This is a genomic window from Paenibacillus gallinarum, from assembly GCF_014836635.1.
Lineage (GTDB): Bacteria > Bacillota > Bacilli > Paenibacillales > Paenibacillaceae > Paenibacillus > Paenibacillus gallinarum.
Map to the genome: position 1 here is coordinate 458,754 of NZ_JACSQL010000001.1, position 57,671 is coordinate 516,424.

Annotated in this window: 57 protein-coding genes, 1 riboswitch and 1 other annotated feature (2 of these 59 cut by a window edge); of the genes, 46 read left to right on the top strand and 11 right to left on the bottom strand. The window is 41.3% G+C overall.

Features of this window, described 5'->3' with window-relative positions:
* The 16 genes from H9647_RS02250 to H9647_RS02325 form a co-directional block, all read left to right on the top strand.
* Positions 1–568 carry the 3' portion of a hypothetical protein gene (locus H9647_RS02250; RefSeq protein ID WP_191797795.1) on the top strand. Its footprint begins 56 nt before the window's first position, so the window shows 568 of its 624 coding nt (coding positions 57–624); its start codon lies beyond the left edge, outside the window; its stop codon occupies positions 566–568.
* A 176-nt stretch (positions 569–744) separates the two neighbouring features.
* Positions 745–1,938 (top strand): MFS transporter, encoded by a 1,194-nt coding sequence (locus H9647_RS02255; RefSeq protein WP_318245244.1) that lies wholly within the window; start codon positions 745–747, stop codon positions 1,936–1,938.
* Positions 1,939–2,014: 76 nt separating this feature from the next.
* Positions 2,015–2,251: a spore coat protein gene (locus H9647_RS02260; protein WP_191797797.1), complete on the top strand. Its 237-nt coding sequence runs from the start codon at positions 2,015–2,017 to the stop codon at positions 2,249–2,251.
* 42 nt (positions 2,252–2,293) lie between these two features.
* Complete coding sequence (locus tag H9647_RS02265) at positions 2,294–2,701, top strand: spore coat protein (protein WP_191797799.1); 408 nt, start codon at positions 2,294–2,296, stop codon at positions 2,699–2,701.
* A gap of 176 nt (positions 2,702–2,877) precedes the next feature.
* Positions 2,878–3,378, top strand: coding sequence for an Lrp/AsnC family transcriptional regulator (locus H9647_RS02270; protein WP_191797801.1), 501 nt, complete (start codon positions 2,878–2,880; stop codon positions 3,376–3,378).
* Between the two features lie 15 nt (positions 3,379–3,393).
* Entirely contained in the window at positions 3,394–4,614 is a 1,221-nt protein-coding gene (locus H9647_RS02275) for an aminotransferase class I/II-fold pyridoxal phosphate-dependent enzyme (protein WP_191797802.1), read from the top strand.
* Between the two features lie 198 nt (positions 4,615–4,812).
* Positions 4,813–5,028: an aspartyl-phosphate phosphatase Spo0E family protein gene (locus H9647_RS02280; RefSeq protein ID WP_318245258.1), complete on the top strand. Its 216-nt coding sequence runs from the start codon at positions 4,813–4,815 to the stop codon at positions 5,026–5,028.
* Between the two features lie 107 nt (positions 5,029–5,135).
* Positions 5,136–5,702, top strand: a complete 567-nt coding sequence (locus tag H9647_RS02285) for a hypothetical protein (protein WP_191797806.1) — start codon at positions 5,136–5,138, stop codon at positions 5,700–5,702.
* Between the two features lie 49 nt (positions 5,703–5,751).
* A complete protein-coding gene (locus H9647_RS02290; protein ID WP_191797808.1) occupies positions 5,752–6,294 on the top strand; it encodes a bifunctional adenosylcobinamide kinase/adenosylcobinamide-phosphate guanylyltransferase in 543 nt (180 codons plus the stop codon).
* A 12-nt stretch (positions 6,295–6,306) separates the two neighbouring features.
* A complete protein-coding gene (locus H9647_RS02295) occupies positions 6,307–6,876 on the top strand; it encodes a cob(I)yrinic acid a,c-diamide adenosyltransferase (RefSeq protein ID WP_191797810.1) in 570 nt (189 codons plus the stop codon).
* Positions 6,873–7,832 carry an RluA family pseudouridine synthase gene (locus H9647_RS02300; RefSeq protein WP_191797813.1) on the top strand — a complete coding sequence of 320 codons (960 nt, stop codon included), beginning with the start codon at positions 6,873–6,875 and terminating at the stop codon, positions 7,830–7,832. The genes H9647_RS02295 and H9647_RS02300 overlap by 4 nt, the downstream gene beginning before the upstream one ends.
* A gap of 46 nt (positions 7,833–7,878) precedes the next feature.
* Entirely contained in the window at positions 7,879–8,238 is a 360-nt protein-coding gene (locus tag H9647_RS02305) for an arsenate reductase family protein (RefSeq protein ID WP_191797815.1), read from the top strand.
* A 132-nt stretch (positions 8,239–8,370) separates the two neighbouring features.
* Positions 8,371–9,270: a 5'-3' exonuclease gene (locus H9647_RS02310; RefSeq protein WP_318245245.1), complete on the top strand. Its 900-nt coding sequence runs from the start codon at positions 8,371–8,373 to the stop codon at positions 9,268–9,270.
* 161 nt (positions 9,271–9,431) lie between these two features.
* Positions 9,432–10,103, top strand: coding sequence for an MOSC domain-containing protein (locus tag H9647_RS02315; protein WP_225229003.1), 672 nt, complete (start codon positions 9,432–9,434; stop codon positions 10,101–10,103).
* Positions 10,104–10,125: 22 nt separating this feature from the next.
* Positions 10,126–11,007: an ROK family protein gene (locus H9647_RS02320; protein ID WP_404822577.1), complete on the top strand. Its 882-nt coding sequence runs from the start codon at positions 10,126–10,128 to the stop codon at positions 11,005–11,007.
* A 158-nt stretch (positions 11,008–11,165) separates the two neighbouring features.
* A complete protein-coding gene (locus H9647_RS02325; RefSeq protein ID WP_191797819.1) occupies positions 11,166–12,170 on the top strand; it encodes an HRDC domain-containing protein in 1,005 nt (334 codons plus the stop codon).
* Between the two features lie 176 nt (positions 12,171–12,346).
* On the opposite strand, the gene corA is transcribed toward H9647_RS02325, so the two are convergent.
* Positions 12,347–13,282, bottom strand: coding sequence for a magnesium/cobalt transporter CorA (gene corA / locus H9647_RS02330; protein ID WP_191797821.1), 936 nt, complete (start codon positions 13,280–13,282; stop codon positions 12,347–12,349).
* Positions 13,283–13,709: 427 nt separating this feature from the next.
* A riboswitch (SAM riboswitch) is annotated at positions 13,710–13,840 on the top strand.
* A gap of 147 nt (positions 13,841–13,987) precedes the next feature.
* On the opposite strand from corA, the gene metA reads away from it, so the two are divergent.
* From metA to mqnC, 4 genes are all read left to right on the top strand, one after another.
* Positions 13,988–14,905, top strand: coding sequence for a homoserine O-acetyltransferase MetA (gene metA, locus H9647_RS02335; protein ID WP_191797823.1), 918 nt, complete (start codon positions 13,988–13,990; stop codon positions 14,903–14,905).
* A 28-nt stretch (positions 14,906–14,933) separates the two neighbouring features.
* Positions 14,934–16,118 (top strand): aminotransferase class I/II-fold pyridoxal phosphate-dependent enzyme, encoded by a 1,185-nt coding sequence (locus H9647_RS02340; protein WP_191797825.1) that lies wholly within the window; start codon positions 14,934–14,936, stop codon positions 16,116–16,118.
* Entirely contained in the window at positions 16,111–17,283 is a 1,173-nt protein-coding gene (locus H9647_RS02345; RefSeq protein ID WP_318245246.1) for an aminotransferase class I/II-fold pyridoxal phosphate-dependent enzyme, read from the top strand. Before H9647_RS02340 ends, H9647_RS02345 begins: the two co-directional genes overlap by 8 nt.
* A gap of 130 nt (positions 17,284–17,413) precedes the next feature.
* Entirely contained in the window at positions 17,414–18,553 is a 1,140-nt protein-coding gene (gene mqnC, locus H9647_RS02350; protein WP_191797830.1) for a cyclic dehypoxanthinyl futalosine synthase, read from the top strand.
* A gap of 91 nt (positions 18,554–18,644) precedes the next feature.
* Here the strand turns inward: mqnC and H9647_RS02355 are convergent, their stop codons facing one another.
* The 4 genes from H9647_RS02355 to H9647_RS02370 are packed head-to-tail and all read right to left on the bottom strand — an operon-like array spanning position 18,645 to position 21,763.
* Positions 18,645–19,526: a YitT family protein gene (locus H9647_RS02355; protein WP_191797832.1), complete on the bottom strand. Its 882-nt coding sequence runs from the start codon at positions 19,524–19,526 to the stop codon at positions 18,645–18,647.
* A gap of 36 nt (positions 19,527–19,562) precedes the next feature.
* The gene (locus H9647_RS02360) at positions 19,563–20,810 is read right to left on the bottom strand and encodes a cation:proton antiporter (RefSeq protein WP_191798620.1); all 1,248 of its coding nucleotides are present in this window, start codon (positions 20,808–20,810) and stop codon (positions 19,563–19,565) included.
* Positions 20,811–20,814: 4 nt separating this feature from the next.
* A complete protein-coding gene (locus H9647_RS02365; protein WP_191797834.1) occupies positions 20,815–21,312 on the bottom strand; it encodes a cation:proton antiporter regulatory subunit in 498 nt (165 codons plus the stop codon).
* Positions 21,313–21,355: 43 nt separating this feature from the next.
* Entirely contained in the window at positions 21,356–21,763 is a 408-nt protein-coding gene (locus tag H9647_RS02370) for a hypothetical protein (protein ID WP_191797836.1), read from the bottom strand.
* A 174-nt stretch (positions 21,764–21,937) separates the two neighbouring features.
* Here H9647_RS02370 and H9647_RS02375 point away from each other — a divergent pair, with 174 nt between their 5' ends.
* From H9647_RS02375 to H9647_RS02450, 16 genes are all read left to right on the top strand, one after another.
* Positions 21,938–22,873 carry a putative sporulation protein YtxC gene (locus H9647_RS02375; protein WP_191797838.1) on the top strand — a complete coding sequence of 312 codons (936 nt, stop codon included), beginning with the start codon at positions 21,938–21,940 and terminating at the stop codon, positions 22,871–22,873.
* A 9-nt stretch (positions 22,874–22,882) separates the two neighbouring features.
* Positions 22,883–23,151, top strand: a binding site (T-box leader).
* 79 nt (positions 23,152–23,230) lie between these two features.
* Positions 23,231–25,168 carry a threonine--tRNA ligase gene (thrS, locus tag H9647_RS02380; RefSeq protein ID WP_191797840.1) on the top strand — a complete coding sequence of 646 codons (1,938 nt, stop codon included), beginning with the start codon at positions 23,231–23,233 and terminating at the stop codon, positions 25,166–25,168.
* 79 nt (positions 25,169–25,247) lie between these two features.
* The gene (locus H9647_RS02385; protein WP_191797842.1) at positions 25,248–25,820 is read left to right on the top strand and encodes a 3D domain-containing protein; all 573 of its coding nucleotides are present in this window, start codon (positions 25,248–25,250) and stop codon (positions 25,818–25,820) included.
* A gap of 162 nt (positions 25,821–25,982) precedes the next feature.
* Positions 25,983–26,225, top strand: a complete 243-nt coding sequence (locus H9647_RS02390) for a hypothetical protein (protein WP_191797844.1) — start codon at positions 25,983–25,985, stop codon at positions 26,223–26,225.
* A 192-nt stretch (positions 26,226–26,417) separates the two neighbouring features.
* Positions 26,418–27,338 (top strand): cell wall-active antibiotics response protein LiaF, encoded by a 921-nt coding sequence (gene liaF, locus H9647_RS02395; protein WP_191797846.1) that lies wholly within the window; start codon positions 26,418–26,420, stop codon positions 27,336–27,338.
* Between the two features lie 55 nt (positions 27,339–27,393).
* Entirely contained in the window at positions 27,394–28,374 is a 981-nt protein-coding gene (locus H9647_RS02400; protein ID WP_225229004.1) for a sensor histidine kinase, read from the top strand.
* Positions 28,375–28,439: 65 nt separating this feature from the next.
* Positions 28,440–29,075, top strand: coding sequence for a response regulator (locus H9647_RS02405; protein WP_404822578.1), 636 nt, complete (start codon positions 28,440–28,442; stop codon positions 29,073–29,075).
* A gap of 141 nt (positions 29,076–29,216) precedes the next feature.
* Positions 29,217–30,860: a S1C family serine protease gene (locus H9647_RS02410; RefSeq protein WP_191797848.1), complete on the top strand. Its 1,644-nt coding sequence runs from the start codon at positions 29,217–29,219 to the stop codon at positions 30,858–30,860.
* A gap of 196 nt (positions 30,861–31,056) precedes the next feature.
* Positions 31,057–31,746 carry a response regulator transcription factor gene (locus tag H9647_RS02415; RefSeq protein WP_191797850.1) on the top strand — a complete coding sequence of 230 codons (690 nt, stop codon included), beginning with the start codon at positions 31,057–31,059 and terminating at the stop codon, positions 31,744–31,746.
* A 1-nt stretch (position 31,747) separates the two neighbouring features.
* Complete coding sequence (locus H9647_RS02420) at positions 31,748–33,232, top strand: sensor histidine kinase (protein WP_191797852.1); 1,485 nt, start codon at positions 31,748–31,750, stop codon at positions 33,230–33,232.
* A 40-nt stretch (positions 33,233–33,272) separates the two neighbouring features.
* Positions 33,273–34,217, top strand: a complete 945-nt coding sequence (locus H9647_RS02425; protein WP_191797854.1) for a 4-hydroxy-3-methylbut-2-enyl diphosphate reductase — start codon at positions 33,273–33,275, stop codon at positions 34,215–34,217.
* A 269-nt stretch (positions 34,218–34,486) separates the two neighbouring features.
* Positions 34,487–35,536: a 3-deoxy-7-phosphoheptulonate synthase gene (aroF, locus tag H9647_RS02430; RefSeq protein WP_191797856.1), complete on the top strand. Its 1,050-nt coding sequence runs from the start codon at positions 34,487–34,489 to the stop codon at positions 35,534–35,536.
* A 247-nt stretch (positions 35,537–35,783) separates the two neighbouring features.
* The gene (gene glnA / locus H9647_RS02435) at positions 35,784–37,208 is read left to right on the top strand and encodes a type I glutamate--ammonia ligase (RefSeq protein WP_191797858.1); all 1,425 of its coding nucleotides are present in this window, start codon (positions 35,784–35,786) and stop codon (positions 37,206–37,208) included.
* Between the two features lie 198 nt (positions 37,209–37,406).
* Positions 37,407–38,495 (top strand): 3-phosphoserine/phosphohydroxythreonine transaminase, encoded by a 1,089-nt coding sequence (gene serC, locus H9647_RS02440; protein ID WP_191797860.1) that lies wholly within the window; start codon positions 37,407–37,409, stop codon positions 38,493–38,495.
* Positions 38,496–38,609: 114 nt separating this feature from the next.
* Positions 38,610–39,074, top strand: a complete 465-nt coding sequence (gene trmL / locus H9647_RS02445; protein WP_191797862.1) for a tRNA (uridine(34)/cytosine(34)/5-carboxymethylaminomethyluridine(34)-2'-O)-methyltransferase TrmL — start codon at positions 38,610–38,612, stop codon at positions 39,072–39,074.
* A 157-nt stretch (positions 39,075–39,231) separates the two neighbouring features.
* Positions 39,232–39,486 (top strand): AbrB/MazE/SpoVT family DNA-binding domain-containing protein, encoded by a 255-nt coding sequence (locus H9647_RS02450; protein ID WP_191797864.1) that lies wholly within the window; start codon positions 39,232–39,234, stop codon positions 39,484–39,486.
* 304 nt (positions 39,487–39,790) lie between these two features.
* Here the strand turns inward: H9647_RS02450 and H9647_RS02455 are convergent, their stop codons facing one another.
* On the bottom strand, positions 39,791–40,861 hold the full coding sequence (locus tag H9647_RS02455) for a phosphodiester glycosidase family protein (protein ID WP_191797867.1): 1,071 nt from the start codon (positions 40,859–40,861) through the stop codon (positions 39,791–39,793).
* Complete coding sequence (locus H9647_RS02460; protein WP_191797869.1) at positions 40,858–41,268, bottom strand: hypothetical protein; 411 nt, start codon at positions 41,266–41,268, stop codon at positions 40,858–40,860. Before H9647_RS02460 ends, H9647_RS02455 begins: the two co-directional genes overlap by 4 nt.
* Before the next feature lie 343 nt (positions 41,269–41,611).
* Between H9647_RS02460 and H9647_RS02465 the strand changes: the two genes are divergently transcribed.
* The 3 genes from H9647_RS02465 (at position 41,612) to H9647_RS02475 (ending at position 44,460) form a co-directional block, all read left to right on the top strand.
* Positions 41,612–42,265 (top strand): response regulator transcription factor, encoded by a 654-nt coding sequence (locus H9647_RS02465; RefSeq protein WP_191797871.1) that lies wholly within the window; start codon positions 41,612–41,614, stop codon positions 42,263–42,265.
* A gap of 112 nt (positions 42,266–42,377) precedes the next feature.
* A complete protein-coding gene (locus H9647_RS02470; protein WP_191797873.1) occupies positions 42,378–43,604 on the top strand; it encodes an aminotransferase-like domain-containing protein in 1,227 nt (408 codons plus the stop codon).
* 229 nt (positions 43,605–43,833) lie between these two features.
* Positions 43,834–44,460: an FMN-dependent NADH-azoreductase gene (locus tag H9647_RS02475; protein WP_191797875.1), complete on the top strand. Its 627-nt coding sequence runs from the start codon at positions 43,834–43,836 to the stop codon at positions 44,458–44,460.
* 84 nt (positions 44,461–44,544) lie between these two features.
* Here H9647_RS02475 and H9647_RS02480 read toward each other — a convergent pair whose 3' ends face one another.
* Positions 44,545–45,306, bottom strand: coding sequence for a DUF2161 domain-containing phosphodiesterase (locus H9647_RS02480; protein ID WP_191797876.1), 762 nt, complete (start codon positions 45,304–45,306; stop codon positions 44,545–44,547).
* Positions 45,307–45,691: 385 nt separating this feature from the next.
* Here H9647_RS02480 and H9647_RS02485 point away from each other — a divergent pair, with 385 nt between their 5' ends.
* The 4 genes from H9647_RS02485 to H9647_RS02500 all read left to right on the top strand — a co-directional run bounded on the left by H9647_RS02485 (position 45,692) and on the right by H9647_RS02500 (position 50,960).
* Positions 45,692–47,587, top strand: a complete 1,896-nt coding sequence (locus H9647_RS02485) for a PrkA family serine protein kinase (RefSeq protein ID WP_191797878.1) — start codon at positions 45,692–45,694, stop codon at positions 47,585–47,587.
* Between the two features lie 263 nt (positions 47,588–47,850).
* Complete coding sequence (locus tag H9647_RS02490) at positions 47,851–48,861, top strand: globin-coupled sensor protein (protein ID WP_191798623.1); 1,011 nt, start codon at positions 47,851–47,853, stop codon at positions 48,859–48,861.
* A gap of 135 nt (positions 48,862–48,996) precedes the next feature.
* The gene (locus H9647_RS02495; protein ID WP_191797880.1) at positions 48,997–50,007 is read left to right on the top strand and encodes a LacI family DNA-binding transcriptional regulator; all 1,011 of its coding nucleotides are present in this window, start codon (positions 48,997–48,999) and stop codon (positions 50,005–50,007) included.
* A 257-nt stretch (positions 50,008–50,264) separates the two neighbouring features.
* Entirely contained in the window at positions 50,265–50,960 is a 696-nt protein-coding gene (locus H9647_RS02500; protein ID WP_191797882.1) for a hypothetical protein, read from the top strand.
* Between the two features lie 68 nt (positions 50,961–51,028).
* Here the strand turns inward: H9647_RS02500 and H9647_RS25650 are convergent, their stop codons facing one another.
* From H9647_RS25650 to yhbH, 3 genes are all read right to left on the bottom strand, one after another.
* Positions 51,029–51,583 (bottom strand): SEC-C metal-binding domain-containing protein, encoded by a 555-nt coding sequence (locus H9647_RS25650; RefSeq protein WP_225229005.1) that lies wholly within the window; start codon positions 51,581–51,583, stop codon positions 51,029–51,031.
* Between the two features lie 249 nt (positions 51,584–51,832).
* Complete coding sequence (locus H9647_RS02510; protein WP_191797884.1) at positions 51,833–53,281, bottom strand: SpoVR family protein; 1,449 nt, start codon at positions 53,279–53,281, stop codon at positions 51,833–51,835.
* On the bottom strand, positions 53,278–54,444 hold the full coding sequence (yhbH, locus tag H9647_RS02515; RefSeq protein ID WP_191797886.1) for a sporulation protein YhbH: 1,167 nt from the start codon (positions 54,442–54,444) through the stop codon (positions 53,278–53,280). Before yhbH ends, H9647_RS02510 begins: the two co-directional genes overlap by 4 nt.
* 252 nt (positions 54,445–54,696) lie before the next feature.
* Here yhbH and thrC point away from each other — a divergent pair, with 252 nt between their 5' ends.
* From thrC to pdaA, 3 genes are all read left to right on the top strand, one after another.
* Positions 54,697–56,112 carry a threonine synthase gene (thrC, locus tag H9647_RS02520; protein WP_191797888.1) on the top strand — a complete coding sequence of 472 codons (1,416 nt, stop codon included), beginning with the start codon at positions 54,697–54,699 and terminating at the stop codon, positions 56,110–56,112.
* A gap of 294 nt (positions 56,113–56,406) precedes the next feature.
* Positions 56,407–56,823 (top strand): hypothetical protein, encoded by a 417-nt coding sequence (locus tag H9647_RS02525; RefSeq protein WP_191797889.1) that lies wholly within the window; start codon positions 56,407–56,409, stop codon positions 56,821–56,823.
* 137 nt (positions 56,824–56,960) lie between these two features.
* On the top strand, positions 56,961–57,671 hold the 5' portion of the coding sequence (gene pdaA / locus H9647_RS02530; RefSeq protein WP_225229074.1) for a delta-lactam-biosynthetic de-N-acetylase. The gene runs 30 nt beyond the window's last position; only the first 711 of its 741 coding nucleotides appear in the window; it begins with the start codon at positions 56,961–56,963; its stop codon lies beyond the right edge, outside the window.

Genomic DNA, 57,671 nt, shown 5'->3' on the forward strand with positions numbered 1-57,671 from the left:
GGGTCCGGAAGAAGAATGCCCTTATTGCAATAATCCTCTATCAGCCATTCCAGACCAAGAAGAACCTGAAACCATTGCAGATGAGTTTCAAGCCAATAAACAAAATGAGAATCTTCCTAAAGTGAACCTAGAGGGATATCGTACGGTTAACTTAATGCTCACAGAAGAAGAGGAACTTTTGAAAGAAAAAGCGGCTGCGCAAGCAACCGAAGAAGATTATGATCAACTATGGGAGGATGAAACAGATACGCTTCTTCCTACTGCCAGAGTACTCGATCAATATGAAGAATCTGGGGTTGATTTGGCTAAATATTCTGATGCTGTACAGTCTATTCTCGATTTACAAGAGGAAGCACCTGAATGTCCAAACTGTCGTGAATTTTTGCTTCATACCGGTGTACAGACGGTAACAAGAGATAGCTTCACAAAAATTCAATCCGTGATGCCTCCGCTTGAAGCGCCATTTGGTTTGAATATTTATGTTTGTCCTTCTTGTTTCCAAACGACACAAAGTCTAGCCTCCGAGGATAGACTACGTATGGTGAAACGCTTAAGTCAAAGTAAATAAGAAACACTTTATATAAGGGAACACATACCGCTTCAAGGTGTGTGTTCTTTTTTTGTTTCCAATTTTATGAAATTGATAAACCGAGACAAGTTTTTTGTGAAGAGAGGACATATTAGTTTTGTTACTTATGGTAGTCCTGCTTCCTAAAGGTAGCAGAGCGTAAGGAGGGAAACGAAGTGAAAAAGGCGATGCTTGACGGGCAATCCAAACTGCTTCTGTTTGTAAATGGTTTGTTTGTGCTTGCGAGTGCCTTATCCGGCACCTTTATTAATGTGTTTCTATGGAAAAGCCGTCAGGATTTCACCATGATTGGTTGGTTTACCATCAGTCAGCAAATAGCGCTTGTACTTACTTTTTGGCTGGCCGGAAAATGGGTGAAAGAACATAATAAAATGAATGTTATTAGAGTCGGCATTTTATTATCAGCTGTATTCTATCTTCTTGTACTCTGGCTTGATCAGCAAGCAGTATCGTATATTTGGCCATTGGGATTATTATTAGGGGCTTCGCTTGGTTTGTTCTGGATCTCATTTAATGTGGTTTATTTTGAAGTCACTAGTCGAGATAACCGCGACTTGTTTAATGGATGGGTTGGACTTATCGGCTCACTAGTCGGGATTGTGGGGCCCTGGGCATCGGGTCTTGTTATTTCACTATCAAAAGCAAATCAAGGATACAGAATCATATTTATGATTTCGATGGTCGTATATGGACTAGGCGTTATTGTCAGTTTCTTTTTGAAAAAAAGAAAGACAGAAGGGACTTACTACTGGATAGAGCCTTTTCGTCAACTGAAGATTACAGCAAGTCCATGGCGTCATGCGGCTCCTGCTCTTGCTTTCCAAGGGATCAGAGAAGGCGTGTTTTCATTTTTAGTAAACCTCTTGGTATATATCGCTACAACTCAAGAAGTAAAATTAGGACAATTCTATCTGTATACATCTTTAGTGGCTCTTGTCAGTTATCATTTTGTTGGAAAATGGTACAAACCATCTCATCGGTACTATGGATCTTTGGTAGGGGCTGTATTGCTTTCTTTGCTTACACTGCCTTTATTATGGTCTGTTAATTACAGCACCTTACTCATCGTTGGTATCGGGTCAGCATTATTTATGCCGTTTTATATTTTGCCGATGATCTCTTCTGCATTCGATCTCATGGGCACAAGTGATGAAATGGTGTCAAAAAGAGTCGAACTTGTCGTATTGCGTGAAATTTGTCTAACCACGGGGAGAATTGCAGGCGTTCTTATCTTTATCCTAGTCCTATCTATCCATGATTCAAGCAGAACAATGACATGGCTTATGGTAATCCTCGGGTTTTCACCGGTTCTCAGTTGGTTTTTTCTTCGTAGGCTCGTTCGTATCTAGCTGTACATAAAGGTCTTGAATACGGGCAAGCTATCAAACGAGAATGAAGAGTCATAACCTAAAGGAGGTAAGATTTATGCAAAATGGATCAATGCAGCCTATCACAGGAAAAGAACTCGAGTACATTGCTGATTGTTTATCGAATGAAGATTTATTGACGAAACAGTGTGCAGCGACTGCATCAAGTATTCAAAACCCACAGCTGAAGCAAGTTTTAAGTCAGCACATTCAAATGCATAAGCAGCATGCGGATCAGCTTATTGGCGCTCTGCAGCAACACCAGCCGCTAGCACCCACACAACCATCTAACTAACAGATAAAAACCATTCAAATATGGAGAGGGAGGCAAAATAAGATGAATACATCATCCACGGGTTCATTCATGCCTGATGCAGATTTGGCGTATACGGTCTTAGCCGATTTAAAAAGAACGGTACGTGAATACACAACGGCTACCACGGAATCCAACTGCCAAACAGTTCGCCAAATGTTTACTGATTTAACGAACAGTACTTTAAAATTGCAGGGCGAACTTTATACCGTTATGCAACAAAGCAATATGTATCCAGCTCCAGGTAAGGCACTCCAATCGGACATTGATAAACAAATACAGACAGCGAATCAAACAAAACAGGAATGCGATCAATTTGTACAACAAAAAAATAGCCAAATGGCAGTCAACTCGCCAATTGGCCAGCCTTATGGATCACCATTAAATATGAATGAACATTTCTCCCAGCCGGGTAATCCTAGCTTTAGATAGTGAACCTATTTTTGAATAAAGAGAAACCAGCGCCTCGCAAACTAAAAGGTGTTGGTTTTTTTATTTGCAGTAATATTCATTTCATGTCATATTATATTTAATCTGCTTAACGAAAAGGCAGCTGCATGGCCCGTAACACGGACCCGTTACTGAAGATGCACTCTGGAGGGAAATGCATGATAGAACTTAACGATTTGAAATTAAAAGTACTTAATTTGTTAAAAGAAGACGCGAGAAGAACCCCGGCACTCCTTGCTACTTTACTTGGGACTTCGGAAGACGAAATCAAGAAAGCGGTATCGGAACTTGAGAAAGACAATGTAATCGTGAAGTATGCGACCGTTGTGAACTGGGAAAAAGTCGATGATGAGAAAGTAACTGCCTTAATTGAAGTTCAAATTAGTCCTGAACGTGGTCGTGGTTTTGAAGGGATTGCAGAGCGTATTTATTTGTATCCACAAGTGAAATCCGTGTACCTTATGTCAGGAGCGTATGACCTTCTGGTTGAGATTGAAGGACGTAATTTGCGTGAAGTTGCTAATTTTGTATCCGAAAGACTTTCTACGATCGATTCTGTATTGTCGACCAAGACAAACTTTATTCTTAAAAAATATAAACAAGACGGCATCATTTTTGAGCCACATCAAGAAGATAAACGGCTCCCTATTTCGCCATAAAAGGAAGTATGAGAGATGATAGTTAACCAAGATAAAAAAGATAATAAATCCGGTTCGAAATCGATGAGTTCTTATCTAAACCCAGGGGCTCAGCAAATACCTCCGTCAGGGATCCGTAAGTTTTTTGACCTCGTTGGTCCTAACAAAGGGATTATTTCTCTTGGCGTAGGGGAGCCTGATTTTATTACCCCATGGCATATGCGTGAAGCTTCTGTATACTCGCTTGAACGCGGGTTTACGAGCTATACGTCGAACGCCGGTATGATTGAACTTCGAGAAGCGATCAGTGATTACCTGGAACGGGGATTTCATACCCCATACGATCCTGAAGATGAAATTCTCGTTACCGTAGGTGGAAGTGAAGCTATTGACCTGGCATTACGTGCACTGATCGTGGCGGGCGATGAAATTTTGGTTCCTGAGCCTTGTTATGTAGCCTATTCGCCTATTATTGCGCTTGGCGGCGGCGTTCCCGTAGGTGTAGAAACGGTAGCAGAAAATAATTTTAAGCTGACACCAGAAGCTCTTGAAGCAAAAATCACACCTAAATCCAAAGTGCTTATTCTCTGTTATCCAAGCAATCCAACAGGGGCAATCATGACATATGAAGATTGGCTACCCATTGCTGAAATCGTAGAGAAACATGATCTTATCGTTATTTCGGATGAAATCTATGCAGAACTTACATATAACCAAAAGCATGTAAGTTTTCCTTCGATCCCTGGGATGCGAGACAGAACCATCCTGGTAAGCGGGTTCTCTAAGGCATTTGCAATGACAGGTTGGAGAATTGGTTACATGTGCGGAAACTCTGATCTGATTTCAGCAATGCTTAAAATTCATCAGTATACGGTAATGTGTGCTCCTTCTATGGGGCAAGTTGCCGCTTTGGAAGCTTTGCGTAATGGATTAGAGGAAAAGGATCGAATGGTGGAGTCGTACAATCAGCGCCGCCGATTAATTGTTCAAGGGTTCCGGGATATTGGACTTGATTGCCACGAACCCCAAGGTGCTTTCTATGCATTTCCAAGTATACGCAAAACAGGACTTACCTCAGAAGAATTTGCCCACAAGTTGTTAACGGAAGGCAAGGTTGCAACGGTTCCAGGCGGTGTATTTGGTTCCGGCGGAGAAGGCTATCTACGCTGTTCTTATGCGACTTCTCTTACTCAATTAAATGAAGCTCTAGAAAGAATCGGGAATTTTGTTTATAAACTCGAACAAGTGGGTAAATAAAAATATATAATGTTGGTTGCCACTTGGTATAAATAAAACTAAAATGTAAACAATTCAACTATTTCCGTAAATTGTAACAATTGGTACTTGGGTTTATTCGTTTTTATGCTATAATCTGTAAGGATATAGATTTCTAGGGAGGGATTTACCTTGTTTTGTGCCGACTATGACTTGCCGACATACCGAGGTCAATATGCTGTGGATAGCGATAGCAGCACCTCTTGGCTTACAAACTCGGAGAAAGCATCATCACGCAATCTTTCCTTGGAAGATGAAATCCATATCCTGCGCAGCAAGATGGAAAGAATCTTTTTGGAAGAGAAGTCTTTTACTTCAGACATAGTGATCGAAATCAGCAGCTTGCTTGATTTAAAGATCAATGAATATATGAAGACCTATCCTAAGAAAGCATAAAAGCGTGAGCTCATTTTACAGGAGAAGACCCTTTTGAGGGTCTTCTTTTTTTGTGAAGCAGTATTGTGATATGATGTGAAATAAGGGAAAAAGGAGGAATCATTAAAGTGGATAACAGAAGCAGATGGGCTATAGTTGCATTATTATTCATGGTAATACTCACGGCTTGCGGCAAAGAGGAAGATACGGCGTTCCAGATTTTTATGACAGATGATCAAGGCAGTATCGTCGGCATTGAAGATGAACTTCAATCTAAGTTACAAGAAAAGTTTGGGGACAGAGTAACGATAGAAGTCATTTCAAGTCCGATCTATAATCAACAAAAGATTCTGCTTGAGTACGTTGGAAAAGCGAATGATCTGATGATTATGCCAGAAAACGATATGAAATCGTATGGTAGACAAGGTTCACATATTGCACTTGAAGATGCTTTTAACCCGGAAACCTATAGTCGTGGTTTTTTTGAGGGCGGTACATATGAGATTGACGAAAATGGAGATATGTCTAAAGATATGGTAACAGGTGATCATTTGTTTGGGATTCCACTTGATGAAATGACGATATTTAAAGAGTTGAATTATCCAGCAAAAAATTTGTTCGCGACCATCCCGGTTTCCACATCTGATATTGCATTAGCAAAAGAAGTTCTTAAGTTTATGACGGAATCGAATTAATTTATAATGAACGGACAAAGTGATATACCAGTAGGAGGGGGGCTGAGGGATGCTCATTATGGTAACAGGGGGAGTAAGCAGCGGTAAAACCCAGTTTGCACTATCCTATGCCTCAACACTTGCACGGGAAGGCATTTATATTACAGATGAAGATGCAAAACCTTTGCCCGAAAAAATGAGAGCCCCGTCCAAACTGCGCAGAGTACATACCTCTTCTCACCAGTCACTTCCGGATACACTTGATCACATCAACAGGGAATCTAACTTGTTCCGTGCTGATCATCGAATTGTTGTTATTGATAGTTTGACCAGCTGGATGATTAGTGAATGGAAAAACTGTTGGAATAGTGCGGATCAAGCTCGTATTATAGCAAGGTTGGAGCAATTAAAGGAAGTTGTTTTTTCTTATCAGGGATTACTTCTGATTATTACTAACGAAATGCAGGGAAGTTTTCATCCTTCTGAGGAGGAAAAACAATTCATTTCTTCAATGGCTGAGATGAATCGTATGATTGCAGTCAGAAGCGACCAGGTGTTTCAGCTCACTTCAGGCATTGCAAGCGAGATCAGCAGGAACAAAATCAGATATTAATTGGAGGGTATAATGAAGATATATACTAAATCAGGTGATAAAGGCCAGACTTCGGTGATCGGTGCAAGAGTACCAAAAGACGATGACCGGGTCGAGGCTTATGGCACTATTGATGAACTAAATAGTTTTGTCGGTCAAGCCATCAGTATCATAACGACTGAAGAGAAGTTTGCGGATTTGAAAGAAGAACTGGGGATAATTCAGCAGGAGTTATTCGATTGTGGATCTGATCTTGCTTTTGTCAAATTGGAGGAAGGGAATTATAAAGTGTCTGGTGATATGGCAGAACGTTTAGAACAGTGGATTGATCTTCATCAAGCTGAAAATCCGCAAATTGAACGTTTTATTATTCCGGGAGGATGTGCCTTATCTTCCGCACTTCATGTGTGCCGTACGGTAAGCCGAAGAGCAGAACGCCGGGTAGTAACGCTTGGGTCTCACACTGAAATTAATCCTAGCGTCAGGCTGTATATGAATCGTCTGTCGGATTACTTCTTTGTTATCGCCCGTACGGCAAATGTTCGTTCCGGCGTTCCTGATGTAGAATATCTTCGCAGCAAAAAGGTGTTTCGAAGCAAATGATGTCTTACTATGATCCAATTGTATATGTTGTTCTTCCAGAAGATGAAGGGATGCTTCTAAAAACGATTTTGCAAAAAAGATTAGGAGTTTCCCGCAAGTTAATGTCCAGAGTGAAAATGACCGAATGTGGAATTCAATTAAATGGTCAGCGCGTCTATATCAGTGAGAAAGTAAAGGGCGGAGACCGAATCGAACTTCGAATGGAAAAGGAGACTTCGGAAGATATTTTACCGGAGCCTATTCCCTTTGACATCATATATGAGGATAATCATCTACTCATTGTGAATAAACCTGCCGGAATGATTGTACATCCAACCAGTGGTCACTATACGGGAACACTTGCCAATGGAGTGGTACATTATTGGCAGGAAAAAGGTGAACAGGTGCGTTTTAGACCTGTCCACAGGCTGGATCAAGACACATCTGGGGTTCTGTGTATAGCTAAGAATCCATATGTACATCAGCACATTTCCGAGCAAATGATACAGGGAGCGGTAGATAAGTATTATACAGCGATCGTGCATGGGTATCCTGAACCGGCAGAAGGGATTATTGACGGACCTATTGACCGCGATCCATTAGAGCCGCATCGCCGGATCGTTACACCGGATGGTTATCCAGCTCGCACATTGTATCATATAGTGGAACGTTATCCACATGGCAGCATGGTGCAAATAAAGCTCGAGAGTGGACGAACCCATCAAATCAGGGTTCATATGAGTTCGATCGGTTGTCCGCTAATGGGGGATACTTTTTATGGTGTCGATCAGCTCACACATGCAAAATTTAACCGTGAACAGGCACGACTAACGGATACATGGATGAATAGACAAGCTTTGCATGCCAGTAAGCTTTCTTTCACTCATCCACTTTCAGGGGAAAGAGTGACGTTTACTGCCGATTTACCAGCAGATATGGCACAGTTAAAAGCACAACTTGAAGAAGTGCAGGGTTAACAAAAATAATAACAAAACAGCTATCGATTCAGGAGGAACGTAGTATATGAGTCAATTAACCGTATATCAATATGCGAAATGCGGCACTTGCCGTAAGGCAGTAAAATGGCTGGAGTCAGCTGGACATGAGCTAACACAAATTCCAATTTTTGAAGAGCCGCCTACTGTAGATGAGCTAGCATCACTTGTTGAGAACAGTGGACTAGAATTGAAAAAGTTCTTCAACACAAGTGGAGAAGTTTATAAAGAAATGAATCTTAAGGATCAGTTGAAAGAAATGAGTAGAGAAGAACAGTTACAACTGTTGTCCTCTAATGGCAGACTGATTAAACGCCCGATTGTGACGGACGGAAGCAAGGTAACCGTTGGTTTCAAAGAAGAACAATTTCAAGAAACATGGGGTTGACCAGATCAACCCTTTTTAGAAGCGTGACTTTGGTATGCTTTCCATTGTTTTATCCCCAAACCTAGTGTAGCCTGTGCTATAATACAGGTATTATAAATATAGGTATGGAATAGAACAGGAGCGTTATCATAAGTGAGTAATGAAACAAAAGAACAACAATCGGTATTGATCGTCGACGGTATGGCCGTCCTATTTCGCGCGTATTTTGCCACAGCTGCAGGTGGATATATCCGTCGTACGAAGGATGGACTGGCCACGAATGCAGTATATGGTTTTATTCGTTATTTTTGGGATGCAGTTCAGACGTTTAACCCGACACATGTAGTATGTTGCTGGGATTTAGGTGGAGGAACTTTCCGAGGCGAGCATTATGCGGCATATAAGGGAAATCGTCCGGAAGCGCCGGAAGATTTGATTCCTCAGTTTACCATGATTAAAGAAGTAATGGAAAGCCTCGGTATTCCAAACATTAGTGCTCCGGGTTATGAAGCTGATGATTGTATTGGTACGTTAAGTCGTTTATACAGCGAAGAACTTGATATGAATGTGATGATTCTGTCTGGGGATCACGATCTTCTTCAGCTAGTGAACGATCGTACTAGTGTGATTATAATGAAAAAAGGGCACGGTAATTATAAAGTATACACTCCTGATTCCTTATATGAGGAGAAGGGGCTGCGTCCTCGTCAAATCATTGATATGAAGGGTCTTATGGGGGATGCAAGTGATAATTATCCAGGCGTTCGGGGGATTGGCGAAAAAACAGCGATGAAGCTTGTTCAAGAGTATGAATCTATTGAAGGGATTCTTGAACATCTGGATGAACTTAGTCCTTCTATTCGCAAGAAGATTGAGAATGACATGGATATGTTACATCTATCTCGCAAACTGGCTGAGATCCATCTGGAAGTTCCCGTTGCTTGTTCTCTTGAAAGCTGTGTTCTAAGTTTAGATCATCACCAAGTTATCGCGAAATTCGAAGAACTTGAAATGAAAAGTTTGTGCTCACTAATCGGGGTTGCGATTAGTTAAAGATAGAATAAAAGATACGGAAGATTACTTTCCGTATCTTTTTTGTGTTTTTGGCATTGACCTAAAACCGATTTCGGGGGATTATTAAATAATGCCGGATGCGAACCTTATAAAGCGATGATAGAACTTCTTGGTACCTAGAAAAAGTGGAGGCGTTACCATTGAATGATATAGAGTCAGTTTCATATCAGATCGTATCTCTAAACGTTGGAACCAAGAAACGGATGAAAAGCGGCAGGCAAGAATTTTATTCGGCCATCGATAAACATCCTGTTTCAGATCGTATATTCCTATCAAAAACAGGGTTTGCCCGTGATGAACAGGCCGATCTGATACACCATGGAGGCGTAGATAAGGCAGTGAGTGTATTCGACTATCTTGCCTATCCTTCGTACGAAGTTTTTTTGGGACAAAACTTGCTGCCAGGCGCGTTTGGCGAGAATATTACGGTATCCGGCTGCAGTGAGCAGGACACATATATCGGTGATATATGGAAGCTTGGAGAAGCAATAGTACAAGTGAGTCAGCCGCGCGAACCTTGTTTTAAACTAGGTGTGAAACACAATGCTAAGGAGCTTCCTTTGAAGTTTCAAACGACTGGGATTACAGGGTACTATTTTCGAGTACTAGAAGAAGGATATGTATCAGCTGAGAGTGAGCTTATTCTGTGTTCGCGAGCAGCTAACAGTGTAAGTGTAATGGAAGCAAACTACATTATGCATCAGAATAAAGATGATCTTCATGCGATACATAAGCTTCTTTCTGTGGATTCTCTATCAGCGAGCTGGAAATCCACACTGACCAAAAGAATGGAAAAGCGGAAACTCAACTAGAATGATTCGAAAGGGTGTTAATGTGCGAGTATTAGGTGCTATTGAAGCTGGTGGAACAAAGTTTGTATGCGGGATCGGTAATGAACGAGGTGAAATTTTTGAAAGAGTTAGTTTTCCGACGACAACCCCTGAAGAAACGATGGCCCAAGTTGTTGCTTTTTTTGAAGGCAAGAAATTCGATGCATTTGGTGTAGGCTCCTTCGGGCCAATCGATCCGATTAAGAATAGTCCTACATATGGACATATTACAACAACACCTAAACCGTTCTGGGGCGGTTATGACATGATTGGCAAGCTAAAAGAACATTTTGATGTACCTATGAATTTTGATACGGATGTAAATGGAGCTGCACTTGGTGAGTATACTTGGGGTGCTGCAAAGGGATTAGACAGCTGTATTTACATCACTGTCGGTACAGGAATCGGAGCAGGAGCCGTTGTTGGAGGACAACTGGTTCATGGTCTATCTCATCCGGAAATGGGACATATCAGTGTAAGACGCCATCCGAATGATACCTTTGAAGGCTTCTGTCCATTTCATGGTGATTGTCTTGAAGGGATGGCAGCCGGGCCTGCGATACTTAAACGCTGGGGAAAAGCTGGCGTGGAACTACCGACCGATCATCCTGCTTGGGAGATGGAAGCTTATTATTTGGCTCAAGCTTTGGTCAATTATGTACTTATTCTTTCGCCGCAAAAAATTATTATGGGTGGCGGTGTAATGAAGCAGGAGCAATTGTTCCCTGAGATTAGACGCCAGTTGAAGTCACTCTTAGGAGGATATGTACAACATTCGAGTATTACCCAGCACATCGATCAGTATGTAGTTTATCCGGAACTCGGAGACAATGCTGGTATTTGCGGTTCACTCGCTCTTGCCAAGCTAGCTTTAGAAGAACAATAAAATTAAGATTGAAATTATTAACATTTATGGTATAGTATTTGGTAACAGAACAGCGCGGAGTTACATGAGGAAGCACCTCTCTCACATGAATATGTGAGAGAGGTGCTTTTTTGCGTGTTACTTTTGTACTGCCTGATTTTGAGAGGAGGCTGGCAACAATGAAAATTGTATTTATGGTTCAATTATCTGTAACATCAGAGCAAAACGGGGCAAAGTATGCACAATTATGGATAGGGGAAGAAGAAGACTTGTGGCAACTTGGCTGGAGCAGTATGAATATGGACAAAGAACAGGTGGATATCTGGTATGAAGGCAGTTCTTGGAATGAGATGATGCATATCTATCGTTTTCAGCTGGCAATCAAGATGAGTGAAGGCTACAGACCGCTTATTGAGGGTATATTTCATGAATCCGAAGAGACGAAACAAAGGAATCAGCATACGCAGAAACTGCAATGTTATAGCGAACTTTATGGTCGTGAAGAATTATATCAAGCTTTATGTGTGTGGCGGAGAAAAAAAGCATCAACCGAGCGCAAAGCACCTTATTTTATTGCAAGTAATCGATTGCTTCGGATGATTAGTACCTTTGTACCTCATACCTTGGAAGAATTGCGAGAATTACCTGGTGTAGGCGAGAATAAGTTGACCGAATATGGTCAGGAGTTGCTGGATATCACCACAAAAGAAACGAGAGAGCATGGTTTTCCACTAAATTGGGTATCTACAGTGCTCACGGAAGAAGAATATGAGTCTTGGAATTATAGACAAAAAGAGCAGAAGTATAAACAGGAGCTGGATAAATTTAATCTAAAAAAATCAGTTCTAACCGCTATAGCAAGCAGCCAGTCTCTTGATGACATCAGTGCACTTACGGGTCTGAACCGCAGAGAACTAGTTGATTTTCTGGAGGAACTTGAAAAGAGTGGTTATGATACAGAGATGCTGATCGCGAAAGAACTGACGTGGATGACGGATGATGAGCAGGAGCTGATCTGGAATGCTTATGATGAGCTAGGGACAAGCTTTTTAAAGCCAATACTACACCAAGTATATGGTGAAGATCCTGCAGGAGCGGGACCACTTGATCAATTGTATGAGCGGCTGCGTATGGTTCGTATTCGTTACCGAAGACAGACCGAAACAAGCAAACAGGTTGGATAAAAGGAGGAAGGTCACACTACATAACTTCCGTATGTAACTCATATCTATGATGTGAAAAGGCAAAGTCTAGATTATATATAAAAGGTTCCTCCACATAGATGAAGGAACCTTTTAATAAATGATATTTACATGAAGATTTGATGAAGAAAGGATGAAAATATATTCGTTACAAAACTCTAAATCCAATCTTTTTTACGGAAAATGAGGTACATCGTGATCCCAAGCGCTGCTATAATCCCAATGACTATAAAATATGAATATTGATAATCTAGCTCAGGCATATTCTTGAAATTCATTCCATAGATCCCGGTAATCAGTGTCAGCGGCATAAATACGGTCGTTATGGCCGTAAACACACGCATGATTTCATTGGCCCGGTTGGAAATACTGGACTGATAAGCTTCTCGTAAGTTACCCATCAAATCTCGATAAGTATCAAATGTTTCTGATATTTTTACCGCGTTCTCATAGATATCACTAAAGTATTTTTGCAATTGATCATCAATGAGACGCAGATCCTTTTTATTGAGTGTATTAATGACTTCTTTTTGAGGTCCGAGCCCCTTTTTGAGCCATAAAATCTCACTTCTGAGACCTATAATTTCATTCAGATGACTTTTCTTTGTATGCATTAAAATATCTTCTTCCAGCTTTTCAATTCTTGCTTCAAGCCGGTCACCTACAGTGAAATAGTTATCTACAATGGAATCAATGAGCAGATATAAGAAACGATCGGGCGAATTTACTTCCTGTTCCCAAAGGATCGGTTTCAGTGTCCGAAGTTCATTTACTTTCTGTTTCGTTACCGTAATAATATAATGTCTTCCTAAGAAAACGTTGACCGCACGTAAAAATATTTCCTCGTCATCAAAACGTATACTATTTACCACGATAAAATAATGACTTTCATAGATTTCGAGCTTCGGACGTTGTTCCTCATCACTCAAACAGTCTTCTACAGCAAGATCATGCATGTGAAATAAAGGTTGAAGAATTGCGAGATCGTCGACATCCGCATCAATCCAATAAAATCCTTCTTCAGGTGGAGTCAGTGTATCTTCAATATGATCAAGCGAAGTAAAAACTCCTTGGTTAACATATCTAATCTTCATTTGAACCACTCCTTAAGTAAACTCCCGGAATTTAAGCGGGACAAGCTGAATAACTAAGGAATGTGAACATCAGTGCCGACAAAGGGTACGAAGAGGGCAGACATCAGGAATTACGCGTCCCGTTAGCCGGCAAGCTGATGGTACATCCTATGCTGTTATAATCATTCGGCTGCCAGTCAGGCCTCGGGTCGCCGTCCATTTTTGTCACCCCATTATGTTTAAATTGACACTGATTCTTAGTATAACGTGCTATTTTTCAGCAATCAAGATAAATGTTTATGGCATATCTTATGTCCGGATTTTCATAGAGGTGACTGTTTCCAAAGAATGTTAGAAATCCAGTTCTTGACGGATTCATACCTCTTGCTATAGAGTAATGGTAACAATTAGTGAATTATTTTTATTTTAAAAAATTGAATACAGCGAAATCTTATCAAGAGTGGTGGAGGGACTGGCCCTTAGAAACCACAGCAACCGGCGAGCAATCGCACGGTGCTAATTCTTGCTATTCATGTTTTATGCCGGATGTGGCCTAAAACAAGAATTGAGAGATGAGAGAGGAGCATTACCGTATACGGATCGACGGCCTTTCTCAAGTGTAATGAGATAGGCCGTTTTTTGTTTATCTTCCGTGGGAATAAGTTCGCTTCCTTACTAACCTCTCACTCTATTATCCAACAAAAATGTTTTTAAGGAGGAATACCCTTGCCCATTAAAATCCCTGATACTTTACCAGCTAAAGAAATTCTCGCAGGTGAGAATATTTTTGTTATGGATGAGTCGCATGCTTTCAAACAGGACATTCGTCCTTTACGTATCGGCATTCTTAATTTGATGCCTACGAAAGAGACGACGGAGACCCAGTTACTCCGGCTCATTGGCAATACGCCCCTTCAAGTGGATGTGATTCTAATTCATCCAAAATCACATGTTTCGAAGAATACGTCGCAAGAATATCTCGATATGTTTTATAAAACGTTTGATGAAGTAAAAGATTTGCGATTTGATGGACTAATCATCACGGGAGCCCCAGTAGAACAGATGGAATTTGAAGAAGTGACGTATTGGGAAGAAATCCAACAGATTTTCAACTGGTCCAAAACGAATGTGACTTCTACGATGCATATCTGTTGGGCTTCACAAGCAGGCCTTTATCACCATTTTAATGTACCCAAAGTGGCACTTGCTGAAAAATGTTTCGGCGTGTTTCCACACACGTTAGGTAAATCTCATGTAAAACTTCTTCGAGGATTTGATGAGTTATTCCTTGCTCCGCATTCTCGTCATACTGAAGTACGCCGAGAAGATATAGAGAAAGTGGCTGGGCTTGATATTTTATCAGAGTCTGAAGAAGCCGGAGTATATATTGTGGCAAGTGAGGATGGCAAGCAGATTTTTGTGACTGGGCATTCCGAATATGATCCGTTATCCTTAAAATGGGAATATGATCGAGATAAGGCGAGAGGTTTAGATGTTAAATTGCCTAACAATTATTTCCCGAATGATGATCCTAGCAAGGTGCCGTTGTCCAGCTGGAGAGCGCATGCAAACTTATTGTTCTCCAACTGGCTCAACTATTATGTTTACCAAGCAACACCCTATGACCTTGAAACACAAAACTAGTCTTTATCTATAAGGGGGACATCAAGTTATGGAAAACAAGCTGAAGTTAGAAAGTAAGCTCGCACAAATAGGATCAGTTAAAGAACCTGTAACTGGAGCGGTTAACTTTCCAATCTATCAATCGACTGCATTTAGACATCCTGAACTGGGAAAAAGCACGGGATTTGATTACATACGTACGACAAACCCAACTCGAAAAGTGCTGGAAGAAGCTGCAGCTGAACTGGAATCAGGAGACGCAGGTTTTGCCTGCAGCTCTGGTATGGCAGCCATCATGACGATCTTCGCTAAGTTTGGGCAAGGGGACCATCTGATCATTTCACTTGATCTATATGGAGGGACATATCGTCTGGTGGAGCGAATCCTTGCTAAGAATGGAATTACAGCAAGTTATGTAGATACGAATGATTTAGATGCACTAGATAATGTGCGCCAGGATAATACAAAAGCGATCTTCATCGAAACTCCGACGAATCCGCTGATGATGATTACAGATATTGAAAAAGTCTGTACATGGGCTAGAAAATACGGGATTTTGTCCATCGTAGATAATACACTGCTTACTCCTTTCTTCCAGCGGCCGCTTGAACTTGGAGCGGATATTGTTATGCACAGTGCTACCAAATATTTGGGTGGACATAACGACGTGCTAGCGGGTCTTATTGTAACGAAAGGAAAAGAAATTTCCGAAGAGATTGCTTTTCTCCATAACTCGATTGGGGCTGTGTTATCTCCAAGCGATAGTTACCAGTTAATGCGGGGAATGAAGACACTTGCGCTTCGCATGGAACGCCACGAATTGAATGCAACGAAGGTAGCTGAGTTTTTGCTGTCACATGAACTGATTACAGATGTATATTACCCTGCCCTGCAGGATCACCCATCTTATGAAGTCCAAAAACGACAGTCCAGTGGAAATACAGGCATCCTGTCTTTTAAAGTGAAAGACGCTCGTTATGTGGAGCCGATCCTAAGACATATCAAACTGATTGCCTTTGCAGAAAGTTTGGGCGGGGTAGAGTCACTGATGACGTACCCTGTGGTGCAGACTCATGCGGATATTCCAGTGGAGATTCGTAATGCAGTAGGACTTGATGATCGTTTGCTGCGATTCTCTGTTGGAATTGAACATATTGATGATATTATTCAAGACTTAGATGCTGCATTTCACGAGGCAGCTTTAGAGCTGGAAGGAAGTGTTGTTCGTGGCTAATAAAAAAGAAGACCAGCATAACGATTATAAATTCGATACCAAATTGCTGCATTTTGGAGCAGAGATAGATGAGACAACCGGCGCATCCAGTGTGCCTATATATCAAGCATCCACGTTCCACCATCATGATATTTTTTCGCCGCCAACGCATGATTACAGCCGTTCAGGCAATCCAACTCGGCAGGCGCTCGAAGATTATATCGCTCTTCTAGAGGGAGGAGTACGTGGTTTTGCTTATTCTTCGGGAATGGCTGCGATTTCAAGTTCTCTTATGATTCTGTCTGCAGGTGATCATATTATCGCCACAGAAGATGTGTACGGCGGAACATATCGCTTGCTAAGCAGTATTCTTACGCGGATGAATATTGAGACTACGTTCGTAGATATGACGGATCTAGCAAACGTAAAAGCCGCTTACCGTCCAAATACAAAAGCCGTATATATGGAAACACCATCAAATCCGACACTGCGTATTACCGATGTAGCAGGCATTACCGAATGGGCGAAGGAAAAGGGCCTTCTGACGCTGCTTGATAATACGTTCATGACACCTTATTACCAAAAGCCGATTGAGCAAGGAGTAGATATTGTACTCCATAGTGCCACTAAATTCCTTGGTGGACACAGCGATGTACTTGCGGGGCTTGCTGTAGCAAGAACAGAAGCGATTGGCGCGCAGCTTAAGCAACTTCAAAATGGACTTGGCACGGTACTTGGCGCGCAAGAATCCTGGCTGCTCATGAGAGGAATGAAGACGCTTGGTGCTCGTATGGCTCATTCCGAGATCAGTGCGACGAAACTTGCAGCGTGGCTTATGAGTCGCTCTGACATTCCTGCTGTATACTATCCAGGACTACTTCATCACCCAGGACGAGAAGTGCACGAGAAACAGTCTACTGGCTACGGTGCAGTGGTATCATTTGATGTAGGTTCAGGAGACCGAGCGAAAGCCGTCCTCAATAAAGTTCGCTTGCCTCTTGTTGCCGTAAGTCTGGGTTCAGTTGAGAGTATCTTGTCCTATCCTGCAATGATGTCTCATGCAGCGATGCCGAAAGACTTTAGATTAGAGCGAGGAATAACGGATGGTTTGCTTCGTTTTTCCGTAGGACTTGAAGATATTGATGATTTAATTGCCGATTTAGATCAGGCATTATCTAACACATAGTACAAGATTTTCATTCTCAAAAGAAGCATGCTAGCATTAGGTGCTTCTTTTCACATGTATCATATGTTACGATATATAAGACAATATTTGATATTATTGTTACATTTCTAACGATAAGGGAGGCTGCCGTATGAGTGCGGTGAACCATATCTTAAATAAAGCGTTGAACGGAGAGCGTCTGAATGTAGAAGATGCTATTGCTTTGTTTGAATCTGATGAAGTTGAAAAAATCGGTGAAGCAGCTAACGTTATTATGAAGCGAATGCATCCCGAACCAATCACCACTTTTGTAATTGGCAGAAATATTAACTACACGAATGTGTGTGACGTATACTGTCGTTTTTGTGCGTTCTATCGCAGACCAGGCTCTGATGAAGGTTATGTTTTACCGGATGAGCTCATTTTCCAAAAGATCAAAGAAACGGAAGAAGTAGGCGGAACTGAAATTCTGATGCAGGGTGGTACCAATCCGAATTTACCATTCAGCTACTACACTGATTTGCTTCGCGGTATTAAGGAACGATTCCCTAATATTACGATGCATTCTTTCTCACCAGCCGAGATTATGAAGATGAAAGAAGTGTCGGACGGACTTTCTCTAGAAGAAGTGGTGCGTCAAATTCATGAAGCTGGACTTGATTCGCTTCCAGGTGGGGGCGCTGAGATCCTCGATGATCGGACTCGCCGCAAAATTAGTCGTCAAAAAGGCTCATGGCGTGACTGGATGGACGTGATGCAAACCGCGCACCGTATTGGTATGAATACAACAGCTACGATGGTTATTGGTTTTGGTGAAACGATGGAAGAGAGAGCTTTACATTTACAACGTGTACGTGATGCTCAAGATGAATGTATTCAGAACGGATATGATTCGGAAGGATTCCTTGCGTTTATTCCGTGGACGTTCCAGCCAGACAACACAAACCTTAAAAAAGAGCGTCAAACACCAGAAGCTTACCTAAAAACAGTAGCAATTAGTCGTTTGTTCCTCGATAATATCAAGAATATTCAGTCTTCATGGGTAACGATGGGGCCTGAGGTAGGTAAACTTTCGCTTAGATATGGATGTAATGACTTCGGCAGTACGATGATTGAAGAGAATGTAGTATCTGCTGCGGGTGCAACCCATAAAGTCAATATTCATTCTATTCTGGATCTGATTCGTGAAACAGGCAATATTCCTGCTCAGCGAAATACAAAATACGAAATTCTTCGTGTTTTTGATGAATCGGATCATGCGGTTGTGAATGATTTTGTTATGCAGAACTAATTTTCCTTATATAAAATAAAGCGTACAAGCATAGCTGCTATGCTTGTAGTAAATAGGAAAAACCCTTTGACTTCAAAGTCAAAGGGTTTTTTTATAACCGATTCATATCCCTATCGAATAAAATGCTAGCATGTGGATCGATAGAACGAACGATATATTTGATTCGGCGGGATTCAAATAGATGTATTTTGTAATACAGTACAGGTAGTGTTCCCCATGGCTCGGAGCCATGAGTTATCTCTTCTAGCCTGTCTTCAGATGCTTCAGGATCACGGTGTAACCGAGTCTTAATGGATTGTTCAATCCGCTCTGTCTCGGCACTAACAATACATATCTTGCGATTAAAGGTGTATCCTCTTAAAGAAAAGTGAACACCTTCAAAAGCAATCAGATAGGCGACAATGGAATACATCGCTTGCTGTGTACCGAGTGTAATTCCGGCAGTGGTAAGCACAACCAAGTTCACAACCATAATAACTCGTTCTAATCGATATTTAGATCGATTATTATTGGTGTGATCCATCGGCTGGATCGCCAGTGTATCAAGCGTCCCACCTTCATATAATACCATCCCAATTCCGATTCCGAGGAACAATCCACCGCAAGCCGCAGCAAGCAGTGGATGTTCAATAAGAGCAGGAAAGGAATGAAGCATGAGAGAGCTAAGTGAAAGAACAACTAACCCAAGAACCGTTAGGATTGCATATTGCCGCTGGACTCTTTTGTAAGAAAGAAGTATAAAGGGCAAGTTAAACAAAAATAAGAAGAGTCCTAATCGCATCTCGGTTTGATAGGCGAACATGGCTGAAATTCCTGTTACACCGCCGATGATTAATTGATTTGGATGTAAAAATAACTCAAGCCCAATAGAAGCAAGAATTCCCCCAAGAATAACAAATAGTAATTTCTTTATCCATATTCGATAGGATAATTTGGCTGATGAGGAAAGAACGGAGTGTGGAGATTGATTCATCTTTGTTCCTCCTTTTCCTACATATTTGCGAACCCTTTATTCATTATCTATAGGTTTTTCTTTTAACACCTTAGGATTTGGTTTTTTCTTGTTATCTTCAAATTTAAATATTTTATTAATTCCACGGTAGATATGTTTTGATTCTTTCGTAAGCAGAGGTCCTAAGATCGCCAAAATCAAAACGTATATAGCAGCGAAAGGCTGGATAATCATCATCAGTCCGCCAGCTTGAGCCATGTTCGCGAGAATGATAGAAAATTCACCGCGGGATACGATGGTAAGACCGATATTCGAAGAGGCTTTCGTCGAAAGTCCTGCTGTTCGTCCCGCAAGCATGCCGGCTACGAAGTTACCAATTAGAGTAACAACGACAGCAATTAGAGCCAGCCAAACGGCTTCTCCACCAAGCGACAAAGGATCAATAGATAATCCGAAGCTGAAGAAGAAGATAGCACCAAAGAAATCTTTAAATGGTAGAATCAAATGTTCGATACGCTTCGCGTGAGTTGTTTCTGCAAGAACCAGTCCCACGAGAAGAGCACCGATTGCTTCAGCAACGTGAATCGTTTCAGAGAACCCTGCTACGAGGAATAAAGAACCAAAGATAACGAGGCCAAACAACTCATTATTACGAATATTAAGCAATTTATTGAGCAAAGGAACTAGTTTGCGTCCTACAATAATGACTGCGAGCATATAACCAAGTGCAATGAGTGCACTTAAAATGACACCGCCGACCGAAGAGGAATCACTGAGAACAAGTCCTGAAAGAATAGAAATGTATACAGCAAGGAATACATCTTCAAACATAATAATTCCAAGAATCATTTCTGTTTCAGGATTAGCGGTTCTTTTCAGATCAACTAATACTTTCGCTACAATGGCACTAGACGAAATTGTCGTAATCCCTGCAATAACTAGTACTTCTGCGATCGGAAAGCCTGACATAAATCCTAGCAAAAGTCCAAGCGTAAAGTTAATGCCTAAATATATACTTCCACCAACTACAATCGATTTTCCTGATTTAATTAATCGTCCAACTGAGAATTCAAGTCCTAGATAGAAGAGCAAGAAGAGCACACCTATACGACCAAGGAATGAAATGAAGGGCTCGCTCTCAATAAAACGAAAATCAAGATGCCATATCTGTGCGGCATGCGGTCCTACTGCCATACCAATCAAAATGTAGAAAGGGATGACAGAAAAGCGCAATTTTGAAGAAATCAGTCCGGCTGCCGCGATTAGTGCAATTGCCAAACCGACTTCAAGTACTAAATGATCCATCGGTTCACCAACTTCCATCCTTTAAGATTTGTTTTAATTTTTGTTGCTGATGTCTTTCTCCGACCGCGACTACTGTCGAGTCAGCTGTAATCTGGACATCAGGACCAGGGCTTACATGTTTGTTTTTGTTATTTTTATCGACTACGGCAATAATCGTTGCTCCTGAGTTCTGACGGATATCCAGTTCACCAATGGATTTACCGACACAACTGTAATTTGCATCAATTTTGTACCATTCGATTATAAGATCATCGAGCGTCATTTCCATACGCTCCAGTTGTTTTGGTTTGTAAGTCATCCCACCCACGATCGCTGCAAGCTGTCTTGCTTCGTAGTCTTCTAGCGTAATCATTGAAATGCTTTGTTCCGGGTCACTATATTCAAAGTGATACATTTCACGTCTTCCGTCGTCATGAATCACGATAATAACTTTGTCACCACTGCTTGTTGTCGCTTGAAATTTACGTCCGATTCCAGGCAGGTCTGTTTCACGAATTTCCATATTGATTAAATCCCCCTAAAGTTTGTTTATAGCCATGATGCTTTCATAGCAGAGCACATAAAGTGTTTACAATTCGTTTTCTATATGCACTTACAAACGTAGAGGTAAACTTAACGGGTTTAAGATAAAGCCGGCGCTTTACATTGTCATAAAACACCTTGAAAGGCGGCTCGGTCATCGGAACCCGAAAGATCATCAGAATGGACAGTATCGTAAAGAGGTATTGCAAAGGGTTGACGGCAATTAACTTCTGGGGCGACATCGATTTTCGGATCATTGCTTTGGGGTGATTATTACCCGAAAAATCCAACGGTTCCATCGTTGATTCATCAACTAAAATAGAATGTGACCCTGCAGTCGTTTTACCGAGGATGGGGATTTGATAAGAAAAAATCACAAATAGACATAGAAAAATCAGTAAGAAACGCTGAATCCAATTCTCTTTTTTCATCCCATCCCCCTCTCTGCAAGATACTGTTACTAAAATAATAACACAAATTTGTTCGGACTCCAAATTCGTTTTTCTTCTTACTATCCTGAGAATACATGACATTCTTTCCATTAAGCCGCTTCGTATATCCCCTTCGACCGGACCATATAATATTTAGAGAAGGGAGTGGGTCTTGTGGAATTGTTCGCGGTATGGACAGAAGTAAACAGCCAATCAGCAGAAGATTGCTTTTATCGTTTCATTAAAAATAAAACAAAAGGATTACATATAAGCAAACAAGGCTTTCGATTTTCTTATCGGAAACATGACGGAAAGGCAGCATGGATATGTAAAGGAACAGAAAGTCACCCCGGTTTTAAGGAAGGTTTACCTCGGATGTATCAGATTATGGCTGCAGGTATAGCTGATTACATCCTTGATCAAAAAGAAGAGGAGCAGCTCGACCAGATCCTGAAGCGTGAATGTGTAAATATGGATTCTGAGGAACTTTCGCGGGTCAAAATCATATGTGAACCGCTGCTGAGATCAAGATTCGAAACGGAGCAGGGGACGAGAGAACGAAGACATGCCAAGCTAACTGAAGGGCTTATACAAGGGATGAAAGAAATACCTACAATTCATCTTGATGGAGTACTACGATTTCGGATGCAGAGTTATAAGAAAGAACTTCATGAAATTGTGGAATATGCATTGGATGAATTTTATATGGATCGACAGTATGAGGAGTTTATGAGTCTTTTGAAATATTTTGTTTATTTCCAGGAGACGAAGGTGCCTCTCGTGCATGTCGTGCATAAAGATCAACACGAATTTGTGTTGTATGATGAGTTCATGCGGCCTATGGTTTTGCCACCAGATGAAAGTGTCATTATGGAGATGCCAGGTATAGAACTTGAAATGGAAGTCGAAGATATGATTATCAGCCGGCTTATCTCCATTTCTCCCAAGAAAATGAAACTGCATACGCAGACTCAAGATTTTCCGGTCATTCGATCCATTACACAGATTTTTGAAGATCGAGTGGAAATTTGCCATAACTGCAGACATTGCCGTAAGGTGAAAGAAACAGGGCAGCTGACGCTTGACGAAGAGGAATCTTTGGAATTATAATAACTGGTATTAAAAGCAATGACAAAGACATGAGCCGTAGAAACTGGGCCGTACAGAGAGAAGAAACTCGGCTGTAATTTCTTCCGGATTCCAACTGCGACTTACCCCTTTGTAGCTGTGGTTTAGAACGCTTGCATTTATGCAGACAAGTAAGAACCGCCGGATTCATGCCCGTTATCTTGCATGCTTCAATGAGGGTTGTCCTACTATGTACAGTGGTGCATGATAAGAGACAACTGAATTAGGGTGGAACCACGAGTATAACACTCGTCCCTTTGCCGGGACGGGTGTTTTTTGCGTCTGCAATAAACATAGCATCGTTCCCCGGCATCCAAAAGGATAAAGGAGGAAATAACAATGTCAGTAAGTATTAAATTACCAGATGGTTCTGTTCGCGAATACGAGAATGGAGCTAGTATCCTTGATGTGGCTGCTTCCATTAGCAGCGGACTCAAAAAAAATGCACTTGCAGGTAAAATGGATGGGATTGTTGTAGATCTTTCCACACCGCTTCGTGAAGGTGCACTCGTTGAAATTGTAACTTATGATTCACCTGAAGGGCTTGAGGTACTTCGCCATAGTACAGCGCATTTGCTGGCGCAAGCCGTAAAACGTCTGTTTGGCAACAAAGAAGTCTTTTTGGGTGTAGGCCCCGTGATCGAAGACGGATTCTATTATGATATGGATCTTGAACATGCACTGAATCCGGAAGATCTGCAAAAGATCGAGAAAGAAATGGAACGCATCGTAAATGAGAACCTTCCTATTGTACGTAAAGAAGTGAGCAGAGAAGAAGCAATTCGAATTTTCGAAGAAGTTCAAGATCCTTATAAACTCGAGCTCATTCGTGACTTGCCGGAAGACAGCATTATTTCCATCTATGAGCAAGGCGAATTTTTCGACCTTTGCCGTGGACCGCATGTTCCATCAACTGGAAAAATCAAAGTGTTTAAGCTGATGAACGTAGCCGGCGCATACTGGCGCGGAGACAGCAAGAATAAAATGCTTCAACGTGTATACGGAACTGCATTTGCGAAAAAGGCACAACTGGACGAACATCTTCATTACTTGGAAGAAGCTAAAAAACGTGATCACCGTAAGCTGGGTAAAGAACTTAACATGTTTACTTTTTCTCAGCTGGTCGGCCAAGGACTTCCTATTTGGCTTCCAAATGGAGCAAAACTTCGTCGTACCCTGGAACGTTACATTGTAGACCTTGAAGAAAGCCTTGGTTATAAACATGTATATACTCCTGTTCTAGGAAATGTAGAATTGTACAAAACTTCTGGACATTTAGAGCACTATGAAGAAGATATGTTCCCACGTATGGTACTTGATAATGAAGAACTTGTGCTTCGTCCAATGAACTGTCCTCACCATATGATGGTATATAAGAGTGAAATGCACAGCTATCGCGATTTGCCGGTTCGTATTGCTGAGCTTGGAATGCAGCACCGTTATGAAATGTCAGGAGCACTGACAGGTTTACATCGTGTTCGTGCGATGACTCTAAACGATTCTCATATTTTCTGCCGTCCAGATCAGATCAAAGAAGAGTTTTCTCGTGTTATTGAGCTGATTATGATTGCTTATAAAGACTTTGGTATTCACGACTACCGCTTCCGTCTTTCTTATCGTGATCCTCAGGATACTGAGAAATACTTCCCGAATGATGAGATGTGGGAAATGTCGCAACGCATGTTGAAGGAAGTAGTAGAAAGTCTGGATATGCCGTTCTATGAAGCTGAAGGGGAAGCTGCTTTCTATGGTCCTAAACTTGATGTTCAGGTAAAAACTGCACTGGGTAAAGAAGAAACATTGTCTACTGTTCAGCTCGACTTCTTACTACCAGAGCGTTTTGAATTGGAGTATGTAGGAGACGATGGACAAAAACACCGTCCAGTTGTTATCCACCGCGGTATTTTGGGAACTATGGAACGTTTCACTGCATTCTTGCTTGAGAATTATGCAGGTAATTTGCCACTGTGGCTCTCTCCAGTTCAAGCAAAAGTGATCCCTGTATCGGTTCATTTTGAAAAGTATGCTCGTGAAGTGGAAGAGCAGCTTAGACGCGGCGGTATCACAGTAGAAGCAGATCTGCGTAATGAGAAACTCGGCTATAAAATCCGTGAAGCTCAGCTGGAGAAAATTCCTTATATGTTCATCGTAGGGGAAAATGAAATGAATGACGGCAGTGTCTCCATCCGTAAACGTGGTGAAGGAGATTTAGGAGCTAAACCTTTGGATGAGGTAGTACAAATGCTACAAGAAGAAATTCGTACGCACCAAGTCTAAATGTATTGAGATAGACCCGGATGAATAGATCGTGTGTTTTATGGGAACCCTCTGCTAGAGAAAGGGAGGAATTAAACCTATGATACACCCTATGATTCGGCGATGTTCTTCAGCTGTTTTGCTGATGCTGCTGATTTGTTTTTCAAGTAATGACTTAGCCGTTGCCTTTGATGCACAACGGAGTGAGCCGGATGAGGCAAAAGAAGTGCTCGCTCCGCCAACGGAACAGGTAGTCGGAACAGTAAATGTGACGGCAACGGGTTATACTGCGGGATATGAATCAACAGGAAAAGGTCCGAATCATCCACTATATGGCATCACTTATTCTGGTGTGAAAGTACACCGGAATAAACAAGGGGTTTCGACCATTGCCGCAGACCCTTCCATCTTCCCACTCGGAACGGTACTTTATATACCTGGGTACGGATATGGAATTGTAGCTGATACAGGATCTGCTATTAAAGGCTCCAAGATTGATCTGTATTTTCCAACGATTAAGGCGGTGTACAGTGAGTGGGGCAAAAAAGATGTGCAGGTTCAAGTGATCAAGCGAGGGAAAGGGAAATGTACGGAACAAATGTTAGAGCAGCTCGGAGATGCCATAATGGTTAATCAGAGCATTCCGGATACTTTGCTTAATGAAGAAATATAATGAACATCAAAGAGATTGCTTGGGTAGTCATCCTACCCAGGCAAGCTCTTTTCTTTTTTTTGAATAAGAAACAGCGAATCTTCACATAATACTGACTGAGGTAAGCAATACCTCAGGTCAAGCAAGTGACCTACACTTGCAGGAGAGGGAGGTGAATCTGATATGAAAAAAGTAAATTCTCAAGGTACGCAAAGTTCTCAAGGTTTCCAAACTCCGAATGAGAAATACGATGCTGAGTTTGGTCAAGAAACGGGCTCTGCAGCTGAGAAAGTAAAACAATCTTCAGCAGCTAAAGTACAAGATAACTACCAAACTCCGGATGAAAAGTATGACGCTGAGTTTGGAGTAGAGAACACAGGGATTAAACAACAAAACCAACAAGGTCAACAAGGCCAACAAAAATAATGTAAGATAAATAAACAGACCCTGAAGAAAATTCTTCAGGGTCTGTTTATTTATCTCTTCCGCTTCTCATCTCAGTCTCAAGACCGAGTAAGATTTCATTCCTGCGCCGCTCTTCTTATTGTGTAATCTCGTTTACAATAAGTACATAATTAGTAAAACTAAAGAAATATAAAAAGAGAGGGTGTACGAAATATGGTAAACCGTTTAATCGGAGCTGTATTGCTTATCGGTATAGGTTTAATGGTGTTATTTCACGTATGGAACGGGGGGGATTTTAGTCTTGGCTACCTCATCTCTACATTTTGGCCGGTCATTTTTTTGTATCTTGGATTCAGTTCCTTGAAAGAGAAAAATTATATTGGCGGTTTAATACTGCTGGTTCTTGGCGCACATTTCTTAAGTAATAATCTAGGGTATTCTTATTTCTCAATCCGAGATATTTTCCGTTACGCCGTACCTATAGCGTTGATTGGGGGCGGTCTTTATGTACTCTTGAGTCCGAGAAGAAGGGATCGTAAACATGATCAGAGAACAAAAGAAGATGAAGAATATAAGGTTCCTCCTGCACCACCGGTCGAACCGAGCCCGCTTTACTCTGATTTAGATAAACAGTTTGAACAAAAGTTTGGATCAAACATTAAAGACGAAGATAACAAGAAGTATGAACAAGAGAGAGAAAAGAATCATTACGGAAATCATTATCATAATCATAAAAATGCGGATTTTCATGATGCAAAAATAAACAAATCGACTTTCATTGGTGATATTCGCCTCGGAGATGATTATTACGAATTAAAACCAACCAATATATCTCAGTTTATCGGAGATACCGTAATTGATTTAACGAAAGCACAAATTCCGTATGGAGAGACACGAATTCATATCTCTAGCTTTATCGGGGACATTAAAGTCTTTGCTCCTAGAGATATGGAGATTGGGATTATGGTAAATTCCAATTCGTTCATCGGTGACATGGATGTACTCAGCAATTCGAAACATGGTTTTTTGGGTAATGCGGTCGCAGAAACTCCTGGTTATAGAGAAGCTGGAAAGAAAGTGCGTATTACTATCAGCGTTTTTATCGGCGACGTCAAAGTGAATTCGGTAGGTTAACATGATGAAAATGATATTTCGAACAGTTAAATGGGAGTTGTTGTTATTTTTCTTAATGAATAGTGTAGTTACAGTTGGAATTCTCTATAGCGCTAGCGGTTTTCGAACAGGGTACCTAGGATCAATGATGCCTCAGACCTGGCTTTACTACCTAGTGCTGATTGTGGCTACAACTCTGATTATTGGCTATATTGCTGGACTGCGTGTCCAGCGGAAAATAGATGTGCTGAATCTTAATATGCTGCAAGTAACGAAAGGTAATCTTTCTACTCGAATTGATGCTGATGAGGATGCTTCTTTTTCAGGGATATTCCCGCAATTTAATGCGATGATGAATGCAATTGAGGAACGGATGAAATGGGTACAGAGACTGGGAGAACAAGAGGTAATAGAGAAGGAAAAAGCGGCAGAAGCAGCTGTACTGGAAGAGCGGAGAAGAATGGCCCGAGATTTACATGATACCGTAAGTCAGCAATTATTCGCTATGCACATGTCTGCTTCTGCTCTGCCGTCTTTACTTAAACAGCATCATGAACAAGGCAGTATTGTACTTGAGCAACTGATCACGATGTCACAAACTGCTCAAAAGCAGATGAGGGCGCTTATTGCTCAGCTAAGACCTGTAGAGCTTGAGAATCGAAGTCTCGAAGAAGCCCTTGATGCTTGGTTTCCGGATTATTGCAGACAAAATGGACTGAAGGGAGTAAAAGAACAAGAGTTTATTGGCGGGATTTCTGAAGCCATCGAACATCAGATGTTTCTTATTATCCAAGAAGGAATGGCTAATATTGTGAAGCATGCAGGAGCAAGTCTTGTTAGTCTGTCGATCCGAGAAGAAGAGAGGCAAATTGTGTTCAGTGTTAGTGATAATGGGATTGGTTTTCGTCCGGAGGAAGCGGGAAGGCAAGGTTCTTACGGGCTTACGACAATGAAAGAACGAGCTGAGAAATTAGGAGGAAATGTAGATATTATTGCACATCCCGGAGCAGGAACGACAATAAGGGTGCATATACCTAAGTTTAAAGCTGATTCATAAAGGGGACTGTCAGGCGGTATATATGGAAGGGGAGATCTCAATTGGAACTGGAAAAGACGAAGATTATGATTGTGGATGATCATGATATGGTCAGAATGGGACTAAAAACATACATAAGTTTGGATCCTTCTTTTGAAGTCGTATCGGAAGGAAAAGATGGACAACATGCCTTACATACGTTGCAGACCTCTGCCCCCGAACAATTACCCGAACTGATTCTTATGGATTTAATGATGCCTGTTATGAATGGTGTGGAAGCAACAAGAGCCATACTATCTGAATACCCGGACATGAAGATCATTATATTAACCAGTTTTCTTGAGGATCATTTGGTACTGGAAGCGATTGAATCTGGGGCAGTTAGTTATGTACTTAAAACGATTTCAGCTGAGGAACTTGTTTACGCACTGCAGGGAGCAAAACGCGGTATGCCTGTGATGACAAATGATATCTCTCAAGCACTTACTCGGGGACTTAGACAAAAAACGGTTCGAGATGACGATTCGGGGATGACGGAAAGGGAGCGAGAAGTTCTTTTGCTCATAGCCGAAGGGAAAAGTAATAAAGATATATCGGAAGAATTACATATCAGCATCAAAACCGTCAAAACTCATGTGAGTAATCTGTTAATGAAATGTGAGATGGATGACCGGACACAGCTGGCGATCTATGCTCACCGTAAAGGCTGGGTGAATACATAATAAGATTTTTTTAATTTCAACAATTTTACATGTTTTATCTCCTTTTTAATTGTTTTTAATGTGTATTTAAGGTTTAAAGTACAAAATAAAGACAGTTAAACAATATCCCTTGGAAGCAAGGGGTTTAGGAGGATAAATAAAATGAGCGAGAATAACAATAATCGTTATAACCGTGAAGAGGACGAACGTGAATATAATAGAAGCGGCGAGCAACGTTCTCCTGAGAACAGCGGTGAATCTTACTACTACTCATATGGACCATTTCAATCGATTAACTCCGACGGAAAAGAACACAGTTCGAATAATGTAAATGAGGTAGAAGTGACACCACCAGATCCAATTAAACCGGTTCCGACGATGCTCGAACGGAATTCAAGTGGCTTTGCTCGTTCCGGTCATACGGGCACGAATACAGGAACAGGTCAAAGTGAAAACAATGGAAATGGCGGAAATCGTAACTGGAAGTACAACCAAAAGCCGAAATCCAACTTTAAGACAGGGGTTACTTCTTTTTTTGCCGGCATGATTGTTGTATCACTGCTGATGTTTACCGCAGACCGTATGAACCTGTTTACTCCGGACACTGCATTATCGAATAATGGAACAGCTCAAAATACGACTTCTGATGACAATAGCGGATCAACAAACACAGGTAATTCTGGTGTAACTACTTCACTTCCCGTGGGATCTACAGATATTTCGAGCGTGGTAAGTAAAGTTAGTCCTGCTGTTGTAAAAATTGAAACTTTGTCTAAATCAAGTTCCAACAGTTCAAGACAAAACAATTCTTATTACAATGACCCTCTTTATCAATATTTCTTTGGTGGTAACGGCACTAATGGAAGTAGTAATAACAACAATAACAGCAATAATGGTTCTTCTGAGGATCAACTTGTACCGCTTGGTATCGGTTCAGGATTTGTTTTTGAAAAAGAAGGCTATATTCTTACGAATGAGCATGTGATCTCCGGTGCAGACGTGATTCAAGTTACGCTTGAAGATAACACGAAACCTTACGAAGCAACACTTCTAGGAAGCAGCAAAGACTTAGACCTTGCCGTTCTGAAAATTGAAGGTGACAACGATTTCCCAGTAGCAAGCCTAGGTGACTCTGATAGTACAAAAGTAGGTGACTGGCTGGTAGCGATCGGAAACCCGGAAGGATTTGAACATACGGTAACAGCAGGTGTGCTAAGTGCGAAAGATCGTACGATTACGATTAATGATGAAGATACGGGTGAAGCTAATGAATATAACAATTTGCTTCAAACAGACGCTTCCATTAACCCAGGTAACTCCGGTGGGCCTTTGCTTAACTTAAACGGCGAAGTCATTGGTATGAACGTGGCGGTAAGTGCGGATGCACAAGGAATTGGATTTGCGATCCCGTCTTCTGTTATTCAAGAAGTAGTAGAAAAACTGAAAAATAATGAAGAAATTCCGAAAGAACCAGAACCATTCATTGGTGCATCTCTAATGAACTTGACTCCAGAAGTTGCGAAACAAATGGGAACAGACCTTACAGAGGGTTCCGTAGTGACCAATTTAATTTATCAATCCCCAGCCTACACTGCAGACCTTCGTCCTTACGATATTATTACAGGTATTGATGGTACGAAATATGCGACTGCACAAGATTTGATTGAACAAATTCAAACAAAAAAAGTGGGCGATGTCATTACACTCAATGTAAATCGCGATGGAAAAGACATTGAAATTAAAGTAACCATCGGCAACAAAAATGATTACAACACAGAGAGCAGTTCACAAAGCGTGCAGCCTTAATTCGAGTAGCAGATTATGGACTGCAACACGGAAGCGAAGGGGATAGCCCCTTCGCTTTTTGCTACTAGAATGAGTGCATGTTTGTACGTTGCCTGATACAATATAAGTAAAAAGTGAATCAATTTCATAATACCTTTCGTTGCTTTAATGAGCTCTGAAATTGATTCAAGTGTATAGAGAAAAAGGAGATGCTGGGGTGCGTTCAACGATATTGGTTATTGATGATGACGAAAAAATCATTTCTATGCTAAGAAGAGGTTTGGCATTTGAAGGTTATGATGTACTAACTGCAGCAAACGGAGCGGAAGGGCTTCAAAAGATGTTGGAGGCTGATCCTGACGTTGTTGTACTTGATGTCATGATGCCAAAAGTGGATGGTTTTGAAGTATGCAGAAGGGTTCGCGAAGGTGGGAGCAATGTCCCGATCCTAATGCTGACAGCAAAAGATGAGATTGAACAACGAGTCAAGGGGCTGGATCTTGGGGCAGACGACTATTTAGTGAAGCCATTTGCGCTTGAGGAATTGCTTGCACGTGTACGAGCTTTGCTTCGTCGTAAATCTGAGACTAGTGGAGAGAGCAGTAACCGGCTCAGTTATGAAGATATCTTGCTCGATTATGATTCTCGCGAAGTACACCGTGCTGGAGTACGACTTGATCTGACAGCAAAAGAATTTGAACTCCTATATCTGTTTATGCAAAACCCGAAACGTGTGTTATCAAGAGACTTGATTATGGATAAAATATGGGGATTCGATTATAGCGGAGAATCGAATGTACTTGAGGTTTATATCGCGATGTTGCGTCAAAAAACAGAAGAACATGGAGGTAAACGTGTAATTCAGACCATTCGCGGTGCAGGCTACATTTTGAGAGGAGATTCCTAGTATGTCCATCCGGTTACGGCTAACTTTATGGTATTCAGGCTTGCTTGCAGCCGTACTGCTGCTCTTTGGATCGATCATTTATGCGCTTGTGTATCATTATGCTTACCAGGATGTCGAGAATGAAATTTTGAGACAAACCAGAAGTCTTAGCAAGAAGATGGCCGTTGTGGTGGTGCCTAACTCCGATTTTACTGAAGAGCTTAATTTGTTGTTACCGGAAGAGGCGAATCAACTCGCAGATCTGCAAATCTATGTCCAGCTATATAATTATGAGAATAATAAAGTGGTGACTTCAAAAAACCTGAATAACTTCAATTTTGAAGTACCTGCAACCATAAATGAGGCAATGGAAAATGAAGGATGGAAACGGATGCTCGTGGATAAGACTCCTTTCCTTGTCTATCAATTCCCATTCACCTATACGATTCAAGGAACGACAGAACAGGTTAGCGGTCTGCTGCAAGTAGGTTCGATTACGGCATCAGAAGATAAATTAATGGATCGTCTGCTTTTTATTTTGGTGTATGTATCTATTATTACGATTATGCTTGCCATGAGTGTAGGACTGTTTTTGGCTCGGAAATCGATGCGGCCGCTGGTTCATATTATTAATGCTGCCAATGGTATTCAATCAGGGAACGATCTTAGTGTACGGATTGAGTACGATGGACCAGAAGATGAAATAGGTAAACTTATAGGAACGGTAAATAAGATGCTTGCCCGTACAGAAGGGTTCTTCAAAGAACTTGAAGATGCCTATGCCGCACAAAGACGCTTTGTTTCCGATGCATCTCACGAGCTGAGAACACCGCTTACTACGATTCGTGGAAACACCGATTTCCTGAAGAAGCTATGGGATCCCGAGACGGATGGCAGTAAACAAATGAGTGATGAGATGAGAAAAGAAATTACCTTAGAAGCCATTGATGACATTTCAGATGAAGGGAAACGAATGAGTCGTCTTGTGAATGATATGTTATCACTAGCGAGAGCTGACACTGGCCAGACCATTGAACTTCATCCGATCCCACTGTCTATCCTCGTGAAGGAAGTGGCACGCAGGGCGCATCATCTCGAACGCACGGCTGATTGGAATTATGGTGATTTGGAAGTGCTGAACGGAGTATATGTGCTTGGAAATAAAGACTATTTGCAGCAAATGTTATTTATCTTTATTGAAAATGCCTTTAAATATACACCGGAAGGAACCGTAACACTTGATGCAATCATTTATAATGGTCAGGTAGGCCTTAAGATCAGTGATACGGGTATAGGGATGGATAAAGATGAAGTTCCTTATATTTTTGATCGTTTCTATAGGGCAGACGAGTCCCGCGGGGTTACAAAAGGAACAGGCCTTGGCCTTTCGATTGCCAAGTGGATTATTGAGGAGCATGGCGGTTCTGTAGAAGTCGTGACCAAGCTGAACGAAGGTACGACTTTTATCATATGGCTTCCTTTGGTGTTGGCTCCCCCCCTCGAATAAGGTATACTAAGACTACGTTTAGAAGAAAGCAGGTGGCAACATGGAAGTACTACGAATTTCACCACGTGGATATTGTTATGGTGTGGTAGACGCTATGGTGCTGGCGCGACAAGCAGCAAGCAACTTGGATCTGCCAAGACCCATTTATATACTCGGTATGATTGTGCACAACAGTCATGTAACGAATTCTTTTGAAGATGAAGGCATCATTACACTTGATGGGCCAAACCGTCTTGAAATATTGAAACAGGTAGACAAAGGTACTATCATTTTCACTGCACACGGTGTTTCTCCTGAAGTGCGTAAGATTGCGCGGGAAAAAGGGCTGACTACGGTTGATGCTACTTGTCCTGATGTAACCAAAACGCATGACCTCATTAGAGAAAAATCTGCTGAGGGTTATCAGATTATTTATATCGGTAAAAAAGGGCATCCCGAACCAGAAGGAGCCATCGGTATTGCTACAGATTCGGTACATCTCATTGAGAAAGAAGAAGAGATTGAGGCTCTTGATATCCCGAAAGGGAAGATCATTATCACCAATCAGACTACGATGAGTCAGTGGGATATTAAAAACATTATGAAAAAGTTACTCCTGAAGTTCCCAGGAGCTGAAGTTCATAATGAAATCTGTCTTGCTACTCAGGTGCGTCAAGAGGCGGTTGCTGAACAAGCAGGGCAAGCTGATCTTGTTATTGTGGTAGGTGATCCTCGCAGTAATAACTCCAATCGTCTTGCGCAGGTATCTGAAGAGATTGCTGGGGTGACAGCTTACCGGATTTCGGACGTTACCGAAATCAAACAGGAATGGCTCAAAGGCGTTAACAAGGTCGCCGTTACTTCGGGTGCTTCGACACCTACACCGATTACAAAAGAAGTCATTAATTATCTGGAACAATACGATGCGAATGATCCTGAGACATGGGAGATTCAGCGTACTGTGAATATGAAAAAGCTACTCCCTCCAGTGAAAGTGAAATCGTAATTCATTTTTATATAGTGAAGAAGACCCGGTGAATGGAACCGGGTCTTCTTCTTTTTTTAGGAAACGTAAGAAAATCAGCAGATATAGCGGTATCAATTCAATATTGCACGCATAAAGTAAGGAGAGCTTGACGAGAAGTTATAAAACATGTATAGTTGCTTTAACGTATAAAAGCTTAAAAGCGAACAAGCGTTTAAGTGCAATAGTATAAATACAACTGAGGTCTATCATAGAGTATGATTTCACATTCGAAAGGTGGAGAATAATAAATGATCGTTATAACAGGAAACACCACACCGGAAGAACAGATTCAAGATATTATTTTAGCGATTGAGAAGGAAGGACTTCAAGTTCACCTTTCCCGCGGAAATGATCGTACCGTTATTGGACTGATCGGAACTGTCGAACCTAAACTAGCTGAACACTTACGACAAATGAAAGGTGTAGAGAACGTAGTAAAAATTTCGAAATCTTACAAACTAGCAAGTCGGGACTTCCATCCTGAAGATACCGTTATTTCTATTAAAGGTGTGAATATAGGCGGTGGCGAGCTTGTGGTAATGGGCGGACCTTGTGCTGTAGAATCGGCAGAACAGATTGATGAGATCGCGGGTCTTGTGAAAGCAGCGGGTGGTCAAGTACTGCGCGGCGGCGCATTTAAACCTCGCACAGGACCTTATAGCTTTCAAGGAGTGGGAGTAGAAGGTCTTATTATGATGGCAGAAGCAGGGAAAAAACATGACCTTCTGACTATTACGGAAGTCATGACACCCGAATACGTTGATATTTGTGCGGAATATGCTGATATTCTTCAAGTGGGCACTCGGAACATGCAAAACTTTGATCTGCTGCGGAAGCTGGGTACATGTGGTAAACCGGTTCTGCTAAAACGTGGATTTAGTGCAACTTACGATGAACTTCTGAATGCCGCGGAATATATTCTTGCAGGAGGAAATCCGAACGTTATGTTATGTGAGCGAGGAATCCGTACGTTTGAGACGTATACTCGCAATACCCTGGATTTAACAGCTATTCCTGTTCTGAAAGACCTTAGCCATTTACCTGTTATTTCTGACCCAAGTCATGGTACAGGGCGCAGAGAGCTTGTAGAACCGATGACAAAGGCTTCTGTGGCTGCAGGAGCAGATGGGCTCATTATTGAGATGCATACAGATCCCGACAATTCTATGACAGGTGATGGAGTTCAATCCCTGTTCCCAGATCAATTCGCTGGGCTCCTTCAAGATCTAGAGAAGCTAGCCCCAATCGTTGGTAAAACATTTAGCACAAAAAGAGCACCTTTAATTCATCAAAATTGATGTAAGGTTTGATATTTTATGAATAGCCTATAATCTCGTTCTATAGAACGAGGTTATAGGCTATTAGTCTATAATCCTATCGTTCCTGCTAGTGTCAGCAATTCTCACACTAGTATAAAAAATACCTGACATAACTATTGACGATGTAAGATTTGGGATTTATACTTACCTCAGTTGAAAATTAGATTGATGAACATTCACAAGGTTATGGGTGTTTAATGTTCGGAAAAATTGGGAGGAAGAACATATGTCTGTTGAAAATGTATTGAAAACAATCCAGGAAAGCAACATTGAGTGGGTCGATTTTCGTTTTGTAGATTTATCTGGTCGCGCGCATCACATTAGTTTGCCGTCTACCGAAGTAGATGCAGAAACGTTCGTTAATGGAGTAGCATTTGATGGATCTTCCATTCCAGGCTTCCGCGGGATCGAAGAATCTGACATGGTTATGATGCCAGATCCAGAATCCACTTTTATTGATCCATTTACTCAACATCCAACCCTTAATATTATGTGTGACATATTTACTCCTGATGGTGAGCGTTATGAACGTGACCCGCGCAGTATTGCTGTTAAAGCGGAAGAATATCTGCAAAAAACAGGTATCGGTACTCGTGCTAATTTCGCCCCTGAATCTGAATTCTTCATTTTTGATGATGTACGTTATGAAAGTGGAACAAACAGCGCTTCTTTCTTCGTTGATTCCGAAGAAGCTGGTTGGAATACCAATCGTAAAGAAGAAGGCGGAAACCTTGGATTTAAAGTCCGCGTAAAAGGTGGATATGTTCCTGTGGCTCCAGTAGATACACAACAAGACATCCGTAGTGAAATGTCTCGTTTGCTTGAAGAAGCAGGCATGCGCGTAGAACGTCATCACCATGAAGTAGCTACAGCAGGTCAAGCCGAGATCAATTTCCGTTTTGACACTCTTACGAAAACAGCAGATAATCTCCTCGCATATAAATACATTGTACATAACACAGCCCGTCAATACGGTAAAACGGCAACGTTTATGCCAAAACCTCTGTTTGGTGATAACGGTAGCGGAATGCACGTTCACCAATCTATCTTTGACGGCGACACTCCACTATTCTATGAAAAAGGCGGATACGCTAACCTTAGTGAAATGGCACTCCATTACATCGGTGGTATTCTATACCATGCGCCAGCATTGATTGCATTAACTAACCCAAGCACGAACTCATTTAAACGTCTTGTACCTGGTTATGAAGCTCCAGTAAACCTTGTATATTCCAAAGGGAACCGCTCTGCAGCAGTACGTATACCAGTCGCAGCAGTAACACCTAAAGGATGTCGTATCGAATTCCGTACTCCGGACTCTACAGCGAATCCATATCTTGCATTTGCAGCAATGCTGATGGCAGGTCTTGATGGAATCAAACGTAAAATCAATCCTACAGAGCTTGGTTACGGACCAGTAGACAAAAATATCTATGAATTGCCTGAAGACGATAAAGCGAACATTCGCAGTGTTCCGACTTCTTTAGAAGAAGCACTGGATGCACTGGCTGCGGATTGTGAATTCTTGACTGAAGGCGGCGTATTTACAAAAGATTTCATCGACAATTACATTAAAATCAAACGCAATGAAGCTAAATCCGTTGCAATTCGTGTCCATCCACACGAATATAGTCTGTATTATGACTGCTAAGTAGCACTTATCCAATTCGTCTTTTAAGAACCCTCGGGAATGATATTTCCGGGGGTTTCATAATATTGTAATATATGTAACAGATATGAGGTATAAATACACTTGATATCACGAACATTTATTGCTATCATAGCCATTATCATACGTATCATTAGATGTCATATAAAGATAACAGGGAGAGAAGGGCGGTTATTTATAATGAATAAAAGAGCGTTCAATTTCAATGCAGGGCCAGCAGCATTACCATTAGAGGTGCTCGAACGGGCACAGGCAGAACTTGTAGATTATAAGGGTACTGGCATGTCAATTATGGAAATGTCTCATCGCGGAGCAGTATATGAATCAGTACATAATGAGGCTCAGGAACGTTTGTTATCTCTTCTTGGCAATCCTAAAGGTTATAAAGTATTATTTCTGCAAGGTGGAGCGAGCACTCAGTTCGCTATGATCCCTATGAATTTTCTTTCTACGGGCCTAACAGGTAGTTATGTTAATACAGGCAGCTGGGCTAAGAAAGCTATCTCAGAAGCGAAAATCATTGGTGAGACCCATATTGCTGCTTCTGGTGAAAACAGCAAGTTTATGAAGTTGCCAGATCTGTCAGGAATAGAAATTGCAGAGAACACGGCTTATCTGCATATGACTTCTAATGAAACGATTGAGGGAACACAGTTCAAAGATTTCCCAGACACGAGTAATACACCGCTTATCGTAGATATGTCCAGTGATATTTTGAGCAGACCTCTAGATATGAACAAGTTTGATATGATTTATGCTGGAGCACAGAAAAATTTGGGGCCGTCAGGGGTTACCGTAGTTATTGCAAAAGAAGAAATGCTGACAGATTCTCCAAAAACAATTCCATCCATGCTTCGTTATGATACGTTCCTAGGAAACAATTCGCTATATAATACGCCTCCATCCTTTGGAGTGTATTTAGTAAATGAAGTGCTGAAATGGATTGAAGAACAAGGCGGTCTCGCGCAAGTCGAGAAAGCGAATGAGAAGAAAGCAGGATCCATCTATCAAGTCATCGATGATAGCCAAGGTTTTTACCGGGGTTGTGTAGATGCTGAGGATCGTTCTAGAATGAACGTAACTTTCCGTCTGGCTGATGAAGTACTGGAGAAGGAATTTATTAAACAGTCGGAAAAAGAAGGTTTTATCGGAATTAAGGGACACCGGAGTGTAGGTGGACTCCGAGCTTCCATTTATAATGCGGTTCCCGATGAAAGCGTAAAGGCACTTACAGATTTTATGAAACAATTTCAGAAAATAAATGGTTAATACATGAATTATTAAAGAAATTTTCATTTACCTCCCACAAAAGTTTGTGGGAGGCTTTCTTTTATATTATAATTTAATTCTTATACAGTTCATACAAGAGGAGAAATGAGTCAGATGGCATTACACATCGTATTAGTGGAACCCGAGATTCCGGCGAACACCGGCAATATAGCAAGAACTTGTGCTGCAACAGGAACCCATCTTCATCTTGTCCACCCGCTTGGTTTTAACACAGATGACCGTACGTTGAAACGTGCAGGGCTGGACTACTGGCATGCCGTAAATATTGAATATCATAATTCTTTTGAAGAAGTACAGCAGAAATATGCCGGCAGTCGGTTTTTTTATGCAACTACAAAAGCAAAGAATAGGTATTCCGACTTCCAATTTCAGGATGGAGACTTCCTAGTTTTTGGAAAAGAGACAAAAGGGCTTCCTCCGGAATTGATCGCCGAGAATCAGGAAACCTGTATGCGTATGCCAATGTCAGATGCAGTCAGATCTCTAAATTTGTCCAATTCTGCGGCAATAATCGTATATGAGGCGCTAAAACAACTGGATTTCCCTGGAATTGAATAATTTAGTTCATTCTGGTAACCAGCTTTCCTAATTATGGTAGCTAAAATAAAGTTAATAATTTTATTAATTATTGCAGGATTCGACAAAAACGTAGCGAATGTATAAACTATAGTACAATTGTACCTAGAAATATTTTGAACAGGAGTGTGTACTGTTAATGAAACCTGCTGGAGTAGTACGCAAGGTAGACCAACTTGGAAGAATTGTGCTTCCTAAATCTTTACGTAAGAGATATCAAATGAATGAAGGAGATCCTGTGGAGATCCTCGTACAAGGTGATCACATCATCCTTGAGCGCTATCGTCCAAAATGTATTTTCTGTGGATCGATGGAAGAAGTAAGTGATTTTAAAGATCGTTATATTTGTGCTTCTTGCCTCACAGAAATGACGGGGCTTCAAGAGAACGCCTAATCGTCTAATAGAGACGGATTGCAGGCGTGATAGATAACTTACGTCTAGTTCTAACAAAAAAAAGCTCACCTCATAGAGGCGAGCTTTTTTTGTTGTTTCTAAAGACCTTTTGTCTTGTCATCATTATAGGAGGACGTCAAGATTCCTACTGTGTAAAGGACAAGGACTATGGTGATGATCCAGAAAGTCAACGAGAATGACATGTCATCCACCTCCTGTTAATCTCGTAGCCCTTATTATACCTATTTTTCTATAAAAAAGGAATCTTTTCCCTGTTAAAGCATTCACTAATCATTAAATCGATTTATTCATAAAACAAAAAATGAGTAGGTACTTTTCTAAGATTCCCGTCGGACGGATCATTTACAACCTTTCCATTCAGAACAAGAGAGGTTGAGCCGCCTCCATCAAGGTTATAGGCATCTTGAACTCCAAGGGTATACATTTTATGCTGGAGTTCTTCTAAGGTGGCACCAGAGCTTCCTTTTTCGTTATAACCGTCGATGACGAGAATAAGCAGTTGATCGTCTTTATAATTGCCAATGACGGTACGAGGAGCACGGCGCGGTGTATTTTTCCATTTGGAAGGGATAACCGTCTTATTACCATTTTTCATCAGCATAGGGACGAATGTAGCACCAAATACAGGCTCTTGCTGATCTAAGGCATACTTGCTGAAGTATTTCCCGCCAATGAGTTTACCCTCTTTATTCAATCCCACAAAAGCGAGATCTTTTATACTCGGATGAAACCCTGATACGTATTTCCCATCTTGTACCGTTGTGCTGAGCGGATATCTTTTTCCGCCGCTTTCTGCATATCCACCCGCATTGATTCCCGCCACAGCGCCACCGCGAAGAACAGCTTGTAGGGTAGTTTGAGAAGATCCGAGTGTATCGTCAAGAGCCATTTGCATGGCGGAAGGATCTTTGAGCTTTATTTTCATCGCAAATCCATGATAAGTACCGGGATTCACTTTAAAAAGTTCAATGCGGATACGGTCACTATCGACGACTTCGTATGGCACACCCAGTTTTGCTTGAATCCGCCGATTGTAGACCGCTTCAGGTTTTTTGGCTTGAGCTGCCGTCATATTCGCAATACTTTGCATCGTTTTGCTTGTACTGTTATAAAGTTCGGTTGTTCTTTGAATGGACGAGGATGTACTTTCGGCGAGCGATTTTGCAGTATCCAGGTCACTTTTAATTCCTTCGGTTGTAGACCGAATATCACTTGAGGGAACATATTGTTCCACCGGCTCTGTAAATTCAATAACAAGAGGCTGCTGAAGTAACAAAAGACAGAGAATGACTCCGACAAACGGTGCGGTCGAAAGCATCAGGAAACGATTCAATCTTCTAACAGAAGTGATCATTTAAGTAAATCCATTTTCTTCTGGAGCGTGTCCAGCTGTTTTTTGACTTCTCTAAGCTCCGTGTACAACTGATTACTATTATCGGATGTATTACCCGCATTGTCTTTTGTAAAAGTCAGCAGTTCATTAAAAGTATTAACTTGTTCCTGGATCGCAGCGATTTCGGCAGCAACATCTTCAATTTGGAGCTGATATTCCTGTTTGACAGCGGTGAGCTGTTCATTCGTATAGGTTTTCATTTCTACTACCATTTGTTGTTTCAGATAATTGCTATACGAATAGGCTGCAAAAACACCAATAGCAATAATAATGATCCATAGGATCAGGAACATGCGAACAGAGCGTTTGTTCTTACTTACAGTTTGCCTAGTAGGATGGCCTGGTGACTGCTCTGTAGATCCATTCAATTTTCACCACTCCTCGCATTAATCGACTATATTCTATGATTTTCCAGACCCCATTCTATCACGGCCCTATCATTTCCGCAAAAAACGCCTTCTGGGCACCAATAAAGAAAAAGAGATTGCATCGGAAGGAAGTCCTAGGATACAATTTCATATATAGACCAAATTAAGGACTTAAGAGGGATGCATTTTTCGACAATATATGATCTGTTTATCCATTTATGTATCAGGCTTCCTCTAAACAACGATTGCCGCACTTATGGCGCATAATTCATAAACGGGCTATAACATCGATCTAACGATCTTTTTAAACAATATATCAACTAATTTACTAGGGGGAGTTTTTATGAGAAGGGAATGGCAGGTGGTCTTAATTGATATTCATCCAACGAGCATGCTAGGTACAAAGCTAATTTTGGAAGAACATCAAGATTTGTCCGTCAAGGCAATGGTTTCAACAGGAAGAGAGGGACTTGAAGAGGTAGATAGAATACATCCGGATCTAGTGCTAATGGATTATAAATTACCTGATGGAGAAGCTGATCATTTCATTGAACAGATGAAGCAGTTATCAGCAGACACGCACATCATTGTAATGACAGATGAAGATGATTTGAAACTATTCAGAAAATATATCGGAATCGGCGCGAGCGGAGTCATATCCAAGCAATCATCGCCACTGAAACTGATTCATCTTATTACGGGTTTACGTGAAGGACTCGCTTCTATTCCTCTAGCATGGCTGCAGAATGAAGATTGGGGTCAGCTAGGAGAGCCTGATCTTGATGTGGATATCCAGCTCACCGATATGGAGAAGTTTATTATGGAGAGGATTGTCCAAGGGATAACGTACGATAAGATCGCCAAAGAGATTAATGTAAGTCGCAGATCGGTTGATAATTATTTGCGAAAAATATATACGAAACTAGATGTTTCGAGCAGAGCACAAGCTATTGAACAGTTTACGTTATACACGAAATCAAAAAAACAACATGTATAATTGAACGGTAGAGAAGGCATATTGCTTCGTGGCAGCGAATAGCTTTTATACGTCTGGGTTCTTGTTATAGTTAAACAAGGTCATGTTCGAATAAAAAATAGGGAGGACTGACATGGAATTTTCATTTGCTTCCCGTGCCTCAAAGTTATTGTCTTCTCATCTACATAAGGTGAATAAAGAAGAAAGACAGAATTCTTTTATATCTCTTGCAGAGGAATTGCCGGCAGAGGAGTTTTTTCCGATTAAGCGACTAGGAGAAGCGGCTCGTATGGTATTGTCTTCGGATCCTTCCGTTTTGCAATATGGAGAGCCGCAGGGCTATGGTCCTCTTCGCAGCTGGATCAGCGAGGACTGGAAGCGGAGAAGAGGGATGCTTACGTCAGCAGACCGGATTTTACTGACGGCAGGAAGCCAGCAGGCTATAGATCTTATTACAAGGTTGCTTGTGGATATAGGCGATTCTGTCGTGGTAGAAAATCCGACTTCTCCAGGATGCCTTCAGGTGCTGGAGATGCAAGGTGCTAATATTATAGCTGTAGAGAATGATCTGGAAGGTTTGTTGCCAGATCGGCTAGAAGAGCAGTTTCAAAGTGTGAAACCGAAACTGCTTTTTGCTGCACCTAGTTTCTCAAACCCAACCGGAATACTATGGAGTTTGGAACGGCGTAAAGCTGTGCTGGAATTATGCCGTAAGTATGGAGTTCTTATTATCGAAGATGATTCCTACGGCGAACTGCATTTTGGATCAGAGGAGGCAGCTTCCCGGTTTTCAGTCTCTTATCCAACTTTGTACGCGCTCGACGCCATGGATGGCGGGAATCAAGTGCTTTATATAGGTTCGTTTAGCAAGACTATTGCACCTGCGATGCGAACAGGGTGGGCTGTTGGCGACCAGAGGTTAATTAGAGGAATGTCTACTTTAAAACAAATGGCAGATTGGCAATCGAGTTCAATGAATCAACAAATATTGTATTTCTTATTACATGAATCTTCTTTCCGGTGGAAAGAACATTTGGCGCTCTTGAACAGAGAGTATGAGGTTAGACTCAAGCTGGTCCTCGAATTATTAAAGAGACCGGGGTTTAAGGAAGTGAAGTATCATCCGCCATCGGGAGGTATGTATTTGTGGATTCAGCTTCCACAAGGGCTGCATAGTGAAGCTTTACTAAGGGCATCCATGCGACTTGGCGTCGCTTTCTTGCCAGGAAGCAGATGCTCGCCTGGGAGACAGGCGGATGAGTATATCCGAATCAACTTCAGCAGGCCGGGTAGAGAAGAGTTGCTGTTAGGGATGAATTTAATCAGTGAAGCGATACAGGAGTTTACCGCTAGGAGATAAGGACACCCTATTGGAAGGGGTGTTCTTTTTTTAGGTATATCATTCCAAAACGAAATAAGTGGTTGCACTCACTAACATTTTTATATAGAATATGTATTAGTCAGTTGCATTAACTTTTTTAGTTGTTGTGACTTTAAGGCTGTAGCAAATATTCTAAACTTATTTATGTCGACCATTATATTTTAATTTGTTACAGTAACTATTCTTATCATATGGGGGAACAAACAATATGTCTAAAGTTCTATTTATCAAAGCAAACGACCGCCCAGCGGATCAAGCAGTAAGTGTTCAAATGTACGATGCATTCTACAATGCATATAAAGAAGCAAACCCAACAGACGAAATCGTGGAGCTAGATCTGTATGCTGCTAACCTGCCAGCTTACGGTAACGATGCTGCAACAGGAACATTCAAAGTAGCGAAAGGTATTGAAACAACTCCTGCAGAGCAAGAAGCTGCAGACCTGGCTGCTTTCTACCAAAAACAATTCTTTGAAGCAGATAAAGTGGTTGTTGCATTCCCGCTTTGGAACTTCACTGTACCTGCACCGCTTGTAAACTACATATCTTACCTGAGCCAAGCTGGCGTAACATTTAAATACACAGCTGAAGGTCCAGTAGGTCTTGCAGGTGACAAAAAAGTGGCGCTTCTGAACGCACGTGGTGGCGTTTATTCTGAAGGTCCTGCAGCAGCAAGTGAACTTGCTGTGAAATATGTATCTTCCGCTTTCGGATTCTGGGGTATTCAAAATCCTGAAGTTTACATTATTGAAGGACATAATGCGTTCCCTGATCGTGCTGCACAAATCGTTCAAGACGGTTTGAAAAATGTTGCGGAAGCAGCTGCACGTTTCTAATAAGTAATGATGAGTAAAAAAGGCTGGATTTCTACCTCAAATGAGGAAGAAATTCAGCCTTTTCTTTTATAAGACAAGTCTATGTTATTTTTTGAATTCATCATCAGCAAGCAATTTTTCAGCAATAAGAAAGTCATTTGGAGCTAGCATGCTTTGTTGTAAGACATTCTCATAGGTTGATAAAGCTTCCTTGCCAGCGGGTGTTAATCTATAGCTGCCTCGCTTAATACGCTCAAACCATCCATAATAGTTGTTTTGAAGAATGGAAGCAGCTGTACTGATCCCTGTAGCTCTTGCGAGTTGTGCGGGAGAAGCAAAGGGCAGACGCTCCAGGGCGGAGGCTACTTTTAGAGCTCTTTCGCGGTAAGCAGTGACCAATTTTGTTTTGTGACTGCCGCCAAGGTTATAATCGCCGCTGCGACCCTCAAACTCACTGAGCAGTTTTTGTTTGCGTATGGATTTTTTTGATTTTAGTTGCCATTGTGGTTGACATAAGATATCTACAAGTGCAGGTTTTGTCTTATAAATAGTTACGGTAATCAGTCCAAGTCCAAGCTTTTGACAAAGCTCTGTAATTTCACTAAATCGCTGGTTCACAGCTCCGCGCTTAGCACGGTTGCGTTCAACAGCGAGGTAGACATTGCTACTTATTTTTAATCGCTGCATCCCCTGAAGGAGCAGGGATAAATTGAAGGTTTTTTTAATCTCCACAATCAGCGGATCAGCCGATCCTTCTTTGACTCCAACAAGATCACAATACCGGATCTCGGATTTAATATGATACCCTTGCTTTTCAAAAAAGGATTTAACGGGTTCATATAATTCGGTTTCGTACCCCACAGCCATCCCTTTATCAAACTCCTTTATGAATTTACCGCTTCTAATAGCGCTTGTTTTCTCATATACGTACAAGTATAACATTGCTCTTCTTTTTTCACCCTAACATACCTTGCGCTAGGATTCCAAAACATTTTTCTTTACCGGTTTATCTCATTTTTCGTCTCAAAAAGAGAGACCTGTCACAAAAAAAGAGGCAACTTATCCGAATTAACGCATAGGTATGTAATACACTTTTTTTAGATCAAAGTGTCGGACTTCTCTCATAAAGTGATCGAGGACTGAGGCAGAGGAGCTTAGACAGTTAGGAAAAAGATGGGTTAGCAGTTCATGGAATGGACCTATTCGGAGTGGATGCTGAATCACTATGGAGCCATGGGAGGTACGAAAGAGCATGAATATTTTTGAACGCGTAGCTGAATTTCGAGCGGAAACCGATCGATTGTCATGGACGGGGACATTTAAAGACTATATTCAGATTTTGCAAAAGGATCCTACGCCTGCAATGACTGCTCATGCCAGAGTGTATGAAATGATCAAATCGTATGGTGTGGAAGAAAAAAATGGTCATAAACGCTATAAGTTTTTTGAACAACAAATTTTTGGACTAGACCGCAGTGTAGAAAGATTAGTTGAGGAGTATTTTCACTCCGCTGCGAGAAGACTGGATGTCCGAAAACGGATTTTGCTCTTAATGGGTCCGGTCAGCGGCGGGAAGTCCACGCTCGTCACGTTGTTAAAACGCGGATTGGAGCAATTCTCACGGACAGATAAAGGAGCGGTTTACGCAATAGAGGGCTGCCCTATGCATGAAGATCCGCTGCATTTGATTCCCCTTGAACTAAGGCCCGAAGTAGAGAAGGAGCTTGGAGTACGAATCGAAGGGAACCTATGCCCTTCTTGCCAGATGCGCCTTCGTACGGAATACGATGGAGATATTGAAGAAGTCCGAGTAGAACGCGTCTTTATATCAGAGGATAGCCGTGTTGGAATTGGAACCTTCAGCCCTTCAGATCCGAAGTCGCAGGATATTGCTGATCTCACCGGCAGCATTGATTTTTCGACCATTACAGAATATGGTTCTGAATCAGATCCGCGGGCCTATCGGTTTGATGGAGAACTGAACAAAGCGAATCGCGGACTAATGGAGTTTCAGGAAATGCTGAAATGTGATGAAAAGTTTTTGTGGAACTTGCTATCACTTACCCAAGAGGGGAACTTTAAGGCGGGACGTTTTGCACTCATAAGTGCAGATGAGCTTATCGTTGCTCACACCAACGAATCAGAGTACAAATCTTTTATATCGAATAAAAAGAATGAAGCATTACAATCCCGGATGATTGTTATGCCGGTTCCGTATAACTTAAAAGTTTCGGAAGAGGAAAAAATTTATAAAAAGCTGATTGAGCAAAGTGACATGCGCCATGTGCATATTGCCCCGCATGCCCTTAAGACAGCTGCCATTTTCTCCATACTTACTCGTTTAAAAGAATCAAAAAAACAAGGAATGGATCTTGTTAAAAAAATGCGGATGTACGATGGTCAAGAAGTGGAAGGATATAAAGAAGCAGATTTAAAGGAAATGCAAAACGAGTACCTTGAAGAAGGAATGACAGGAATTGATCCTCGTTATGTCATTAACCGAATCTCCAGTGCACTTATTAAACAGAATCTAGAGTGCATTAATGCGCTTGATATCCTCAGAGCCATTAAGGATGGTCTGGATCAACATGCTTCTATTACGAAGGAAGAGCGTGAGAAGTACCTCAACTTCATCTCAGTTGCCCGTAAAGAATATGATGAACTGGCGAAAAAAGAAGTGCAAAAAGCATTTGTCTATTCTTTTGAAGAGTCCGCGAAGACTTTGTTTGAAAATTATCTTGATAACATAGAAGCATTCTGCAATTGGTCGAAAATTCGTGATCCTTTGACGGATGAAACGGTGGATCCAGATGAGCGCCTTATGCGCTCTATAGAAGAACAAATTGGGGTATCTGAGAATGCAAAAAAAGCATTCCGCGAAGAAATACTAATTCGGATCTCAGCATACTCGCGTAAAGAGAAGAAGTTTGATTATAACAGTCATGATCGCTTAAGAGAGGCCATCGAGAAGAAATTGTTTGCAGATCTTAAGGATATCGTGAAGATTACGACATCGACGAAGACACCAGATGCGATTCAATTAAAGCGGATTAACGAAGTCAGCTCTAGACTTATTGATGGGCACGGATACTGCCCTGTATGCGCGAATGAACTTTTGCGTTATGTCGGCAGCTTGTTAAATCGTTAATTCTTAATACTAAAGTAACTGTAAACGTTGCTCGACTGTAGTACATGTTTTTCCCATCCATCCACTTTGATTTAGATGAATATCAGCGTTAACTTTAGGCACTTGACATCCGCCGGGTTAACGCTTTTATTATGAAAATAAGGAAAATATTTCATGAAATAGGACCTTAGATCTATGTTTATCTAGTGAGTTCGTTCTATAATGATCAAGTACGAAGAGAAATCCGCACTAAAATTCAGTGAAGAAAGAGGGATCAGCTGGTGATGATCGATGTTTCACAAGAAAGAAAATTACAGCTTGATTTTATAGGTCTAACAAATACGGAGCTAGAGCTCCTCAAAAGTCATCGCCCTATTTTTGAACAAATTGTTGAACAAGTTGTTGATCGTTTATATGAACGAATCGGTCAGATTGAAAGTCTTAGAACCATAATTGAGAAACACTCTACTATAGATCGACTCAAAGAAACACAACGCTGGTATTTTTTATCTTTAGCAGACGGGGTCATTAATGAATCTTTTATAGAGAACAGAATTAAAATAGGTTTAGTGCATTCCCGCATAGGATTAAATACTGATTTTTACCTAGGAACATATATGCTTTATCTAGATTTAGCCACCCAGCACATGCAGGCAGCTCTTCCAGATCATTGGTATCCTGTGATTCATGCGCTAACCAAGATGTTTAATTTAGATTCTCAGCTTGTATTAGAGGCCTATGAAACAAAAGAAAAAGATAAGATTAATGAGATTGTACAAGAACAGGAACTCATGTTAAAAGCAATTACAGAGGTCTCCCAAAAGCTTACAGGAATGATCGATGAACTACATAGAAACACACAAATAATTTCCAAGACGGCTGGAGAGACAGCGGCATCGCAAGATTTGGCTCATGGATTAATTAATGAACTGAATCAGGAAGTGCAGCATATACAGAAGATGGGCACGCTCATTCGAGATATATCAGACCAAAGTCATCTTCTTGGACTGAATGCGGCGATAGAAGCAGCTCATGCTGGAGAGAGCGGAAGAGGTTTTGAAATTGTGGCGGGCGAAATCCGTAAACTTGCAACCGGGTCTAAGAAAGCAATGGACCAAATCCAAGGTGTAGTCGATAGTATTATGACAAAGCTGGCACAAGTGAGTAAAGAATCAGATAATACAACCGGTAATACGGAAAGACAAGTTCACAGTTCTGAAGAATTAATGGCTTTTGTTTCTATGATGGAAGGTGTCTCTAAAGACTTGAAAGAGTTGCAGAAAAAACATGTGTAGGAAGAATAATGGAAAGCGCATTCATTTGATCTATGAGGTTTACTAGTTTTCCGTTATAATGGTGATTATGTGGGCCTATATACTACCCAGCTTATAATGTAACGGATAGACTATGATTGATATAGAGGTGATCAAATGGCATCAATACATGATGTGGCTAAGGAAGCTGGGGTCTCAGTTGCTACCGTTTCTAAGGTGCTGAATGATTATCCAGATGTAAGTGACAAAACTCGTAAAAAAGTGAATATGGTAATTGAACAGTTACACTATCAACCTAATGTTGTTGCCCGGGGACTTGTAAAAAAAAGATCCTGGACCGTGGGCGTTCTCCTGACCGTCCCGTTTACCAATCCATTTGTAGCGGAACTGCTGGAAGGAATCAAAACAGCACTTGAAAACAGCGGATATGATTTGGTTCGGCTATCAACCCGTTTTGACGATCCCAATTATTCTTTCATCAAACACTGTCGCAGCCGGAACGTGGAAGGAGTCGTCGTGTTTGGTGTAGAGCGTGAGAACCCGAGTATAGATGAATTGATACACTCGGACATACCTACCATGTTTGTGGATACGGATATTGTAGGTAAACGTGCGGGTTACATTACAACGGATAATCAGAATGCGATCCAGATGAGTGTAAAACATTTATACGAACTGGGTCATCATAAGATTGCTTACATTTCAGGCACCCTTGGACCGTCCATTGCGAACATGCGGCTTGAAGGTTACAGACAAGGACTGAAAAACTGTAATTTGCCTTATTTGACATCGTATCTTGAAGTTTGCGATTATTCATTTGACGAAGGGGCCGCAGCGATGCGACGCCTGCTTCAGTTGAAAGAACCTCCTACAGGTGTTGTCTGTACATCAGACCTGGCTGCTTTTGGCGCGATTTATGAAATAGAAAGACATGGACTTCGTGTCCCAGAGGATGTTTCAGTCGTTGGTTTTGATAACACCTATCATGCCCAAGTGTTTAAACCAAATTTAACGACAATTAACCAAAATATTTTTTCTATTGGAATCAAATCTATTGAGTGCCTAATTGCCTTAATTGAGAATCCGGATTTTTCACCTCCTGTCATTACGGAGCCGTCCGAATTAATTGTCAGACAGACGACAGCAAGCCCAAGTGTTTCGATATAATGTTTTTTAAAGCATCTCCAGAAGGTAGCCTTTTGACCAGAATGGTCGGAAATGGCTGCTTATTCTAGAGATGCTTTTTCCGTTAGGGGAGGTTTAATTCCACCTGAAACACTTATTTTTAAGAAATTTGATCAAATTTTCCTGAATGTCTATCATGACGGGTATTCGCACTATATAATGGTAAAGGTAAAGTGAAGATAAGATGAATGTTTAACAATCAATTACTTATGGCTATGAATATAAAGGAGTACAATTCATTGAATAAATTATTAAAATCACTTATGTTGCTGACTGCGATTATGCTGATCGGCAGTGTTGTTGTTTATGCAGAATTCAAGGGATCATCCCATTTAAATAGAGAATTATTGGAAGAAAATATAGATGACAAGCAAGAATCGGAGCAAGTGGATCAGCAGAAGGAAGCTGCACTACAAGCCATCGCAGAAGTGACGAATACGGAAAATCGTTTGTATACAGTACAAGAATCAGCAGGGTTTTATGAAGGGTTTAAACTCCATTGGGAAGGCAAAACCGCTGAATTTAAATGGAAAAGCATTGCATCGCCTGCTGCGCCGGCTGAATTATTATCAGGTGATGTAACGGGTGATGGGACAAAAGATGCCATCATTACATTGCCAGCAGGATACGGAACAGGCGTATATTTGGAGGATATTCATGTCGTAGATGGAAAAACGCTGCGGGAAGAGCTGATAGAGGATGCAGCAAATGCTGCAAAAAAATGGGCTGTTTCGAGTACGGAGGTAACCAATCAGGAAGAGCTTCTGCTAAATCACATTGACTACCAGATGAACGAGAATGAGCAGCTTACCGCTTTGATTGGGGTAGCGATATCCCCATTAGAATATATTGGAGAGCTAGCTATGACTTACGTATATAACACTGAAAAAGAAATGTTGATGATAGACTCCATTTCATATACTGCTTTCGAATAAAAAAAGCCCGAAGAAGATGATCTCCTTCGGGAATCTGCCCATATGTCTAAAAGATTACAAATATAAAATTAAACGGTTTGCAGTGCAAAAGACTCTTTATCAGAGAACTCGGAAAGTTGATTTACACATTTGGAGAGCGTGCTGGCCGAAACATCATGTTTTGCAGCCAGTTCTGAATGACTCACCGTTTTACCAAGCTTTGTTGCAGTCAAGTATTCTAGAGCTCCTGCGTAACCGCCTGGCTTACGATAGCGAGGGGCTTCGCTTTGACTGTAGTCGCTCCATAGCTGTACCAGTTGCGATTGTTGTTCATAAGACAACGAGTATTCTTTTGCAAGTTCAGGAATAACGGAAGCTGCTAACTCGCGGTGCGTATCGCTTTCCCAAGTGAATTCAGCTAGGTCGAGTGCTTTGTCTGTAGTTGAGGCAGTTGAAGCTTCAACGGATTGTGCTGTTGGTGCTGGAGCTGATGTGGAAACAGCTCGTCTGGAACCTGTAATCACTTCAACAGAAGTCGCTACTCGTACATTACGTTGTTGTTCTCTGTCTTTCTCGAGGCAACATTTCTTATATTTTTTTCCACTGCCGCAGTGGCACGGTTCGTTTCTACCGATGTTGGACAATTTGGTTCGCTCCTTTATTCAATTGCAGATAATTCTAATGATGAGTGCTTATGTTCATAATAAGCGCTGACAAAAGTAGATTATAACATATTTATCAGCTTTGTATGTATACGGGCATTAGATGACCAGTACTTCTATTATTCAATTTACCCCATGAAAAAGCCTGTTTCAACCCAAATTTGAGTTAAAACAGGCTTTTAACTGGGAAAAGTGCGAAGTGAGTCAATTTCACAGAATTATAAAAAGGATTCAAGTCATTAATTTTCTGTTCATTTTTTTGCCGTCAAACGTAAACAAAACAGGTTTATCATCAATTATTGTCTCAAGGTGAACGGCGCGGCCCCATAACTTAAATACGTAAGGAAGCGTACGCTCCATATATTTTAGATCAAGCTCAATGCCTTCGTACTGGTGTTTTAAGACGATTTCACCCGTGCGAAGATAATCAGCATCTTTGACAACGAGATAGGGAGATCCGCCGTTAACCCGGGCAAAGATGAGCTGATCCCGAATATTTTCCCAAGACTTATCGGTGATTTTCCAATCCGGTCCTTTTTTCTCGAACACATATAGATCAAGATCCTCAACCAGCTGCTTCGTCATATAGTTACGAATAAATGAGGTGTCGGAATCATATTCACGAACTTCAAATATTTTGGCACGGCCTCCGCCGGGAGTGCGTCCGAGTCGTTCTTGTTCATGTGCCGTTGGATGATCCCATCTTTTTTCAATGTCTTCGAAGATTTTAAGACCGAGATAATAAGGGTTCAGGCTTTGCTTAGACGGCTGTACAACAGAGGCATTGAGCATCGCATACTCTACAGCTTCATCACTCGTAAGATCCAGTTCACGGATGATGCGTTGATGCCAATACGAAGCCCAACCTTCGTTCATAATCTTGGTCTCCATTTGAGGCCAGAAGTACAGCATCTCTTCACGAAGCATGCTCATAATGTCCCTTTGCCAATCAGATAATACCTCAGAAAACTCCTGTACGAACCACATCACATCTTTTTCCGGTTCAGGCGGGAAACGAAATACTTGATGTGTACTTGGATCAGGGCCTTCAGGGGCTTTGACTCCAATATCCCAAAGATCATCATAACGACCGGGAGGACGAACGTCCGGGTTTGGATTTTTTTGCTCTTTTATCTTCAGTTCCATATAGCGCTGTTTATCGAGATGCTGAGGTTTAATCAGCTGCGGATCGACATGTTCTTGAATAGCGAGGACAGCATCGATAAAAGACTCGACGGCTTCTGTACCGTATTCAAGTTCATACTGTTTAATCCGGTCTGCCGTTGCTGCCATACTTTCGACCATATTTCGGTTAGACATCGAGAAACGGGCGTTATTTTTGAAGAAATCACAGTGAGCAAGGACATGGGCTACAATGAGTTTATTCTGAATAAGAGAGTTGCCGTCAAGCAAGAAGGCATAACATGGATCAGAGTTAATAACCAATTCGTAAATTTTGCTGAGTCCAAAATCATATTGCATCTTCATTTTCTGAAAGGTTTTCCCAAAGCTCCAGTGACTGAATCTAGTCGGCATGCCATACGCACCAAAAGTGTAAATAATATCAGAAGGACAGATTTCATATCGCATTGGATAATAGTCGAGTCCGAAACCATTTGCGATCTCCATAATCTCGTCTATGGCATATTCGAGATCTTTTAATTCACTTGAACTACTCATGAAACGCTGCCTCCTTCTTTGTTATGAAAAAAGGTGCGCAGGGCCTTGTATACTTCGCCCTTTTCTTTGATGACGTAGTACATGAACTGATCCATCTTAATATTGCGATAGGCAGACATCAGTGTACTGCTTCGGTTATACTGATTCACCTCACCATAACCAAACATATTGCTCCGCTTGAGCAATTCGCCAATTAATTTAACACAGCGTTCATTGTCACTGGTTAGGTTATCGCCGTCCGAAAAGTGGAACGGATAAATATTGTAACTCGAGGGCGGGTACCGCTGATCTATAATTTCAAGCGCTTTAATATAGGCAGAAGAACAGATCGTACCGCCGCTTTCCCCACGGGTGAAAAATTCTTCTTCGCTCACTTCTTTTGCTTCGGTATGATGAGCGAGGAAGACGATCTCTACTTTTTCATATTGTTTACGTAAGAATCGGGTCATCCAGAAAAAGAAGCTTCTTGCACAATATTTTTCAAAAGAGCCCATGGACCCGGATGTATCCATCATGGCAATAATGACGGCATTGGAGTGCGGAATGACGGTATCATCCCATGTTTTATAGCGGAGGTCATCAGGGCTGATATGATGGATTCCTGGGTTCCCGGTGGTTGCATTCCTGCGTAAATTTTCTAAGATGGTCCGCTTCTTGTCGATATTGGATTGCATCCCTTTTTTACGGATATCGTTAAATTTAATACTTTGTGTCTCAATTTCTTCTTTGTCTTTTTGTTTGAGGTGGGGTAAGGAGAGCTCGGAAAACAGCATGTTTTCAAGGTCTTCCATATTGATCTCTGCTTCTACAATGTCTTGACCTGGCTGATCGCCTGCTTTTTCACCTTTACCTGGTTTTTGACTCGCAGGATCACGTCCAATGACATCGCCGACCTGACTATCTCCATCTCCTTGGCCGACATGCTTTTGTTTTTGATAATTATAGACAAAGCGATATTCATCTAGGCTTCGAATCGGAACTTTAATGATCTGCTTACCATCGGACATGATGATATTTTCTTCTGTAATAAGGTCGGGCAGGTTCTGCTTAATGATTTCCTTCACCTTCTGCTGATGGCGTTGCTGATCTTGGTAACCTTTACGGTGAAGAGACCAATCCTCTTTCGAAACGACAAATGAGTAAGGCTGGCGAGAATCCGGCATTTTAGGCACCTCCCCTGTAAATTGTGCGGCACAGTTTGACCTGCTGTAAATTAAGTATATTCACGGGCAGGGATGATATGTGATGACATCGATATAAAATAGAGAAGTGGAATATTTTTCTTCCTATTATTGTCGTTAACTTACAGAAAATGATTCGCTTTTGCTGCGGTTCAGTGTATGATGGTTTAAAAGAGAAGAAGATAGGACCATCGTTTTCGTGCATGGTCAAAAGTGCAGGAGGGAATATAGCGCATGCAATATCAAAGTACTCGAGGACAGGTTAGTGAAGTAGGATTTATTGATGCATTTCTGATGGGACTAGCTACAGATGGAGGTTTGCTCGTACCAAGTACCATTCCTGTCATTTCTAGCGACAAGTTGGAAGAGTGGAGAACTCTTTCTTTTCAAGATTTAATGCTTGAAATTTTTTCTTATTACTTGAATGAAGAAATTCCGAGTGATGAGCTGAAAAAGATGGTCTATGCCAGTTACAGTACCTTCCGGCATGAAGACGTTACTCCAGTTCATCAACTTACGGATGATATATATTTACTTGAATTGTTCCATGGTCCTACATTTGCCTTTAAGGATATTGCGCTTCAGCTCATGGGGCAATTGTATAGTTATGTAGCTAAACAGTATAAACGTCCTATTAATATTCTTGGTGCTACTTCTGGCGATACAGGGGCATCGGCAATTCAAGGCGTTCGAGGTAAAGAAGGAATTAATATTTGTATCTTGCATCCAAATGGAAAAGTAAGTAAGGTGCAAGAACTTCAGATGACTACAGTACAAGATGAGAACGTGCTGAATTTATCAGTGGAAGGTAACTTTGATGATTGTCAGCGGATGATTAAGGAACTTTTTGCGGATGTAAACTTCAAAAATGAGCATCATCTCTGCGCTATTAATTCCATTAATATTGTTCGCATCCTTGCTCAAACGGTTTATTATTTCTACTCCTATTTCCGGGTTACAGATCAGCGTCCTGAATTAGTAGGAGCACCCCTGCATTTCAGTGTTCCTACAGGTAACTTCGGAGACATTTTTGCAGGATATCTTGCTTCTCGTATGGGTTTACCTGTAGGTAAGTTGGTACTTGCAACGAATGAGAATAATATATTGGAGCGTTTTGTGAAGGAAGGGGTCTATAAACCTGATGGATTCCATACGACGTATAGTCCTTCTATGGATATTCAGGTTGCCAGCAATTTTGAGCGATATCTTTATTATGTTTTGGATGAAAATGCAGAACAAACCGAAAGATACATGAAGAGTTTCCAGGAGAGCGGCGAGATTCGAATTCCACAAGAGCTGTTAAGCAAAATTCAATCGGAGTTTGCCGCTTACGGTGTGATTGGGGCGGAGTGCCTCGCAACGATTCAAAAATACAACGATACAAAAGCGTATCTGCTCGATCCTCATTCCGCCTGCGGAGTTGCCGCAGCAGAACGTACGCTTCCAGCAGGTGAAGTTGTCATTTCGTTAGCTACAGCGCATCCTGCAAAATTCAATGAGTCTATTGAACTTTGTGAGATTAAGCAGGACTTCCCGCCGCAAATCTCAGCACTGTATGACATGCCTGTTCGCAAAACGGAGGTAGAAGGAACGATGGATCAAGTGGTCGCGGAACTCCTTCCTTTTTACCATCGTCATCAAGTGAAATAGAAGCGAGATAAAATAAAAAACCGTCTAGGATGAAGAGCAACTCTACATCCTAGACGGTTTTTTGTGGTTTTTATAATTAAGTCAAATCACTTTTGGAGTAGTAAAAGTGATTTTATTATTTGATTCCAAGTCTGTAATTCTCTTAAAATAAAATGACGGAATGTAACACAAATTTCATTTATTTTCCAATATATCATAAAGAAAGATAATCATCCGATTTAAAAGTTTTATTTCGGGGTAAACATGATCAAGTTAAGTCAAAATGTTTTAAAGAAAAATATAGGGGGCACCACCATGAAAGAGAAGAAAGAACCATTACATATAGATGTACAGTTTAAATGTCCAACATGTACTCAGGAAGTGAAAGCACATTTTGTTGAAGAACAGGTAGTCACGGTACGCTGTGAGAGTTGCCGGCAAGGATATACACTAATGAGACCTACGATTGGTCAGGAAATCTTGTTAGATTGGGAACAAGAGGCATTGTTCCATAAAATGCGTGCTGAAAAAAAAGAACAGGATAACACAGAGATGATGGCTCTTCTGATCAAAATTGTGGAACTGCTGACATGGAAAGATGAAGGTCGCGGACAGATTCAGGCCATTGAAGCAGCACGAAGCTGGTTATCTCATACCGATAAATCGAATGTTGTCCGTGAACTTCTACATATCATTTCTGAGCAGGAAGGGAGGAAGGGTTACCGATTATAATCGTTTTAAATCTGAAAGTTTGACATAAATAATTGGATTCTTGCTCATATTATCTTAAGTAACATAACTGTGTAGATGATAGGAGCGGATTCATGATGAAAAAGTGGTTTATGGTTAGCGTCATGATCATCTTGATCATGACTGGCACCGGTGTCCACTATATACAGGCTTCCCCTGTGAAAGATGCATATCACTTTGGTTTCAAAAAAAGTAAAGATGGTGGGCTTGCATCCATTAATGAGGAAGGTTTTAAAGGGATTCTCGAAAAAAATGAAGCGATATTCCTTGGAGATACCAATCAAAAAGAGTTGTATTTAACGTTTGATAACGGCTATGAGAACGGATATACACCTGCAATTCTTGATGTACTTAAGGCCAAGAAAGTGCCTGCCGCCTTTTTTGTAACAGGACATTACTTGAAAGATCAGCCCGATTTGGTCAAAAGAATGAGTCAGGAAGGTCATATTGTTGGAAATCACTCCTGGAGTCATCCCGATATGAGTGTAACGCCAGATGCCAAAATTAAAGAAGAGCTGGATAAAGTCAAACAGGAAGTACTTGCTTTAACAGGCAAGGAAATTCCTTATCTTCGTCCGCCACGCGGGATTTTTAGTGAACGTTCGCTTACTGTTAGTAAGAATGAAGGCTACATTAATGTGTTCTGGTCTATTGCTTATAAAGATTGGGATACGAAGGTCCAGCATGGCGCTCAGTACGCCTACGATCAAGTGATGAAGCAGCTTCATCCAGGTGCCGTGATTTTACTTCATTCGGTGTCTAAGGATAACACAGAAGCCTTAGGACAGATTATTGACGCAGCTAGAGCACAGGGCTATACATTCAAAAGT

Bases quoted from the DNA above. Each gene is read 5' to 3' on its own strand.
- mqnC (WP_191797830.1), top strand. From the start codon at position 17,414: ATGAGTGCGGTGAACCATATCTTAAATAAAGCGTTGAACGGAGAGCGT.
- thrC (WP_191797888.1), top strand. From the start codon at position 54,697: ATGCAATATCAAAGTACTCGAGGACAGGTTAGTGAAGTAGGATTTATT.
- H9647_RS02355 (WP_191797832.1), bottom strand. From the start codon at position 19,526: ATGAATCAATCTCCACACTCCGTTCTTTCCTCATCAGCCAAATTATCC.
- H9647_RS02525 (WP_191797889.1), top strand. From the start codon at position 56,407: ATGAAAGAGAAGAAAGAACCATTACATATAGATGTACAGTTTAAATGT.
- H9647_RS02495 (WP_191797880.1), top strand. From the start codon at position 48,997: ATGGCATCAATACATGATGTGGCTAAGGAAGCTGGGGTCTCAGTTGCT.
- H9647_RS02270 (WP_191797801.1), top strand. From the start codon at position 2,878: ATGATAGAACTTAACGATTTGAAATTAAAAGTACTTAATTTGTTAAAA.
- H9647_RS02490 (WP_191798623.1), top strand. From the start codon at position 47,851: ATGATCGATGTTTCACAAGAAAGAAAATTACAGCTTGATTTTATAGGT.
- H9647_RS02360 (WP_191798620.1), bottom strand. From the start codon at position 20,810: ATGGATCATTTAGTACTTGAAGTCGGTTTGGCAATTGCACTAATCGCG.
- H9647_RS02420 (WP_191797852.1), top strand. From the start codon at position 31,748: ATGTCCATCCGGTTACGGCTAACTTTATGGTATTCAGGCTTGCTTGCA.
- H9647_RS02475 (WP_191797875.1), top strand. From the start codon at position 43,834: ATGTCTAAAGTTCTATTTATCAAAGCAAACGACCGCCCAGCGGATCAA.
- H9647_RS02365 (WP_191797834.1), bottom strand. From the start codon at position 21,312: ATGGAAATTCGTGAAACAGACCTGCCTGGAATCGGACGTAAATTTCAA.
- H9647_RS02295 (WP_191797810.1), top strand. From the start codon at position 6,307: ATGAAGATATATACTAAATCAGGTGATAAAGGCCAGACTTCGGTGATC.
- thrS (WP_191797840.1), top strand. From the start codon at position 23,231: ATGTCAGTAAGTATTAAATTACCAGATGGTTCTGTTCGCGAATACGAG.
- H9647_RS02340 (WP_191797825.1), top strand. From the start codon at position 14,934: ATGGAAAACAAGCTGAAGTTAGAAAGTAAGCTCGCACAAATAGGATCA.
- H9647_RS02510 (WP_191797884.1), bottom strand. From the start codon at position 53,281: ATGAGTAGTTCAAGTGAATTAAAAGATCTCGAATATGCCATAGACGAG.
- H9647_RS02300 (WP_191797813.1), top strand. From the start codon at position 6,873: ATGATGTCTTACTATGATCCAATTGTATATGTTGTTCTTCCAGAAGAT.
- H9647_RS02275 (WP_191797802.1), top strand. From the start codon at position 3,394: ATGATAGTTAACCAAGATAAAAAAGATAATAAATCCGGTTCGAAATCG.
- H9647_RS02325 (WP_191797819.1), top strand. From the start codon at position 11,166: ATGAAAATTGTATTTATGGTTCAATTATCTGTAACATCAGAGCAAAAC.
- corA (WP_191797821.1), bottom strand. From the start codon at position 13,282: ATGAAGATTAGATATGTTAACCAAGGAGTTTTTACTTCGCTTGATCAT.
- H9647_RS02455 (WP_191797867.1), bottom strand. From the start codon at position 40,861: ATGATCACTTCTGTTAGAAGATTGAATCGTTTCCTGATGCTTTCGACC.
- H9647_RS02260 (WP_191797797.1), top strand. From the start codon at position 2,015: ATGCAAAATGGATCAATGCAGCCTATCACAGGAAAAGAACTCGAGTAC.
- liaF (WP_191797846.1), top strand. From the start codon at position 26,418: ATGGTAAACCGTTTAATCGGAGCTGTATTGCTTATCGGTATAGGTTTA.
- H9647_RS02480 (WP_191797876.1), bottom strand. From the start codon at position 45,306: ATGGCTGTGGGGTACGAAACCGAATTATATGAACCCGTTAAATCCTTT.
- H9647_RS02425 (WP_191797854.1), top strand. From the start codon at position 33,273: ATGGAAGTACTACGAATTTCACCACGTGGATATTGTTATGGTGTGGTA.
- serC (WP_191797860.1), top strand. From the start codon at position 37,407: ATGAATAAAAGAGCGTTCAATTTCAATGCAGGGCCAGCAGCATTACCA.
- H9647_RS02405 (WP_404822578.1), top strand. From the start codon at position 28,440: ATGATTGTGGATGATCATGATATGGTCAGAATGGGACTAAAAACATAC.
- H9647_RS02470 (WP_191797873.1), top strand. From the start codon at position 42,378: ATGGAATTTTCATTTGCTTCCCGTGCCTCAAAGTTATTGTCTTCTCAT.
- H9647_RS02390 (WP_191797844.1), top strand. From the start codon at position 25,983: ATGAAAAAAGTAAATTCTCAAGGTACGCAAAGTTCTCAAGGTTTCCAA.
- aroF (WP_191797856.1), top strand. From the start codon at position 34,487: ATGATCGTTATAACAGGAAACACCACACCGGAAGAACAGATTCAAGAT.
- H9647_RS02265 (WP_191797799.1), top strand. From the start codon at position 2,294: ATGAATACATCATCCACGGGTTCATTCATGCCTGATGCAGATTTGGCG.
- H9647_RS02290 (WP_191797808.1), top strand. From the start codon at position 5,752: ATGCTCATTATGGTAACAGGGGGAGTAAGCAGCGGTAAAACCCAGTTT.
- yhbH (WP_191797886.1), bottom strand. From the start codon at position 54,444: ATGCCGGATTCTCGCCAGCCTTACTCATTTGTCGTTTCGAAAGAGGAT.
- H9647_RS02400 (WP_225229004.1), top strand. From the start codon at position 27,394: ATGAATAGTGTAGTTACAGTTGGAATTCTCTATAGCGCTAGCGGTTTT.
- glnA (WP_191797858.1), top strand. From the start codon at position 35,784: ATGTCTGTTGAAAATGTATTGAAAACAATCCAGGAAAGCAACATTGAG.
- H9647_RS02450 (WP_191797864.1), top strand. From the start codon at position 39,232: ATGAAACCTGCTGGAGTAGTACGCAAGGTAGACCAACTTGGAAGAATT.
- trmL (WP_191797862.1), top strand. From the start codon at position 38,610: ATGGCATTACACATCGTATTAGTGGAACCCGAGATTCCGGCGAACACC.
- H9647_RS02305 (WP_191797815.1), top strand. From the start codon at position 7,879: ATGAGTCAATTAACCGTATATCAATATGCGAAATGCGGCACTTGCCGT.
- H9647_RS02410 (WP_191797848.1), top strand. From the start codon at position 29,217: ATGAGCGAGAATAACAATAATCGTTATAACCGTGAAGAGGACGAACGT.
- H9647_RS02385 (WP_191797842.1), top strand. From the start codon at position 25,248: ATGATACACCCTATGATTCGGCGATGTTCTTCAGCTGTTTTGCTGATG.
- H9647_RS02485 (WP_191797878.1), top strand. From the start codon at position 45,692: ATGAATATTTTTGAACGCGTAGCTGAATTTCGAGCGGAAACCGATCGA.
- H9647_RS02465 (WP_191797871.1), top strand. From the start codon at position 41,612: ATGAGAAGGGAATGGCAGGTGGTCTTAATTGATATTCATCCAACGAGC.
- H9647_RS02370 (WP_191797836.1), bottom strand. From the start codon at position 21,763: ATGAAAAAAGAGAATTGGATTCAGCGTTTCTTACTGATTTTTCTATGT.